Genomic DNA, 57,671 nt, shown 5'->3' on the forward strand with positions numbered 1-57,671 from the left:
GCAACCTCCAGCGGCCAGTCAGGCGCCTCGGTGTTGCGTAAAAAGTGCCGGGTGTGGCTCAGCACGCCACCGGCAAGACTCTGGTCATGCACATGAACCGTGCCCGCCGGGTCGTCGTGGCGAATCAGCAGGCCGCACAGGTTGTGCGCGGCAGCCTCTGCACTGGCATCGGCATAGGTGAAACGCTCCGGCATGTGCTCGGCGACGTCCTGTCCCCGTTCACGGATGGCCGTAGGGCGCAGCAGTTCATCGTATTGCGTCCGTGAGTGGCTGCCGCGACCGTCCCATCTCTCCAGGCTCTGCCCGGCTTCACCCTGCAGGCCAACGCGCCATCCGGCGTCCACGCTGTCGGTCGCCAGCGCGACGCCGGACAGGCTCATAGTCTGCCTCAGGTTGAACGGCGTCGTCTCATCAGTCTTCGCCAGGTCGAACAGATACGGATCCCGGCTGGCCACCAACCGTCCAACCGCATCGAAACGTTGTTCGGTTACCCGCGTATCAATCGGGTCACCCACCTCACGCCGATGAAACAGCACGTCCCGCACCACCAGCCCACGCGCTTCCGACACCCGAAGGGTCGGTGTGCCGGTGTGCGCGTTGGTGAAGATTCCAGTAGGCATCCGTGCTGGCCTTGATCAATGTGGACTGCGCATCAAAATGCACGACCTTCACGCGCTTGCCTACTGTAAGAAATAACAGTGGAGCCCGGTTTTTTTCACCACCGCATCCGCACACCCAGACTGCCAATCAACCCATTCAAATCATTGTCATCCACATCACTGCTGTAATCGGCGCTGAAGTACAGACTCACGGCGGGCGTCACCCTGGCCACCAGACCCAACCCCACTTCGACGGTGGATGAGTAGCGACTGCTGCTGATCTTGTCGACCTGATCGAGGGTCACGGTATTGCCGGTGTACACCGTGTGCCACAAGTTGGTCCGCACATACGGTTCAACGGCGAGGCCCTTGATGTCGTAACTGCCTTTCAGTCGCGCACCGACCCGGCCGCTCCAGGAGGACAGGTCGCTGGACGAGGCATTTCCCGATCCTGCATAAGGAGTGTCCAGTGTGACTCGCTGATTGATCAACTGCGCCTGAGGTTCGACGACCCAGTTGTCGCTCAGACCAATCGGAAAGCCGCCTTCCACCGAGAAGGTGACTGCGCTGCCTTCGGTGACTTGCCGGGCGCCTTGTTCGCTGCGGCTGATGCCGTTGACCCGACCGCCGCTGGCCGTCAAATCCACGTGCCAGCCTTGGGGGCCGGTCAGTCTGTAGTAGGCGCCGAGGCTCTGACCTTGCAGGTTAAGCGTGTCGGTATTGGGGGCGGCGAGGGCGCGACTGGTCAGCAGGCCGTTGCCGTTACTCTGGAATTGACTGGTGCCGCCGATCAGACCGAACTGCTGGGTATGGCCGCTACCACTTTGCAGGGTCAGGATCGCCGGACCTTTGAATTGATGGGCACCAGGAAGCGTGAAGCCCTGAGACTGGTAATCGGTTTGAGCCTGCCGCGACGTCTGCCCGTACAGCTGATCCCAGGCTAAGGGTGCAGCGTCTTCGATGGTCAGGTGTGAACTTCGCAAATCAGGGTTGGCGCTGAAGCGGCCGGGGTAGGTTGAGGCGAGCGCGGGCAAGGTAAGCGCCGGGACCTCCTGGTCATACCAGAGGGATGTTTCTTCCTCGGCAGGTGAGGCCTGCACTTCCATGGATGAGCACAGCAGGAGTGAGCTCGAGACTGTGCAAAAAGTGACTTTGATCTCTTGTGGGGTGAATGAAGTTTTCATGGAGGTCTACCTTGCAGTCGCATGCGGTATCTCGCTCTGGCGTCTCTCCTACCCCGATTGAGGGGCGACCGAATGGCGTGGGGCAAGCCTTGGCCCGCTCGTTTTCACGGGTGTCTGGGGGATTGCCTCAGGTGTTAATTCCGGGGTAGTACCGTGTAGCTAAGAAGACCCGTGGCGCTGCGTCAAGAAAATGGCCGATAAGTGGTAGTGCTATTTTAGCGTTCGCAAGTGACTGATTTTCGACGGCCATCTAAGTTATTGTTTGTTCGAAAAAACGTCATGAAACCTTCGGGCTAGAGGCTTTTTGGTAGCTTGCTATCATCTTACCAGGTGATTCGCACACCCAGATTTGCCGACCTCCCGCGCAATGGATTGCTGTCGATATTGCTACTGTAGTCGGCACTGGCGTACACGCTGACGGACGACGCGAGGCTCAGCACCACCCCGACACCCAGATCGGCGGAAGCGGATTTTTGTTGGGTTTCGATCGGATAGGTCCCGAATGTCACCGTGTCAGTGCCCGAAAAGGTCTGCCAAAGATTGGCTCGCAGATAGGGCTCGATTGGCCGGCCACTGACTGCATAACGGCCCTTGAGTCGAGCCCCCAGGCGCCCGGTCCAGAGGCCATCGGCATCGAACGAGACGCGTGAAACGCCATCGTCCTGGCTGTCGAGATCGATTTTCTGGTGGATCACTTGCACCTGGGGCTCCACGACCCAGTCGCCCGCTAGCGCAATCGGATAACCGGCCTCGGCCGAAAGGGTGAGGGCGTGGCCGCGGTTGTCGAGTTTCAGTCCGCGTTCGGAACGGTTGTCGCCTCTCAGTCGAGTGCCCATTGCGACGGCGTCGACGTACCAGCCTTCGGGATCAGTCAACGTCCAGTACAGGCCAAAGCTCTCGCCTTCCAGCTTGACTTTGCCCGCACGCTTGCCTTCAAAACCCTGATTGAAACCGTCCACATTGCCCCGCAAGCGGGTGTGGCCGACGAACAGACCAGTGCGCCAGGTCTGGCCGCTGGGCGTTTGTGAGCTGTACACGTCGTTTCCGACTTGAAAACCGTCAAGCGATCCATCGAGTCGCGGCGATACAGTGCCAGCCCAGGTCTGGTCAAGGTTCCTGCCATAGACCCGGCCCCAGCCAGCGCCGACGGTACCGGTTTCTTTAAGCAGGCGCTGATCGCCCTGGCGATCATGGAACGTCCCGAGCGCAGCCATGGTCAGCTGTGCCGCTGCCGGCGGTATGACTGACCAGGTCGGGACCTCCGGACGGTACAAGGGAATCGGCGCCGCACCGGCGACGGCGATGGGCAAAGTTGGCGTTCCGGCAGCCGCCACCGGAGTGCCCTCGGCAGAGGTCACAACGGTGGAGCGCAGGAACCAACTGTTTTCACTGCCTGCAGTGATTCCTCCCTTGAACAGAAAGTACTCGTAAGGCCCGCCCGAAACCGGGCCCCTTAGGGCAAAGGCCCCGTTGTCGCTGGTCGTCGTTCCCTGTGCCTGAACCACCTGGACACCGTCTTGCAGGGTCAAACCGCCGGATCCTCCGACGTTGCTGACGGTAAGCAGAGTGTTTCCGGTCATTGTCCCGTTGTTGACCACCAGTTTATCGCTGGGGGAATTGTCTGCGCCGAGCGCGCTTTGCAACACTAACTGACCGCCGCTGCCCGAATAATTGCCCTGTACCGTCAGGGTGTCGTTGGTGCGGGTATTGCCGCTGCTCAAATCGATCGCGCCAGCGTTGTTCAAAGTGACGCGCTGAGCAGCAGAGAACGGCGTGATGCTGCCCTGGGTGGACGTCAGGATGCTACTGCCGTCGATATTGAACACACCCGTACCGCTGGCGTTATCACCCAGCACAAAATTGCCGGCGAGGTCGAAGCGCGAGCCGTTGTTCAAGTTTACCGTTTCCCAGTTGATATAACGGTTGGCGCCCGCCGAGGCGGTCCGGTCGAACATCAGCATGTCGTTGCCGTTGCCGCCATCGATGGCCGGCGAGGCGGCGAGAATGCTTTCATCAAGACCGCGCAGCGTGGCGCTGTCATTGTCTTCACCCATGAGGATGGCCGAGTGGATGACACCGCCGCCGTCCCAGAGCAAGGTGTCATCACCAGCGCTGAGTCGGACTTCGCCGACGATCTCGCCTCCTGTCACCGTGACGCTATCGTTGCCGCCGCTGACACTGACATTGCCGCCGATCCACCCGCCGGAAACGATAAGGGTGTCAGTGCCAAATCCGGTAACGAGATTGCCAATAATCCGCCCTCCGGAGAGATCGAACAGGTTGTCATCGAGCTTCATGTCGACCCGGCCGATGGTCCCGGCGGTCATTCTGGCGTTATCGCCGTCCTCGAACGCGCCGACGATGGTGCCGCCAGTCATGAGGAAGGTGTCTCGACTGTCGCCTTGGGCGAGGGACGCGATGGTTCCACCCGACATGATGAAGTCATCGATACCGTTGCCTTGGCTGACGGCACCGGTTATCTGGCCGGCGCTGATGATCAGTCTGTCGTCGCCATCGCCCTGATCGAGAGTGCCCGCGAGGCTGCCCGAGCTCATGTCTACGGTGTCGTCGCCGGCGCCAAAGGTCACATTGCCGTTGAGGGTGCCGGTGCCATTGACGGGAAAGCTCAGGGTGTTATTGCCTGACAGATCGGTCAAAGGCCCACTGCTGCCGCTGTCACAAGTGAAACTGTCGTTGCCGGCGGTTGGTGTGAATGCGCAAGCGGCGAGAGTGGAAGGGGATGCGCCTATGCACAGCGAGAGGGAAATGGCGCAGGCCGAATAACGGCAATGGGGCAGGTGTGTCGAAAACGTCATGCTCGTCTCCACGCGTCGGAGGCGCCCGAGGCCTTCACTCGTCAGGAGTGACAGGGTTTCAGACGCTGTTGGCAGCGCGAATTGCGAGACGACATCGGTAATGCAAAAAAGCCGAACTGAATAAAACCTGGCAATGTTGGCCGCTACGATTCCATCCGTACCTGCAACTGATACGGACACGTGCACCGTAACAACAGATTCTCAGCGTGGCTACTGTCAGAAATAACAGGTACGGCTGTTTTTTTTTAGCATGGGGTCAAACGAGGCAGGCGGCGAATCACAAATGCACCTCCACCGCCAACGGCAAATGATCCGACAAATGCGTCCATGGCCTGCTGCCCAATATTCGCGGTTCGTGGCTGCTGGCGTTGCGCAGGTAAATCCGGTCCAGGCGCAGCAACGGAAACCGCGCCGTATAGGTTTTGGCAGGACGACCGTGGTGACGTTCGAAGGCTTCGTGCAGGTAGTCACGAGGGGCGAGGGCGGTGTTGCCTTGCAGCTGCCAGTCGTTGAAGTCGCCGGCCTTGTTTCTACTAGGATATTGAAAGTTTTCGAGCAGAAGAACGCTTGGGCTGCTCTTCAATGGCGTGGAGCGTTGCTGTAAGTTCTGGTGAATGGTTTGATTCTGTATCGGAGGAGTGTGAAATTTCCGTTGATATTGTATTTTTTCTTTCAAGATAACTGATTTCATCATACTCAACGATTTCATCTGTAACCGGTTCTACGTAAACATCGAAAGTATCATCTGCGAAGTCTACCCTTATCGCTCTCAGTCCAAAGTCATCCAAAATTCGCTGCGTGGATTTTCCGTTGACCGTTTTATTCATGAAAGCTTCCAACAGTTCTGATGATCCACTTTCCATGTTTCTGGTGACCTGAAGTGTCTGCCGATTGCTAACAGCCCATCGACGTATTATGGAAGGCAGGTGTCCGAAAAAACCTCCAGCTTTCGAGACCCTGTCGTATTGAAATTTCGCTACGTCATTTGCGAAATAGTTTGAGCTGTCTGGGTTTCGATAATTGTCTTCGAACGTCCAGGTATGTCGTTCAAATACATTGGTAAAACTATCTGGCTTGTACACCGATGGGTCATACCGTGATACCGATTGGAATTCGTGCTTCGGTTTTGCGGTGTGTATCAAATTTTCCTTGACCACATCCAATCGTTTTTTTGTTGCTTCGTCGGCTAAGTCGAAGCGCTCTTGTAGGTCTGGATCGTGGTATGAAAGTCTAGACTTGCTGGTCCGCTCTGTTATGGGTGTACGGAACAACCCATCAGCGTCAAAAAAACTCACCGGATTATTTACAGCCATCAGGTATCGATTAAGCCCTTCTACATCACCCGCCGGGTCCGGACACATCCATCGCTGCAACCACGGCGCATAGTAACGATACCCATAGTAATAAAGCCCTGCGGCATCCCGCTCCATTCCCGAATAGCGTCGAGTCTTGTATTTCGTCTCCAAAGAGCTAACTCCCGCCCACCATGCGGTTCCGCCATACGGGTAAAAACCTTCCTGGTTGATCAGGCGAGCGTTTTCATCAAGCTCTGCGGTACATGAACCAAGCAGATCCGTCAGGCCAAAACGACGTTGATCCTGAATAACATCTTTTGGCGGCATTGTTTCCCAATGCAGAACTCGAACCTGGTTCTGGCCCGCCCTCACATTGAGGACGTGGCGCTCTTCGCCGCTCGCGTTATCAATATGTATTTCGAGTCCTTTCAGGTAACGCACCTCAGCGCGCAATGTGCGGCTGCTCGTTTGAGTAAGTCGCACTTTGCGCAGTCGCTCACTGCGCTCACCGTAAACATAAAATTCCAGATCGTCCGGGCCATCCTCCCGCACGACCATCGTGACCCGATGCAGTTGATTTCGAGCGTTCCAGCTCATGACCTGACCGCGCGTTAGTTGCAGTTGATTACCGGCGGCATCAAACCCGCTGACGATTGCTTCCTCATCAGGTGGAGATGTTTCATCGAACACGGTTAAACAACGGTTACTGCATTTGGAAACGGCCATATTCAATGCCGGCGCGCCGCTATGGTGGCGAGAAAGCAGATTGCCGGAAGCATCATAAGAGAAGGATTGGGTGTAATTGATGAGCTGATTCGCATCCAATGGTGTGGGCAGTATGGATGGGAGGGCAGGGCCATGACTACTTGAAGCCACTTGTCTTCCATGGGCCTTAACCAACTGGTAAAGGCTGTCATAACAATAGCTATTGCTGGGGTCGGTTCGCTGGTTTTTGAAGTGACGGACGAGCTGTGCCTTGTCTTCGAGGCGACATATATTGCCCACTGGATCGTAGTGGTAATGCAAGTCTTGATGCGGGGCAAAGCCGGGGACACCACTCGACAGTCGAATCAGGCGGCCGTCGTCAGCACTGTATTGCGAGGTCGTCACCACTCCGTTACCGGCCGTTTCGCTTTCAGCTTGGCCCGAGGCGTTGTAATGAATGTCGCTGACCAGCACGTGCGTTGATTGGCCCACACCCGCGAGTTTCAGCCGAACCTCTTTGAGCTCTCCGGCCAGCGTATAGGTAAATGACCGAAGATTATTCCCGGCATCAGTCTCACTGCGCATTGCACCTGCTGCGTAGTAGGAGTGATGTGAAACATAACCTGCGCCATCCTCAAGCAATGCATCGCGCATCGGCAGAGCGAGTGGCCAGTCTGGTGTGTCCAGCCTTTTCAAAAAGCGCAGGACTTCTACGATTGGCACACCGCTTACCGTGTACTCCGCCCACAATTGGCTGCCAGCAGCATGATCATGACGAACCCGTTGGCCGCATTGGTTATGGGCCGAAAACTCAGTGCTCGCAGTGCCGTAGATCAATCGCTCGACGATAAGCTGTGATTCGCTGGCCAACTGCTCGCTGATGGTAACCGGGCGTTGAAGCCAATCGTACTCGTTTTGACGCTGGCTGCCGCGACTGTCCCAACTCACCAGTGATGAGCTTGCGTCATTCAGCAAATCCACTTTCCAACCAGCGTCGACACTGTTGGTCAGTAGCGTTTGACCCGACAGTCCGTGCACCGTTGCCACATTGGGTGTCGGTGAGTCTTCCCACAGTCTTGGGTCCCAGCTCGCCACCTTTTGCCCGGCAGCGTTGAAGGCTTGACGAGTGATCCGCGACTCCGCGATCTGGATTGCATGCTCACGACAGTAGGCGACGATACGGACAGGCAGCCCCCGAGGGTCCATCACTGCCAACGTCGGAGTGTTGCTGTCGTGACACGCAAGGGAAGTCATCGTGAACCGTCGTTTCCGCCCAATGAACAGTTGACAAAGGATGCCTTCAATCCAGGCGACGGGATACTGTAAGAACTAACAGGTATTGGCTACAAATGCACTTCCACCGCCAATGGCAAATGATCCGACAAATGCGTCCATGGCCTGCTGCCCAATATTCGCGGTTCGTGGCTGCTGGCGTTGCGCAGGTAAATCCGGTCCAGGCGCAGCAACGGAAACCGTGCCGGATAGGTTTTGGCAGGGCGACCGTGGTGACGTTCGAAGGCTTCGTGCAGGTAGTCACGGCGGGCGAGGGCGGTGTTGCCTTGCAGCTGCCAGTCGTTGAAGTCGCCGGCGATGATCACCGGGGCATCGTCGGGCAATGATTCCAGCAGTTGGCAGAGTAATTCGAGCTGCAACTGGCGATGACTTTCCAGCAGGCTCAGGTGCACGCAGATCGCATGGACTTCGGCGTGGCCCGGTACGTCCAGCACACAATGCAGCAGTCCTCGGCGTTCGGGCCCGGTGATCGAGACGTCGAGGTTTCGGTATTCGCGGATAGGGTACTTGGACAGTAGGGCGTTGCCGTGGTGACCATCGGGGTATACCGCATTGCGCCCGTAGGCGAAATCGCTCCACATGCTGTCGGCCAGAAACTCGTATTGCGAGGTCTGCGGCCAATTGTTGAAACGGGAAGAGTGCCGCTCGTGTTCACCCACGACTTCCTGCAGGAACACCAGGTCCGCGGAAGTACTGCGTACCGCCTCACGCAGTTCCGGAAGAATGAAGCGTCGGTTGAGCGCGGTAAACCCCTTGTGGGTGTTGACCGTCAACACCCGCAATCGATGAATTGCCGGGGGCGTGTTCAATGGCACCGAGTCGACGGCCTGCGGCTTGGAATCATTGGTCACGTTCACTCCTCTGAATCAGGGTTGCCTATGTATGCGACTGAAACCGGCGCGGGCAGTTCAGTCCGAATGTAACGCCTTCCCCGTGGGATCGGTGTCGTTCAGACGAACACGATTTCATACGGCAACCGCATCCGCTCAAGCAGCACCGGTGGCAGCAGCGGGGGGATACCGATGGCCGGTTCACCGTCGAGCTGACTGGCGTAAGCATGGGTGGCGTGGCTTTTGCGCGCAACGGTCCAGGTATCGAGGCGGACCTTGCGTGCGCGGTGCCAGGGGATCAATCCACTGTCACGCGATGGCCAATGCCAGGCCCAGACGGGCATTTCGTTGAACGCCGCACCGACGGAGGCTGCGGCTTTGGCGCTGGCGCGGCCGACGGTTTCATGGTCGACATTGCCGTCCTCGCACCAGGTGGTGAACACCACATCGCCAGGCCGCAGGTAGCGGGTAATGAACTGGGTCAATTGAAGCTCGCGCTCGGCCAGGGCGTTGTCGGTAAAACCGCCGCGAATCCACTTCAGGCTGTGCATCGGCAACCCGAGCCGGCGCAGGGCTTCGACGCTTTCCTGGGGGCGGAACACGCTGAGGCGTTTCTCCGACCACTGCTGCGACCCCGGATGACTGGCGCTGCCGTCGGTGATCGAGATCAATTGCAGGGGATGGCCAAGGGTACTGAGTAATTGCAGGAGACCGCCGCAGGTCACGACTTCGTCACCGGGATGCGGCGCGATCACCACGGCGCGCGCGCCAGCAGGGACCAGGGTCTGAGTGTTGATGACCGGAACATTGTCCAGCTGAAGAGCGCTGTTCCAGACTTGCGCTGACGGACTGCTGTCGCTGATGGAAACGGATTTCATCGGGCTACGTCCTTGTTCACGTTGATAGCAAAGTGCCGCGCTCCGAACCCTGGATTGCAGCGAGCAGAGTATTGCTCAAGATCGGCTATTCGTCGCGTCGAGTTTGATCCGCTCGGCTTTTCATCCGGTCTGCACCAGGTCGCGCAAGTAGTCACCGAAGCCACCCCGGGCCCGGCTGTCCAGTCGGGCACTGGTGAGTACCTGGGGCCGATGACTCCAGGCAATTGTCGCGCCGCAGCGTTCGAGTTGCCGCACCAGTTGCACGTCTTCGTCGCATGCCAGGGGTTCGAAACCGCCGGCGAGCCGGTAGGCCTCGGCGCTGATGCCGAGATTGGCGCCGTGAATGTGCCGGTGTCCTTCACGGTTCTGATAGTGCTGGTGATAGCGAATCTGTGCCGATTCACTGAAGGATTCATCCCAGGTTTCTACGGTCACCGTGCCGCACACCGCATCCACCTCCAGCGACAGTTGCGCCACCAACCAGTCGTGGGCGACGCGACTGTCGGCGTCGGAGCAGGAAATCCAGCGCGCCCCGCGATCCAGCAAAAACCGCGCACCCGCAGCGCGGGCCTGGCCAACATTGCGTGCATTGATTTCCAGGCAGTGCACCGGGTAGTTGCCGACGATGTCGGACGAGCGATCGGTGCAACTGTCGAGCACCACCAGCACCTCGACCGCCTCACCGTCCAGCAGTTCATGTTGCGCGGCACCCAGCGCGGCTTGCAGGCAGTCTTCGAGCAAGGCTTCTTCGTTGTGCGCCGGGATCAGAATGCCAATCATCGCAAGCCCTCCAGCGCCGCCACGGAGCGCGGTTCGCGGCTCCAGAGTTCCAACAGGAAATCGGCTTCCTGATGCAAGACCAGGCGTGGCAGATGCAAATGCTCGTGCAGCAAGTCATGGACCTGCCGGGCATTGAGCGGGCAACCATCGATCGGCGGGCGCCAGTGGCAGGCCAGCAGTTGGCCGTCGGCAGTCAGTGACTGTGTCGCCTGTTTGATGAGTTGATTGAGGTCACCGGCGTCCAGGTAGTAACCGACTTCACTGAGCACGATCAGGTCGAACTGCTCGTTCGGCCAGTCGCCGGGCAAGCGGCTTTGGCGCACTTCAGCGTGGTCGAACAGACTCAGGCGCGTTCTGGCCAGCGTCACGGCGGCGGCTGCGGTGTCGCAACACAACAGACGGTCGCAACGTGTGGCCAGCCCGGCGCTCAGTTCACCGTTGGCGCAACCGGGTTCGAAGATGGAGCGGTAGCGGGGGCGGGGCAACGCGGCGAGGGTGATCGCGCGCTTGCGCTGTTCGTACCAGCGCTGACGAAACGCCCAGGGATCGTCGCTACCGGCGAACAACCCGTCGAAGTAGCGATCCTCGACGCTCATAGAAACACCACTTCGAACGGTTGCAGCAAACGATCAAGCACGTACGGTGCCAGCACCGGCGGCAAGCCGATATTCGGGTCGCCTTCCAGTTGGCTGGCGAAGGCATGGATGGCATGACGCTTGCGCGCGACCAGCGGCGGGGCCAGGAGGATTTTTCGCGCACGCTGCCACGGCACCAGACTGTCTTCAGGGGTTGCCCAATGCCAGGTCCAGACGGGCAGTTCATGCACCGTTGCCCCGACGCGTTTCGCCGCTGCGGCACTGGCACGCCCGACTGCTTCATGGTCGCAATGGCCGTCTTCGCGCCATGTGGTGAAGACCACGTCGTTGGGGCGCAGGTGACGCTCGATGAATTCAGCCAATTGCGTTTCCCGCGCTGCCACCTGACTGTCGGCAAACCCGCCGCGCAGCCATTTAAGGCTGTGTAACGGCAGACCGAGTCGACGCAACGCTTCAACGGATTCTTGCGGACGGACCGCGCTCAAGCGCTCGACCGGCCAGCGCCGGGAGCCGGGGTGGCTGGCACTGCCATCGGTGACCGAGATCAGTTGCAACGGCCGCTGAGCGGCGGCGAGCAATTGCAGGAAACCGCCGCAGCCGAGCACTTCGTCGTCCGGGTGCGGGGCCACGATCACGGCCCGGGAACCTTCGGGCACCAGGTCGAGAATGTCGATCACCGGCATTTGTGCCAGGTGGCTGGAGGTTTGCCACAGGTGCAAGGGTGTGCCCTGACCGACGATGGGATTGGTTTTCATAACGTCCATGTTCCCTTGATGATGTGCTGGCCGAGCGCGGCGAGGTCGCGTTCGGCGTGGCTTTGGCGCAGGAACACCGGCAGGTCGGCGATCAGTCGGGCGAATTGCCGGTCCTTGCAATAAGGGCCGGCGCCGAGGGCGTGGCCGACGTGCAGGATCACCTGTTCGACGGCATTCTCAACCACCGCACGGGCGCGGCGAGCGAGGCGTTCGGCGTTTTCCTGTGGGGCGGCATCGATGCTCAACGCGCTGAATCGCAATACCGTTGCCGCGGCGTGCAGCGCGCTGTCGACGGCGCCAAGGTGGGCGAGGGCGTGGGGTTCTTCGCGATGGCCGCAGTGACTGCGCAGGCGTTCGGCGAGACTCTGCGCCGCGCCGTACCAGCACGCCGCAATGCCGATCCCGCCTTGCCAGAAACCCGGGCGTTGCAGGTAGTCGCCGGGGTTGCCGATGGCCTGCGCCTCGGCACCGTCGAACAGCACTTCGACGCTGCCGGTGGCGCCCATGCCCAGCGCTTGCCAGCCTTGATCGGTGACGGTTACGCCGGGCTGATCCAGCGCCACTGCGACCAGTTGCTGGCGCTCCTGTTCGTCCCACGCCGTCAGCAACGCGTGGCTCAACACCGCCGCGCCTGAGCACCAGGCCTTTCGCCCGTTCAGCGCAACCACCTGGCCTTGAGGGCTGACCCGCACCCGGGCGTCCGGCGGCTCGGCGGCCCACATTCCCCAAGTGCTGGAAGGCGTGGGCGAACCGCCGAGTTGCTGAATGATCGCCAGGGCATCGGTATGACCTTCGTACAACTTGCACAACCCCAGATCATGCCCGCCGACCTCGGCCAGACGCTGAAAGCGCTCCAGCGTCCGGCCGCTGCCCGGCAGCGGAAGCTGATCGAGACCGGCCTCGACCAGCTCCCGCAGGCACCGGCCTAGCGCCCGTGTATCGGCGTAGTCCGCTGACTGTCGCTGAAGAAAAGCCTGTAGGTCCATTTCACTCTTCTTCCTCATGCTGCAATTCGAACAACAGCAGCGAACGGCCGGTGACGGAATATTCGTGACCGAACTCGAAGCGTTCCTGACCACGAATCGACGGTTGGTTGGTGTCGACCATGCAGGTCCAGAAACCGCCGTCCGGGACTTCGGGCAAGGTGAAGTTGACGATGTCATGGTGGGCGTTGACCACCAGCAGCAAGGTCGCGTCACCGCCCTTGCGGCGGATCCCGGTTTCCTGTGCGCGACCATCAAGCAACATGCCCAGGCATTTGCCGTGCGCGTCTTCCCATTGCTCAATGCTCATCTCGCTGCCGTCCGGTGCGAGCCAGGTGACGTCCTTGACGCCGATGTCCTCGTTGTAATTGCCCACCAGGAATCGTCCGCGACGCAGGATCGGGTAGGTCAGGCGCAACTTGATCAGGCGTTTGACGAACTTCAGCAGGGCCTTGCCGTCTTCGCTCAGGTCCCAATTGACCCAGCCGATCTCGCTGTCCTGGCAATAAGCGTTGTTGTTGCCCTCTTGAGTGCGGGCAAACTCGTCACCGGCCACCAGCATTGGCGTGCCCTGGGACAGCAGCAGCGTGGCGAAGAAATTGCGCATCTGCCGCTGGCGCAGTGCGTTGATTTCAGGGTCGTCGGTCGGGCCTTCGACGCCGTGGTTCCAGGACAGGTTGTTGTTGCTGCCGTCCTGGTTGTTCTCGTCGTTGGCTTCGTTGTGTTTGTCGTTGTACGACACCAGGTCATTGAGGGTGAAACCGTCGTGGGCGGTGATGAAGTTCATCGACGCATACGGCCGGCGGCCACGCTGGTTGAACATTTCGCCCGAAGCCGTCATACGACTGGCGAAGTCAGCCAGTTGACCGTCATCGCCTTTCCAGAATGCACGCACGGTGTCGCGAAATTTGTCGTTCCATTCGACCCAACCTGGCGGAAAGCCGCCGACCTGATAACCACCGGGACCACAGTCCCACGGCTCGGCAATCATTTTCACCTGGCGCAGCACCGGGTCCTGTCGGCAGGCAACGAGGAAGCTGTGACGCTCGTCGAAGCCATCGTGATAGCGACCGAGAATGGTCGCCAGGTCGAAACGGAAACCGTCCACGTGCATTTCCGTGGCCCAGTAACGCAGAGAGTCGGTAACCATTTGCAGCACGCACGGGTGACTCAGGTCCAGGGTGTTGCCGGTGCCGGAATCGTTGATGTAGAAGCGCTTGTCGTCGGGCATCAAGCGATAGTACGAGGCGTTGTCGATGCCGCGCATCGACAGGGTCGGGCCTTGTTCGTTGCCCTCGGCGGTGTGGTTGTAGACCACGTCGAGAATCACTTCGAGATTGGCTTCGTGCAGGTGCGCGACCATCTCCTTGAACTCGGCGATCTTGCCGCTGGCCAGGTAGCGCGGGTCCGGGGCAAAAAACGCGATGCTGTTGTAGCCCCAGTAATTGGTCATGCCCTTGTGCAACAAATGCTGGTCATTCACAAATGCGTGAATCGGCAGCAATTCCACGCTCGACACACCGAGTTTGCGGATGTGTTCCAGCACATCATCGACCATCAACCCGGCGAAGGTGCCACGCACGTTCTCGGGGACGGAAGGGTGCCGCATGCTGATGCCGCGCACGTGGGTCTCATAAATGATCGTCTTGTCCCACGGCACGCTGACGCGATGGTCGTGACCCCAGGTGTGCGCCGGGTCGATGACCTTGCATTTGGGCACGAACGGCGCGCTGTCGCGTTCGTCGAAACTGAGGTCGGCGTCGGGATGGCCGATGGTGTAGCCGAACAGCGCCTCGGACCATTTCAGCTGGCCGACCAGTTGTTTGGCATAAGGATCAATCAGCAGTTTGTTGTGATTGAAGCGATGACCGTTGGCCGGATCATAGGCACCGTAGACCCGGTAACCGTAGATCAGCCCCGGATGGGCGTCGGGCAGGTAACCGTGGTAAATCTCGTCGGTGTATTCCGGCAGTTCGATGCGTTCCAGTTCGACTTCGCCGGCGTCATCGAAAATGCACAGTTCGACCTTGGTCGCGTTGGCGGAAAACAACGCAAAGTTGACCCCCAGACCATCCCAGGTGGCGCCCAGCGGGAAGGGCAAGCCTTCACGGATTCGCGAGGCCTCGGCTTGAGGTGCTGGCGCGGATTTTTTCGGACTGGTCATAGGTGCTCCTGCAAAAATGGGAGTTCTTTGCAGGAGCGCGGCTTGCCCACGTGGGCGGTGAGTCAGACCATTCAAGTGTTGACTGAAACACCGCCTTCGCGGGCAAGCCTCGCTCCTGCTCAATTTTTCGTGTTTTCGTGGGCGAACGCGCCCACGGTGGCGAGCGGGCTCGCCACGAGTTCAATCAAGTGCAAACGAAGTGAAGCGTCAAACCGCGGGTGGTTTTTTCGTGGCACGCGGTTTTTTCTCGGCCATTTTTTCACCCGGCGGCGTTACTTTCGCAGCCGCCGCGGCCGGTTTGCCCTTGGCTTTCGATGCCGCAGCCTTGCCATCGGCCTGCCCGTTGAGCTTGCCATCCGCTTTGACTGCCGGTTTGACGGTGGCGGCTTTGCTCCCGGCGGCTTTCGGTGACTTCTTCGGCGCCAGGGCTTCAGCTTCCGCCAGCTTGCGAGCCATCTCCCAATGACGAACTTCCTCGCCCTCGGGTTTCCCTTCCGATTCCCAGATCTGATAGGCAAATTCGCGGATGCGTTTTTCGTCGGTGCTCATCGCTATGCTCCTGAACTGAACTCAAGGTTTTGGATAAAGAGATTGACCGGGAAATCCCCCAGCGCGGCGCCAATCATCAGCTCCTTGTGTTCTGTGACTGTGACGCTGGAAAAAAGTCCCTTCAGATTGTCGTCAGGGGTGGTGAACGGTAATTTGACCCGCGTATCGCCCCACAGCTGCGCGCCGACCTTGGGTTCGGCACTGTTTTCCAGCAGGCCCGCACAACGTATCGGTACGATCACGATGGCCCGCTTCTGGTTGTACGAACGCGCAAATGCCAGCACCCGGTGCGCCTCGCTGCCGACCACTTCCAGGGCTTGATACGACCCTCGCTGAAACAGCTCGGGATGCTCGGCGCGCAGGTTCAACGTGCGCGCAATCAGGGTTTGTTTGATGTGCCCGTTCCGCCAGCTCGCCAGCAGGTCAGGCACGTCCTGCGGACGCTGCATGGCCTGGTGGCGACTGGCGTAATCCACCGGGCGGCGGTTGTCCGGGTCTACCAGCGAGAAGTCCCAGTACTCGTTGCCTTGATAAAGGTCCGGAATGCCCGGCACGGTCATGCGCAGCAAGGTTTGCGCCAAGCCGTTGAGTGCACCGGGTGCAGCAATCGACATCGCCGCATTACCGAGGGCTGCGCGCAGCCGTTCACCTTCAGGGCTGAGTAGCAGGCGTTCGAGGAATTGGTGAGCTGCGTTTTCGTAAGCGTCGTTCGGCGCGCTCCAGCTGCTTTGCAACTTGGCTTCGCGCAAGGCTTTCTGTTGCCACTGCCACACACGTTGAGTGTAGTGCTCGAACGCGGCTTTATCGTCATTGCGCAGATCCAGTGGCCAGCTGCCAAGGAGCGCCTGATACAGGATCAGCTCATCGCCGGCGGACGGCATCTGGTCGTCGTCGCGCAGCGGCCGGGCCAGTGTTTGCCAGAGCGGCACCTGCCAGGCGAACCACGCGCTGCGCTCGCTCAACACCGCCAGCCTGGCGCGGGTGTCTTCGCCGCGTTTGTGGTCGTGGGTCGCAGTGGCCAACAGGTTATCGGGGAATTCTTCGAGGCGATTGAGGCACGCGGCATGGAAGTCGGCCACCGGCGCGCTGAACTGCTCGGTGCTGAACCCCACATCATTGCGCGACAGCAGAACTGCCGAGCGATAGAACGCGGTGTCTTCCACGGCCTTCGCCGCCGCCGGCGAGGTCAACTGCTGAAAGCGTACGCAGGCATGCTTGAGCATCTTGCGCGGACGGCCCACCGGACGCTTGCGCCACGGTTCACCCCCCAGCCATCGGGCCAGGCAATCAAGCACGGGCCAATCGGCCTCACCGAGGGTTTGCCGCGCACCGTCCAAGGCTTGCTGGAAAAACACATCATCCTGCGCGGAGCGCCCACGGGGACTGATGTAAGTGCGATACACCGGAAAGTGCACGATCAGTTCCTGCAATGCCCGGCGAATCGCGCCGAGGGTCAGGTCGCGGGTCATCAGGTCATCCCGGGCCACTTGCAACAGGGCCTGGGCGACACTTTCGAAATCACCGGCGAGGGAACCGTTGAGGATCTGCTGGCGCGCCAGTTGGGCTTCCTGACGGAAGTCGGCGGGCCGTTCGCTGTAGCGACTCCACAACTCGCTCAGGGTTTGTGCGCCCTCCGGGTCATGTTGCAGCAATGACAACTGGTTCATGAATTCGTAACCCGTGGTGCCATCCACCGACCAGTCACGGTGCAGGGTTTCCCCCTCGCCAAGGATCTTCTCGACGTAGATCGGCAAGTGCCGATCCGGTGCCAGGCTGTCGACCCGCCGGCGCAGTTTGCGGCAGTAACCACGCGGGTCGGCGAGGCCGTCGATGTGGTCGATGCGCAGACCGTCGATCAAGCCTTCAGCCACCAGTTCGAAGATTTTCGCGTGGGTCGCTTCGAACACCGCCGGACGCTCCACGCGCAGGCCGCCCAGTTCGTTGACATCGAAAAAGCGCCGCCAGTTGATGTCGTCCGCTGCCGTACGCCAACTGGCGAGGCGATAGCTCTGGCGCTCCAGTAACTGATGCAGACGCTGGAAGCCGTCGGGCGTGAGCGAATCGTAGGCTTTCAGGTTCTGTTCAATGATGTGCAGCACGGCCGGGTCGCTGGCGAGTTCACGCAGCTCGTCTTTCAACGGCATCGCCAGACGGTGGGCGTCGTTCTGATAACTCAAGGTGCTGAAGCGGTCGGCCAGTGATTTGAGTTGCTCGTCATCCGCTTTCAGCAGTTCGCCAAAATTCATCGGGCAAATCGGGAAGTGATGATCGTAATGCTCAACGTAAAACGCGCCATGCTGCGCATCGAAACGCAAGGGCAGGGTGCCGTCCTGCAACGCAACGCCGTAATCGCTGCCGAGGAAGGGCAACAACAGCTGGCCTTCCATCAACGGATCGGGCGAATGCCACTGGATGTCGAAGAACTCGCCATAGGGGCTCAGGCGTCCCCATTCCAGCAAGTCCAGCCACCAGGGGTTGTCACCGCCGCCGACCGCCATGTGGTTGGAGACGATGTCGAGGATCAGCCCCATGTCCTGTGCACGCAACGCGCTGACCAGCCGGCGCAATGCCGCTTCGCCGCCCAGTTCAGGATTGACCGTGGTCGGGTCCACCACGTCATAACCATGCATGGAGCCGGCGCGGGCGCTCAGCAGCGGCGATGCGTAGACATGGCTGATGCCGAGGCTGGCGAAATAGGGCACCAGCGGCACCGCATCGTCGAGCGTGAAGCCTTTATGAAACTGCAGTCGCAAGGTCGCCCGCAGCGGTTGGGTACGTGGCGGATTCATCGGTCACGCTCGGCGGCCTGAAGTCGCGCGCAAGCGAGCAGTTCCAGACGCCTGGCGGCGTCCGGGTCATTGAGCAATGCTTCGCTGTCGCCGGGCAAACGTCGCGACCAATTGGGATGCGTATCGATGGTGCCGGGCAGGTTGGCCTGCTGTTCGATGCCCAGGGCATCCTCCAGCGGCAGCAACACCAGCGGAGCGCGGGTATGGCCGAGGAAACGAATGGCGGCGTCGAGTACCTGATCGGTTTCGTGGGACTCCTCGCGGAAGTTCTGCGGGTCTTCGCTCAACACCCGCCGCAGGCCTTCGCGCTCCCGTTCGCGATGATGGCGCCACTCGATTTCACCTTGGGCATCGACCAGCCCCAGTCGAGCGTTCCAGTCGATGTCGCGGCCATGCCACCAGCCATTGAGCGTCGGCAAGTCATGGGTGCTGGTGGTCGCCAAGGCGTTGTCCGGCCAGTCGAGAATCGGTTTGAAGCGAGCGTTGTCCTGTTCGAACAGCATCACGCGCATGCCGAGGATCGAGCGGGCGATGAGTTTTTCCCGCAGACCGTCCGGTACCGTCCCGAGATCCTCGCCCAGGACGATGGCCTGATGCCGATGGGATTCCAGGGTCAGAAGGCGCAACAGGTCGTCAACCGGGTAATAGAGATAAGCACCGTCAGCGGGTGAGGCGCCGTTGGGGATCACCCACAACCGTTGCAGCCCCATGACGTGATCGATGCGCAGACCGCCCGCGTGGGCGAAATTGGCCCGGAGCATTTCGATAAAGGCGCGAAAGCCATTGCGTACCAGGCCTTCGGGCGAGAACGCGGAAATTCCCCAGCCCTGGCCGGTGCGGTTGAGGATGTCGGGTGGCGCACCCACGGTCAGGGAGGCGAGCAATTCATCCTGGCGACTCCAGGCCTGGCTGCCGCCGCCGTCGGCACCCACCGCCAGGTCAGCGATCAAGCCAATGCTCATGCCGCTACTGCGGGCGGCGGTTTGTGCGCGCTCCAGGCAGCGGGTGATCAGCCATTGGCAGAAGGCAAAGAAGCCGATGCGCCCGGCATTCTCTTCGGCGAAGTCAGCCAGCGCCGCGCTACGCGGATCGCGCCATTGCTCGGGCCATTCGCGCCAGTCGAGGTTTTCACCCTTGGCTGCGCGGGCTTCCTGAATGGCTTCGAAGCGACAGTGGTTTTCCAGGGCTTCGCCGGCAGCGTGGCGGAAACTGCTGAAGTCTTCATGCAGCGGGTGTTCGCCCTGGACAAAGCCTTCGTACAGCGCTTGCAACAGACGGTGCTTGGCTTCGGCCGCGACGGGCCAGTCAACCAGTGGCAGCGCCTCGAGGTGCTTGAGTTCAGCGGCGAGCCCGGTGGCATCTATCGCTGTGCGCATTGCGCGCTCACCAAGGATCGCACCGGGCGCGGCGTACAGGCTGTTGAGAAACAAACGGCTGGACGGCGAATAGGGACTGTAGCGCTGGGTGTCGTTGCTGAACATCGCGTGCAGCGGACTGATCGCCAAGGCTTCGGCGCCCCGTTCACCGGCCACCCGGGCGAGATCCTCGAGGGCCTGGGTATCGCCGAAACCGCCATCGCCGGGACGGCGCAGCGAATACAGCTGCACGCTGAGGCCCCAGGCGCGGGGGATCGGACTGTCGACGGCGTCGCCGACGCTGTAGCAGCGCGACGGTGCCACGGCCAGCGTAAAGGACTGCCCGTCAATGCTGACGTGCTGGTAACCGACCGGGATCAGACCGGGTAATATCGCCTCGGCATCCAGTTTCAGGCTGAGCCGCGAACCATCTTCAAGGTGGATCTCGCAGGGTGTCTGCGGCTCGAAGTAATGCGCCAGGTTGAGGCCCACGCCAAAGTCTGCGGTCAACAGCGGCGGCAAATGCCGGGTCTGTTGCACCTGCTGCAATTCGAGCAGGCTGGCGTCGATTTCCTGGGCGGTGCCGGCCGGGTGGCCGAGTCCGGTCAGGACGTTACGTAACACTGATGGGGCGACTTTCTGTGGGCGGCCGTTGGCGTCGATCCAGTCGACCGCCAGGCCAGCTCGGCCGGCCAGTATTTCCAGTTGCGCATCGCTCATTGGCGCTCTCCATCCGGGGGTAGCAAAGGGGCCGCGGCCGTGAGGCTGACTAGCGCGCAATATGGGGCAAGGGTGCCCTGATCCAACAGGTCGGCGGACTCCGGCGGGTGTTCGAACAACAACGCATTGCCGGCCTGTGGGGAGTGGACCACTGGCTTGCCGCTGAGGTTCAGGTCAATGCGCAGCAGGCTGCCATCGCCCAGTTGCCAGCGCGCCGTGACGGCGCCTTCGGCCAGCACATCGGCGCCCAGTGGATGGGCGCCGGACACGTGCGGCACGATCCGCTCATGGCGGATTTTCAACAGTTGGCAATACAGCTGGTACATGGCGGAGTCTCGACTGGCCGTCAGGCAGGGGCGAGAGTCTTCGAAGGTCTGCTGTGCATTCGGGTCGGGAATCCGTTCACGTTTCTCCGGATCGGCAAACGCATCAAACGCGGCAAACTCGTTACGTCGGCCTTCACGGACCAGTTCCGCGAGCTCGCCGTGATGGCTGGTGAAGAACAGGAACGGTTGCTCGGCGGCGAACTCGTCGCCCATGAACATCAGCGGGATCATCGGCGACAACAGCAACAGTGCGGTCGCGGCTTTCAGCGCGTCGGGGTGGGCCAGTTGCGGCAGACGTTCACCGAACGCACGATTGCCGATCTGGTCATGGTTCTGCAAAAACAACACGAACGCGCTGGGGGGCAGGTGCCCGCTGGGCTCGCCCCGCGCTTCACCGTGTCGGTTGGTGTGGCCCTGGAACACGAAACCCTGACTCAGGCAACGAGCCAGTTTCTCTGTGGGATTGTCCGCGTAGTCGGCGTAATAGGCATCGGTTTCACCAGTCAGCAGGACGTGCAACGCGTTGTGGCCGTCGTCGTTCCACTGCGCGTCGAAGCCTTCCTGCAGCAGGCTGGCCTGGTTGTGCTCGTTCTCGACCGTCAACCACACATGCCGCACCGGATCGGTCTGCTGGCGAATCCGTTGTGCCAGCTCCTGAAGAAAGTCCGGGCTTTCGATGGCGTGCACCGCATCGAAGCGCAAACCGTCAAAGCGGTATTCCAGCAACCACATCAACGCATTGTCGATGAAGAAATCACGCACCTCGCGCCGCCGGAAATCGATGGCCGCGCCCCAGGGCGTGTGCTTGTCTTCGTTGAAGAAGCCCTTGGCGTAGCGATGCAGGTAATTGCCATCCGGGCCGAAATGGTTGTAGACCACGTCGAGGATCACCGCGAGGCCATGGCCGTGGGCGGTGTCGATCAGGTGCTTGAGTTGTTCAGGGGTGCCATAGGACGCCTGGGGCGCGTAGGGCAGCACCCCGTCATAGCCCCAGTTCCGTTCACCGGGAAATTGTGCGATAGGCATCAGCTCGATGGCCGTAATGCCCAACGCCGCGAGGCGCTCGAGGTGCTGTTCGACTGCGCTGAAGCCGCCCAGCGCACCGACATGCAACTCGTAGATCACCGCCTCGTTCCATGGCCGTCCCAGCCAGGCGCTGTGTTGCCAGGTGTAGGCGAGGGGATCGACCACCACGCTGTGCAGGTGAATGTCGCCGGCCTGCGCGCGGGAGGCGGGGTCGGGGACTTCAATCTCACCGTCTATGTTGTAGCGATAACGCGTACCTGCGGGGCAACGCGCCTTGATCACGAACCAGCCATCGGCCTGAGGCAGTAGCGGCAAGGATTGTCCATCTTCCAGTTCGACACTGACAAAAAACGCATCTGGCGCCCACAAGGCAAAACGCGTGTGTTCTGCGTCCAGCATGATTGCGCCGTGGGGCCAGGTCTCAAGGGTCCGTAACGGCATTGTTCAAAAACCTCTTACTGTCTGTTCGATTTCCCCAGCGCCTTGGCGACCAGCTGTTCGTAGAGTTCTGCGTAGGGTTCGACCGCTTTGCACCAATTGAACGGCGCAGCCATGGCGCGGCAACGCATGGCATTGAGCAGGTCGGGAAAGGCAAACACCTTGAAAGCCCGGCTCAACGCTTCCTGATAACTCTCGACGGTGGATTCGTCGAACAGGAAACCGGTCACGCCGTTTTCGATGGTGTCGGCCAGGCCGCCGGTGTTACGGGCCACCGGCAACGAGCCGAAGCGCTGGGCGTACATCTGGCTGAGGCCGCACGGTTCATAACGCGATGGCATCAGCAGGAAATCGCTGCCGGCGAACATACGGCGGGCGTCGGTTTCGTTGAAGCCGATGCGTACACCGATTTGCCCGGGGAAACGCAGGGCCAGTTCGCGCATGGCTTGTTCTTCTTCCGGCTCGCCGCGACCGATGATCGCGATCTGGCCACCCGATTGGACGATGTACTCGGACACGGCTTCGGTCAGGTCCAGGCCTTTCTGGTACACCAGGCGCGAGACCACGGCGAACAGCGGACCTTCTGAATCGTCCAGGCCAAACAGGTCGCGCACGTGCGCCGCATTGACCGCTTTGCCTTCCCAGTCACCGATGCTGAACGGGCGGAACAGGTGCGAGTCGGTGGCGGCGTCCCAGCTTTCATCAATGCCATTGGGAATGCCGCTGAGCAGACCTTGCTGGGTCTTGGCGGCAAGAAAACCGTCGAGACCGCAGCCGAAGGCCGGGGTGGTGATTTCCTGGGCATAGGTGGCGCTGACAGTGGTGATGTGGCTCGAATAGGCCATGCCGGCCTTGAGGAACGACATCTTGCCGTAGAACTCCATGCCTTCCTGTTGCAGAGCATGTGCGGGAATGCCCAGTTCCGGGCACGACCCAAGACTGGTCACGCCCTGGTAGGCGAGGTTGTGAATGGTGAACAGCGTCGGGGTGCGTTGCCCACGCCAGTGCATGTAGGCAGGCGCCAGGCCGGCAGGCCAGTCATGGGCGTGCACCAGGTCCGGGCACCAGTGAATTTGGGCAAGGTTGGCAGCGATATCGGCAGCGGCCAGGCCCAGGCGGGCGAAGCGGATATGGTTGTCCGGCCAGTCACGACCGTTGTTGGCGCCGTAGGGAGACCCTTCGCGCTCGTAGAGTTCCGGGCAGATCAACACGTAAATGACCAGGCCGTCGGGCATGTCCATGCGCCCGATCTTGCAGGGTGGCAATGCGGCATGACCACCGAGCTCGCCAATAATGTGAATCGGGTTTTCGCTGTGCAGCACTTGCGGGTAGCCGGGGATCAGCACACGCACATCGTGCAATAGCGCCATGGCCCGGGGCAGTGCTGCCGAGACGTCGCCCAGACCGCCGGTCTTCACCAGGTCGGCGATTTCCGAGGTCACGAACAACACTTTCTTTCGATTGGGGTTCTGACTGGCCACCGGTATCAGCGTCTTGGTGCTCGGGACGTTGATCGATTTGGCACTTGGGGCGCTCACGGCGCTCGTATCGCCGACCTGCTGATGAGCACGTTCTCCCTGAATGTCTAAAGCCGCACTGATCATATGAATCTCCCGTGTTGTTGATCTAATTCTCAGGTCTGGCAAACGGTGTTTCGTGGCCAATTCCTGTGGCCGGGCGCAAACGCGCGACGCACTGGGCAGCAAACGCGACCCATGCGTTGAAGCAGATTGGCTGGAGTGGACGCTGCAAGGATTGCACCAGTCGCAACGCACCTACCTTTCAGAGGACCGGCCACGAAGAGCAAAAGTTTCGATTATTTTTGCACTTTGTGACCGACCGGTTTTGCCTCGCGAAAATGAGTCTAGGCCAGAACTTAGAGCGGTGAAGCACAGATGGCAAAATTGTTCGACAATCGGTTCAATGAGGTACGGACGTGCATGAAAAGGGTTCAAACGCTCCGACGAAGTGCACGTTTTTTTGCGATCGAGCCCCAAAAGGTAACCTGGCGTTCACATGAATGTGCGAGTGCTGTCACGCCTGCGCACTACGCTGGTGCGCCATGCAGTCCCGCTTTTGGCCGAACCGCTGCCTTACTGCCGAACGGCATGCCTTGTTATAGTTCGGGCCTCATTTTTGCCCGGTAAAGGATCACTGCCATGTCTCAGTACACTGCGTTCACCGTCGAACTGGCCGATAAAATTGCCCATGTGCAGATCAATCGTCCGGAGAAGATCAATTCGATGAATGCCGCGTTCTGGAGCGAGATCATCGAGATCTTCCAGTGGATCGACGACACCGACGAAGTGCGGGTGGTGGTGCTCAGTGGCGCCGGCAAACATTTCTCGTCCGGTATCGACCTGATGATGCTGGCCGGCGTGGCCAATGAGCTGGGCAAGGACGTGGGGCGCAACGCCCGCCTGCTGCGGCGCAAGATTCTGGCACTGCAAGCTTCCTTCAATGCCGTCGACAATTGCCGCAAGCCGGTGCTGGCGGCGATTCAGGGTTACTGCCTGGGTGGCGCGATCGATCTGATAGCCGCCTGCGACATGCGTTATGCCGCCGAAGATGCGCAATTCTCGATCAAGGAAATCGACATCGGCATGGCCGCCGACGTTGGCACATTGCAACGCTTGCCGCGGATCATCGGTGACGGCATGCTGCGTGAACTGGCTTACACTGGTCGCTCGTTCGGCGCCGAGGAAGCGCGCACTATCGGTCTGGTCAATCGCGTCTACAGCGACACCGCCAGCCTGCTCGACGGCGTCATGGGCATTGCCCGCGACATCGCCAGCAAGTCGCCGATTGCGGTCACCGGCACCAAGGAGATGATCAGCTACATGCGTGACCATCGCATCGACGACGGCCTCGAATACGTCGCCACCTGGAACGCCGCCATGCTGCAATCCACCGATTTGCGCGTGGCCATGGCCGCCCATATGAGCAAACAGAAACCCGAATTTCTGGATTGATTGAAAAATGACTTCACGCTGGACCACTGCAGTACTGGACACCGATCAACCGGGCGGCTGGGCCGTCGCGCGCAGCCCCGAAGGCTTCCTGTTTGACGACAATGGCGCGCTGTTCCCGCGCGAATGGCTCAAGCGTCAGGACCTGACGATTCTTGCCGAACATGGCATAGGCCACCTGGATGGCGAGCCGGTGTATCTGCTGGAGCTGCGCAGTCACAGCGAAGTGCCGGGCTGCAACTGGAAAGGCCTGCGGGCGTTCATGCTCGACGGTGATCACGCCGTTTACAAGGTGCTGGGGTATGCCGCGCAAATCGGCACCTGGGCCCGCGAGCACCGCTTTTGCGGCAATTGCGGACAGGCCACGAAGCAAGTCATCCGGGAGCGGGCGATGTACTGCGAACCGTGCGACCTGCGTTATTACCCGCGCATTTCGCCGAGCATGATCGTGCTGATTACCCGTGGCGATGAAGTCCTGCTGGCGCGTTCACCGCGTTTTGTCACCGGGGTCTACAGCACGCTGGCCGGATTCGCCGAGCCGGGCGAGTCGGCCGAAGATTGCCTGATTCGCGAGGTTCGCGAGGAAGTGCAGATCGAGGTCAAGAACATCCAGTACATGGGCAGCCAGTGCTGGCCGTTCCCGCACTCGATGATGCTCGGCTTTCACGCCGAGTACGCCGGTGGCGAAATTGTCTGTCAGGAAGACGAGATCGAGGACGCCCAGTGGTTCAACGTGCACGAGCTGCCGCCGTTGCCGGCGTCACGCTCGATTGCCCGTTACCTGATCGACGTCTATGTGGCGCGGCGTCTAGGCCACGCTGAACCAGTGTTGCCAGGCTAGCCGCACGGTCAGGCCCAGCACCACGGTGATGAACACCGGACGAATGAATTTGGCTCCGCCACTGATGGCGGAGCGGGCGCCGAAGAATGCACCGACCATCACCGACAGGCCCATGCATAGGCCGATGATCCAGTCCACTTGCCCGGAAAAGATGAACACCGACAGCGCCGCAATGTTGCTGACGAAGTTCATGCTGCGCGCCACACCGCTGGCCTTCACCAGGTCGATGGGGTACATCAGCATACTGCTGACGGTCCAGAACGCACCGGTGCCGGGGCCGGCCACGCCGTCGTAGAAACCCAGGCTGAAGCCTTGGGTCGATTGCCACTTTTTCTTGATCGGCGCGTTGCTGTCCAGCGGCGCTTTCGGCGTGCCACCAAACAACAGGTAGAGGCCACAGGCGAACACGATCACCGGCAGCATCTTGTTCAGCCATTCGGCGGGCAGGTAATGCGCAACCACCGCACCGGTCAACGCGCCGACCAGCGTGCCGACAATGGCGTGCAGCCACTGCCGGGGATGGAACAGCTTGCGCCGGTAGAAGGTGAAGCTGGCGGTGGCCGAGCCGAAAGTCGAACTGAGTTTGTTGGTGCCCAGCACCAGATGCGGCGGCAAGCCGGCGGTCAGCAGCGCCGGGGTGGTCAACAGACCGCCGCCGCCGGCAATGGCGTCGATGAAACCGGCTATGAAGGCGACAACGGCCAGAATGGCCAGGGTGGAGAGATCAACGCTGAGTTCGAAAGGCATGGAATCGACTTATTCGGCGGGGTGCAGGAAAGGGCTGCGGGGAAGGGCCGATATCTTACCTACATCCAACTTCTGCTGCGACCGCGCTGCCCCAATTCCTTGTAGGCTCGGATTCAGATTTTACGGTCGGGCCCATTCCCGATCTGCCACACAAACGGCGGCTCAGTCCCGTTAATCGCCCAATCCCCGACAATCCGCGCATTACGCCAATGCCTGTTCAGCGAACACAAGCAGGCTCGCCCGCGATGGCAGCGTCACATTCAACACATTGGCTGACTGACATTCCGCTATCGCGGGCGAGCCCGCTCACAGTTGATCTATGTGAATTCAAAGACCGAGATCGGACAGCCCTGGGTGATCATCCGGCCGACGACCCAGCGGCCAGTGGAACTTGCGGTCGCTTTCCTTGATCGGCATGTCGTTGATGCAGGCGAACCGGTTGGCCATGAGGCCGTTCTCGTCGAACTCCCAGTTTTCGTTGCCGTAGGAACGGAACCAGTTGCCCGAGTCGTCGTGCCATTCATAGGCGTAGCGCACAGCGATGCGGTTGCCGGTGAACGCCCAGAGTTCCTTGATCAGCCGATAGTCCAGTTCCTTGGCCCATTTGCGGGTCAGGAAACCCTTGGCTTCTTCACGGTTGTAGGCGAATTCGGCGCGGTTACGCCATTTGGTGTCCAGGGTGTAGGCGAGGGACACCCGTTCCGGGTCACGGGAGTTCCAGCCGTCTTCGGCCAGGCGAATTTTTTCGATGGCGGACTCACGGGTAAAGGGCGGCAATGGCGGACGAACTTCGGCGTTAGACATGTAAAGTCTCCCTATCAAATTAAAGTTCAAGCAAGTTGTCGGGCTTGGTTAAGTGTTACAGGTCCAATAACTTTCGCGCCATGCATTGCGCATTATCGGCGGCACTGTGATCACCCATGACAAGCGCCACGGTAATGGCACCGTCGATCAGGATCAGCAGCTGTCTGGCCTGCGTCTCCGGGTCTTTGGCGCCATGTTCGGTGCAGAGCTCGCGCACGTAGTCGAGCAGCTTCTGTTTGTGTTCTTTGGCGACCAGGCGAACCGGGTCTTGCGGGTCGCCGGTTTCACCGCTGGTGTTGATGAAGGCACAGCCACGGAAGCCTTCCGAGGCAAACCAGGTCTTGAGCACGGTAAACAGGTTGAGCAGGCGATCGGCCGGGGTTTCGGCCTGGTCGACGGCGGTCCTGTACCAGTGCATCCAGCGCACGTCGCGCCGTTGCAGGGCGGCGACGGTCAGCTCCTCCTTATTGGCGAAGTAGCGGTAAATGCTTTTTCTGGAGACGCCGGCGGTTTTCACCAGAAGATCCATGCCGGTGGCAGAGATGCCACTTTTGTAGATCAACTTTTCGGTGACGTCCAGAATGATGTCGCGTGTGTCGTTGCTAGTTATTTCGTTCATGCGGCCAACAGTAGAACGATCGTTCTCCTTGGTCAAGCGGCTTTTTTATTATTGATTGGATAGCTATCGCTTGCAGGCCCGCTCCCACAGGGGAATGCATTTCAGATGTGGCAGCTAGCCTGCTGGCGATGAGGGCAGCACAGACACCAGCAAGACCCAAGCCCATCCATGGTGTAAGCTCTCGAACTCTCCGGATTCGACCCATTGCGAGCCCTATGCCGTCGCTTTTCAAACGCTCTCTGCTGCCTAAACTGCGCAGTTTTCCGCTGACCGCCGATGCCGTCACCATCCTCTCTGGCGCTGCCGAGTTCCGTCGTTGCCTGCTGGAAAAAATCGCCGCAGCGACCCAGCGCATCTACATCGTCGCGCTGTACCTGCAACAGGATGAAGCCGGCCAGGAAATTCTCGATGCCTTGCACGCCGCGAAACTGGCGCGTCCGGAACTGGACGTGGTGGTGGTCGTCGACTGGTTGCGCGCCCAGCGTGGCCTGATCGGAGCCGGCAAGCAGCCGGGCAACTCGGCGTGGTACCAGGAAACCACGCGCACCCACGACAGCGTTGTACCGGTGTACGGCGTGCCGGTGCAGACCCGCGAGCTGTTCGGCGTGCTGCATTTGAAAGGCTTCGTGATTGATGACTGCGTGATCTACAGCGGCGCCAGTCTCAACAACGTCTACCTGCACAAGTTCGACAAATACCGCTACGACCGTTATCACCTGCTGCAGAGCAGCGCGCTGGCCGATTCGATGCAGCACCTGGTCCAGCACGGCCTGGTCGCCTCGAAAGCGGTGCATCGCCTCGATCTGCCGAACCTGCCGACCACCCGCAGCCTGCGCAATGACATCGGCGACCTGCGCAGCCGCCTCAAGCACGCTACGTACGACACCACTATGGGCAGCACTGCCAAGGACGGTTTGTCGGTCAGCCCGTTGCTCGGGGTGGGCAAGAACAATCCGTTGAGCCGGGTGATCTGCGAATTGATCGCCAGCGCGCAGCATCAACTGACGATCTGCACGCCGTACTTCAACTTGCCATTGGCGGTGACCCGGGAAATCAATCGGGCATTGGCGCGTGGCGTGAAGATCGACATCGTGGTCGGCGACAAGACCGCCAACGACTTCTACATCCCGCCGAGCGAGCCTTTCAAGGTGATCGCAGCATTGCCCTACCTCTACGAGATCAGCCTGCGCCGTTTCGCCAAGCGTCATCATCGCAGCGTCGACAGCGGTCAGTTGAACCTGCACCTGTGGAAGGACGGCGACAACACCTATCACCTCAAAGGCATGTGGATCGATCAGCGTTATACCTTGCTGACCGGCAACAACCTCAACCCGCGAGCGTTCCGCCTCGACCTGGAAAACGCGTTGCTGATTGATGACCCAAAAGGGGAGTTGCTGCAGCCGCGTCGCAGCGAGCTGGCGGAGATTTTCCAGCACACCACGCGTATCGAGCGGTATCAGGATCTGGAAACTCTGCCGGATTACCCGGCGGCAGTGGCCAAGTTTCTCAAGCGGGTGAGTCGAGTGCGGATCGAGCGATTGTTGTATCGGATTTTGTAAGTTTCAGGTGCTTTGAAGGGGCACCGGACTTTGGGCGTTATTTGATAGTGAGGGGGCGGGACAGGTTCTAGCGTGCCGCCGTGACCTCATGAAACAAGAGATTTCCAATGCCCGCTCCGTGTGGCCCTTCCAATGCAACGCCTTCTGCATTCTCCTTCCGTTCAGGCAATGACACGCCTGATTCGACCCGGGTCAGCAAGCAACTCCTCAAAGCGCAAAACATCCCCACACGCACGATGCTCCCCGGAGCCAGATTTCCGGTGTTCGATTCATCGTTCTCAGCAGAGTTGAACGACCTTTATCCTCCGGTGTATCGCAAGGGGGATGGGTATCCTGGCGAACTGGTCTTCGATCAAATGTCGCTTGAGAAAACCTGGGCTTCCTTGAGAAAGCACTTGAAGACACAGCGGCTTTCGGAACAGGAGGTGCTTGATGTTTTGAAAAGCGGCCTTTTGCAAACCGATGTGGGTCGTTCGATGGCTGACTTGTTCGTGGAGGCGATGATGCGTTCGATTCAGCCCAAAGGCGACCTGACCGTCGAGCGACTGCGCGCCATTGTCGAGGTCATCTGCCATTTGCCGCCGGACCGCTGGGGGGAGGTATTCGGCGAACGTCTCGAATTGTTCGCAAGCGCCAACCCCGACAGTGTTCTCGGATTTATACAGTTACACAGGAATTCATCGCGACATCAATTAGACGAGCTGATCGCCAATGGTGAGTTGTTGTCGGATCTTCAGTGGCAATGCCTGCGCACCACCGTCAGGGACTGCCGGTCGTCAATCAGGCCATGGCGTGAGGGGCGAATCGAAAGCACGCTGACCAAGCTGGAAGAGTTTTTGACTGTCCGGCCATCACCCGCAGAGACCAGATTTTTATTGGGCGAATTTCTGCAACGCCTGGATGAGACCACTCAACGTGAGCGTTTCCCGGACCGGCACAAACGGGCAGTCCAGGCGCTCTGGCAAAATATCGAGCTGAAGTCTGTGCCGCCATTGTTCAACGAGTGGACAGACCCTGCGTGGCTGACGGCCGGCGTACAGCATTGGGTCAATCGGGCGAATTCGGCACTCAATACACTGGGCGCGTTGCCCGTGATGGATTTGGGTAAAGCATTGTTCAATGGTGCGAAGTCGGCAGGCAAAACTGCGGCAACGGGGGTGTGGGCTAGTGCGTCGACGGCAGTTTCGACGGCGATTATCGCGTTTCAGGAGGAAGCTAAACGGGGCGGCGTTTCTGTCAATAGCGAAGCTGGAAAAGCACTTGCAGACACCGGGCAGGAGGATGGCTTTTCACTGCTCTCGGCGTTGGAAGCAATTAATCAGAATGCTGACTTCTTCAAACATATCGATGTCCGTGGAACACCTGTACCGCAAGGGGGGTGGGCCAAACTGTTGTATGTGCTGAATGTCGTCGACAATGCCCGGCAGCTGAAGGTCCCCGTGGCCGAGCGGCCCGTTCTCCCTGGCCGGCCCGCTCAGCTGGCGCAACCGCCAGTGCAATATGAAAGCGGGAGCCCATCATCCGTTTCGCCACAGATTAATGTGACTGTCGCAAACGCCGCAGTCCTAGGCCAACCCTTCAATGTCCCCCAGCCTGTGCGTTTGGACGGTACACGGCCCCGCCCACATGCACAGGAAAATGTGGCATCACTCTATGTCGGAGCATTTGAGCAAGCCGAACTGTTTGCCCGGCACATCGATGAATTACTTACGCAATCCATGCATTTGCTGACCGGCTGGCACCCCGTCGAAGCAGTCGAGCAGACTGAACTTGTCCCGCTGCGCACCCTGTTTGGAGCGCTTCCAGACCTGCTCAAACCCTTCCTCCCTCATGAGTCGGAACCTGTAGCCAACCCGGACAGTCCTTACGCGCCGACAGTCGAACCGCTGGAACAACAGCAGCGTTTCATCGATACGTTGTACTCCGATCTTGGCGTATGGCTTCAGACAGTCGGCAGTTACCTGTCCGCGATGGGTGTGTCGACGTTGAACTCCGTGACGGGTATTGCCCGGCAGCACCCACGCGCCGCCGCAACGATCGCGATGGCCACAATTTATGCGGCTGTCCATGAATTCCACAAACTCCGGGCCGGGGCAGTTATCGGTGGTCCACACTTTATCCAGGAACAAGACGCCGGACTGCGTGGCGACATCTTGAATGAAGTGGAAACCGCCCTGAGCGCAATGCCATCGGTTGACGAGGCTATCAGGGCGCGAATCGCCGACTCGACTTTTGAGGATCCTCACGAGGATCCCCGATTGGTGAACGATGTTGCCGGCTTGTTGCTGCAGCCGGTGCCATGGAACCGGAACATTAGCAGCGCTGAATTGATCCTCGAGGTCGCCGAACACCCCCGGGATGACTATTTCAAGCACCACGATCTTGCTCCACTCATTGATGAGGGCACGACAGAGCCAGAACGTACACAACGATCAAAACGGGCCGCCGAGTGGGTGTTGGAGACGTTGAATGATCCGGGCGCGCTCTCCACCGCGGATCATCAGTTGCACAGTGACGTCCTTACAGTGCTGGAGTCCAATCGGAACACCCCAGTGGTGATCCCTGCGGGGACGCTGATCCACTCATCGGTCGAACTGTACAAGCAAGCCGTGAACGACAACGCGCTTCTGGAGTTCTTCACTGCCAAAGGCCTGGCCTTGCCAACGCTGCGCATCCATCACGACCGGGTGACAGGGTCCATCACCAAAAACGGCCTGACCACCCTCCACGAATTCGGGCTGTGGGATCATTCGGGGTGGTGGCCGGCGGCAAAATCACTGTTGCCGATCCTGAAATTGCTCGACCCCGGCGATTTCGGGTTGTGTCATTTGAGTTCGGACTCCAACGCCATTCCTCGCGATACTGTGCTCGGGTTTTACGGGGTAAACCCGCCATCCCGGACAGTGAGCGCACAACAAATCGCCAGCCAATTGAAAACTTCGGCGTGGCCCGCGTTCTCTACCGCTAAAAAGGCGCGCCTGGAAAAAGCGATCGAACAGGTCAAACAGATTGCTGACGTTGCCAAGGAGTGCGCACTGTTGGTCACTGCCCTCGAACGGGTGGTAAAGGACAAGGCCGATAGCGCGCCCGTTACCTTGTCGGAAACCATGGCTGGTTTTGTCAGCAGACCACTTGAGCAGGCAAGCCAGGAAATACGCCGTCACCTGCATGATTTACTGGCGTTGCCAGCGATGATCGAACTTTGCCAGGCTCTGAAAATCGACTGCAGCCTATTCCCTGTCAGGCTCGCTGAGCGAAAAATCCAAGTGTTCTCCGAGGGGATCTGGGTTGATCTGACTGGCGCTGTGAACGCACGGCCTGCGTTAAAGGCAGCGCTCGACAAGTTGTTTGAGCAGGCCAGAACATCCGGCGGCGCACTGTACTCCAGTACGTCTGCTGACCTGCTGCAAGTCATCCGTTTCAGAGGCTTTGATGCGCCCAAAAATGTCGCAGAGGTGCGTAACATCATTGGTTGGCTGAACACGTCAATGCCGCCATCCCCACCGTTAGGCAACTATGGGGCAGACTGGCCGTTGGCTAATACTGCGCCTGTCACGCTATCAAACGCTGAAAAGACTCAGATTATTGAGTTGTCCAAAGTACTTCTGGACGGATCGCCGTCAATCTTCCACGCGTTGGGTACTTATCCGCTCACCGGCACCTCAGTCGAACAGCGGCGAAACAATGCCCACCATTTGCTCGCTGAGATTTTCGACACGTATGGTGCCGACGCTTGGGGACAGCAATTGGTCAAAAAACTCAATTGGTACGGAGCCACCGAAGGGCAAACGGCTTCCATGGAGCACTGCCAGCAGCTCCTGTGCACGGCGATAAAACTGAGCGTTGATCCCGACGCGCCTGGCAAGTCCGGAAACATTGCCGGTTACGATGTTTATCAGCCCAGCAACAGAGGGCGTGAACTGGGTGCGATACGTGCCGATATCGAAAATCATTTGATTAGTGACAAGGGTGTCAGCGCGCTGACTGCACCACTGGTGGCGCACTTGTTCCTGGCCGAGGTTGCCCCGGAGTTCCTCGTGCCTGGCGGTAGCAAACTGCACATGGGAACGGTCAACTGGATGACGTTGCGCCTGGGCGTTGCCATCGTGGAAGCAACGAATCAGGGCTGTTCCCGTGCGATGCCCGCCGACCAGCTCATGGCGCTTGCAGTGCTTGATCCAGCCACCGAAGAAAGCCGCCTGTTGTTTCAGAGCGCCGGTGTCGACATCTTAGTGGCATGGGGTGTCATGAACGGCGTTATTCGACAGAGGCACACGTCATCCTATTCACCCGGGGATTATGAATACGCCGCCAAAATGTTCGCCAGGCAGCGCACTGACATTGCCAAGGCATTGCAGACCTTTTCCCGCCCGCTGCAAACGCGCAGGGACATGGCCATCATTGAGTTACGCAAGGTATTTCCGGATGCCAGTGACCACGAAATAGGGGCGATGAAACTCTGGTCAAAATTATTGGGTGCCAGCTGGAACCTCCAGGCCGCCAAAGGGACCACCCACGATCTGGTCGAGGTGTACATGGCCGGTGACTTGACCCCTGAAAATTGGTGGCAACCCAGCCGGATGGGGATGACGCAAGGGGTGTGGGAAACCAGAATCCAGGCACTACCAGACCTCGACACGCTTTTAACGTCTTCCGTGGACAGCTATTTCGCCGGATTTTCTGAAGCGTTTATCGCTCCAACCCAACTGCTGTTCGCCGAACTGCCTTTGCAAGACCGCCAATGTATTGAGCTGGGGACCATCGAACTGTTCACCTTGCGAGAAGAAACCGGGAGGATAAAAGAGGATGAAACACGCGAGCTTCAGGCGGCGGCTCGGGGGGGATATGGCACGCTGATACGCTGTGAGCACGGTGGAAAAATCAGCTACTTCGAAGTGTTCCCGGCGCAGATGAAAATCATCAAGCGTTCGGACCTGCCCGATGTGCTGCCGCTGAATGGCGTGATGACAGTCGAAAAAGTCAAAGTCAGTAAAGGTTCTCCAGTCAATGCAGTCGTTCAGCGAGGCGCTGAGTTGCCCTTCGATTTTCTGGCATATACAACAGGGGCCGCACCGCGAACCCATGTCAAATCACCCAAGTTGATCATCGAGAAATTGGGTGACAGCTTTGCCGCTACGCCGCTGGTGGGTTACGCGGATGAAACAATATACGTCCCCAATAGTTACTTCTCGCCCAAGCTGGCGAGGATCATCAGTGCGGTGATCAACGATAATTTTCTGCAGGGGCAAAAGGCGGTTCTGCTGGATCGCGCCAAAGGACTCACACCCCGGGACAAGCAGAAGCAATTCTGGGAAAACCTGAAAGGCTTTGCACTGCAGCTGATTCCCTTCGTCGGCTGTGTGAGCGATTTGAGCACCGGGACGCGCATGGGCTTGATCAATGGCGTGTTTGGGTGTTTTTCCGATGCTGTTTCAAGCCTGTCCGGATTGGTCGGTGGCGTGAGTACGGCAGTGGGCGTGGTCAAGTCTGTTTCACCGGTCAAGGTGAAGGCTTTTGAGTTAATGAAAATCAGCGCGGGTTCAGTCCATTCGGTCATCAACCCGTTGAGCGGATTGCCTGATCTCCTCTCGGGCACTGCAAGAGGCATGCGGCGCTTTGGTCAAATGCTGACCAGTCGTGTATTCGATATCACTCAAAACGGCCTCGGTCGCCTGCAAACCGGCCTCAATCAAGTCAGGGGCTTTTTCGGAGGAGCCGCCGGGGCGGCGGGGAAAAAAATGTCGGGTTGGGTGGATGCTGATCACGCGCTCATGCAAGGCATTCACCGAGGCACTAACACCACGGCCATTCATCAGAACAACAAATGGTATGGCGTGGACAATAGCGGTAGGCCTTTCGGGCCTGCACTTGTGGGTTTCATCCCTCTGGATCTAAAACTTCAGCAGCGCTGACCCCGCCTGGACGGCTTCGCGAGCAAGCCTTGCCCGCGAAGCGTCCTTCAAAGGGTTGAAACTCAGTTCAGCCCCAATTTCCCACGCAACGTCGACAAGTCCTCAGCCAATGTATTCACCGGCCCAACCAGCGCTTTACGGTCGCTGTCCTTCACTTTGTCGTAAGTCTCAAAACCCCCATCCCTGGTCTTGTATTTGGCCAATGTCTTGTTCACCGTTGCAAAGTTCTTGTCGACCTTGGCCATGAACACCGCGTCCTGCTTCTCGATCTGCGGACGGAACAGGTCGACGATTTTCTTCGCGCCGTCGATGTTGCCCTGGAAGTCGTAAAGATCGGTGTGGCTGTAGCGATCTTCCTCGCCGGAGATCTTGGTCGCCGCGACTTCTTCCAACAACGCCGCCGCGCCACCCACCACTTTCTCGGGCGGGAAGGTCAGGCCGGCCACGCGGGTTTGCAAGTCTTTGACATCCTTGTTCAAGCCATCAGCCAATTGTCCCAGACCCTTGGTGCTTTTCTCGGAGAACAGCGAAAACTCGATGCGGTGGAAACCGGTGAAGTCTTCGGCCTTCACGCCTTTTTCGTGATCGTCGACACGGGAGTCGATGGACGCGTCCAGGTCACTGAACAGTTCGGCGATCGGCTCGATGGACTCGTAGTAAACCCGGGTCGGTGCATAGAGTTTTTGCGCGGTGGCAAGGTCGCCTTTCTTCACTGCGTCGGTGAATTTCTGAGTGTGGCTGGCCAGTTCGTCCAATTGTTCAGTGACGTAGATCTTGTAGTCCGAGATCGGCCCCACCAGTTCCAGCGGCGCCGTCGCCGCGAAAGCCGAAAGCGGGGTGTTGAGCAAACCAAGGGTCAGCAGTAACGCGAGGGGCGACTTTTTCATGGGACGGTTCCGTATGGGGGTGGTTATGCGGTTGTTTTTGGGGAGGCAGCGTCAAGCAGTGAGCGACCGATGAAATCCTGGTCGCCCGTCACACCCGGCAAGGTGAAGAAGTATCCCCCGCCGACCGGCTTGAGGTATTCCTCGAGCGGTTCACCGTTGAGTCGGGTTTGCACAGTGATAAAGCCTTTTTCCAGATCGGCCTGGTAGCAGATGAACAGCAATCCCATGTCCAGCTGACCGTTCTTGTTCACGCCGTTGGAGTAGTTGAACGGCCGGCGCAGGATCAGGTTGGCCTGGCTCGCGGCGGTGCGCGGGTTGGCCAGGCGGATATGGGCGTCAAGCTTGGTCAGCTTGCCTTCCGGGTCCTTGCCGTAATCCGGGACCTCGGTTTCATGAGCGCCACCCATGGGTGCGCCTGTGCTTTTGATTCGTCCGAGGATGCTTTCCTGTTCCTGCAACGGTGTGCGGTCCCAGCGTTCGACGAAGTTGCGGATGATCCGCACCGCTTGATAGCTGCCATTGGCAGCCCAGGCCGGTTCGTCGTTGCCGGGCTGGACCCAGACGATGCTGTCCATGGCCTTGGCGTCGTTGGAGTCGGGGTTGGCCGAGCCGTCGCGAAAGCCCAGAAAGTTGCGCGCGCTCTGTGCCGGCACCCCCGGTTTCGCGGGAGCCTGCGGCGGTACGCTGCCTTCCTGTTTCCAACGCACCAGCAGCAGGTCCGGCAGGTTCTTCACGATATCGCGCAGTGCATGGATGTTGGTGTCGGCGGTGTTGGCGCAGAACTGCAGGCTCAGGTCGCCGTGGCAGCAATCGGCCTCCAGCGCATCGTTGGGAAAGCCAACCATGCGGATCAGCCGTTTCGGTTTGGCGTTCGCCAGGCCGAAGCGCTCATCGAACAACGATTCGCCGACCGACACGGTGATGGTGAGGTTATCCGGCGTCACCACCGGGCCGAGAATGCCTGAATCCACCGGCGGCAGTTTCGGATCGACCTGCGCCACCGGGCCGCCGTGCATCAGGAACGCGATGCGCTCATTGAGCGTGCGGAACAGCCGCTCCAGGTCCTCGCGGTCGCTGGCCAACACATCAAACGACACCAGCATGCCGGACGCCGGTCGAGGGGTGACGATGCCGCTCTGGTGCTGGCCATGGAAATCGTGGCGGTCCTCGGTCTTGTCGCTGCTCGGCGCTTCGGTGACTTGCGCGGGGCTGGCGGCCAGGGCCGGGCAGCTCAAGGCTGAACCGGCCAGGGCCACGCCGGCGACGCCCATGCCCATCAATACCCGGCGCCGCTGAAGGTTGAATTGCTCTGAATCGTTCATCTGAAGTTCGTCTTCTGCTATAGGCCGGAAAGGCCGAGGGCGGGATCGATGCCGTCGAGTGCGTCGGCCAGCGCCTTGGCCTTGTCGGCGATCTGTTTACGCTGTTCGGCGCTGACGCTGTCGTAGCTCGCGTAGCCTTTCTCGACCTTGAAGCCGTCAAGTTCTACATCGAGGCTGGCGATGGCGTTGTCGAGAGTGGGCAGCAGTTCGGCGGCGGACTTGGTCAGCAGCGGACGCAACAGGTCGACGACTTTGCGGGCAGCAAAGAGGTTGCCGGCGAAACCGTTCAAGTCGGTGTGGCTGTAGCGTTCTTCTTCACCGCTGCTCGCGCGCACTTCGCCCAGGTTGTTGAGGTTGCGCACCACGATGCTGACCAGCTGTTCCGGCGGTAGCGATTGGGCGAGCAGTTGTTGTTTGAGCGTGGTGACGTCGGTCAGCAACCGTTGAGCCACCGGTGTCAGGCCGTCGAGGGTGCGTTGCTGGAACAGCGCATATTCGAGGCGATGGAAACCGCTGAAACCCGGATCCTGCTCGCGTTTTTCAAAGTAATCGGCACGGGCGTTGATCGTGTTGTCGAGTTCGGCGAGGCGCTGTGCGGCCGGGGCGATGCGCTGATACGCGGTGCGGGCCGGGACATACAACGCTTGCGCCTGGCTCAGGTCGCCGGCTTCGATGGCTTGCTCTAGCGCGGTGACGGCTTTGATCAGCGCGGTGCTTTGGCTGCTCAGGTAAACGCGGAACTCCGACAGCGGCCCGACGAAAGCGACCATCGACGGTTTGGCTTTGGCCGCGGCATCGGAAGCGGTGGTAGGCGTCACATGCAGCGTGCCGCGCGGGTTGCTCAGCAGGCCGCAAGTGATCGCGTAATCGCCGGGCATCAGGTTGGCGTTGATCACCTGGCTCAGGCCGGGGGCGATGTTTTCCCGTTCTTCGACCACCAGCACGCCATCGAGGATTTCCCACTCAACGGCGCGGTCCGAGTGGTTGACGATGCGGAAACTGGCGCGACCGGCCGGCACCGTCAATGCATTCGGCTCGCAGCAGTGCGGGTGAATGGTCACCAGCACTTCGTCATGGTTGGCCTGACGTTTGGCCGCAGCCATTTTTGAGGCGTAGTAGAACAGGCCGCCGGCGGCGATCATCACGATCACCGAACCGGCCACCGCCCAGCGCAAGGCACGGGGAGGGGAGGCCACTGGAGGAGTAGGCGTTGACATGTAGGCCCTTACTGACTGGAAACGGAAGAAGCGTGTTTAACGGGTGCAGGCGCGGGGAGAAAAAACATCACCAGCGCCAGCACCAGATAGATCAGGTAGGCACCCAGGGTGCTGACAGTCGGTGCATCCTGATACCCGAACATGCCGGCCAGCACTGACCCCAGCGGGCCATCCATCGGCAGCGTGGCGCTGAAATCGAACAGCACGGTTTGCAGGTGATTCCAGACCCCGGCTTCATGCAGCGCCTGCACCGAGTTGGCGAGAATGCCGGCGGCCACCACGAGGATGAACAGGCCGGTCCAGCGGAAGAACGCGCCGAGGTTCAGGCGCATGCTGCCGGTGTAGATCAGGAAACCGACGATGATCGCCAGGATCAGGCCGAGCAGGGCACCGATCGGTGCGGCCGGCCCTTCGCTCTGCTGGAACACCGCGAGCAGGAAGAACACCGTTTCCAGGCCTTCCCGGGCGACGGCAAAAAACACCATGGCGATCAGCGCAGTCACTTGATGCCTGGAGCCGGTCAGCGCGTGATCGAGGGAGACGTGCAGCGAATGCTTGATCGAACGCGCCACCTTGCGCATCCAGAACACCATGGAACTGAGAATGCCGACGGCGACCAGGCCGACCACGCCTTCGAACAGTTCCTGTTGTTTCTGCGGGAATTCGGCACTGACCAACTCCAGGCCACCGCCCACCAGCAGGGCCAGCGCGGCGGCGAGAAACACGCCGATCCATACGGCAGGCATCCATTGACCGCGACCGGTTTGCTTGAGGTAGCTGGCGATGATGCCAACGATCAATGCGGCCTCAATGCCTTCGCGCAGCATGATCAGAAAAGGGACAAGCATTCGGCACCGTCTGGGAATTAGATAGGGTGCTAATTTGTAACATAATGACACTCATTACCAAATGGCAATCATTGGCATTAACCTGAACCTAAGCTGAACAGATCAAAAGATCGCAGCCTTCGGCAGCTCCTACAGGTAATGCATACCAAATGCAGGCGCTGCCGAAGGCTGCGATCTTTTGATCTTATCGGGCTAATATGCGCACCATTCATAAAAACAGGGCACACCCCGCTCAATGTCGGAAAAAGACACCATCTCCATTCAACTGGTGCGTGAAGCACTGTTGCAAAGTTGCGCCCCCGGCGCCTCCACCGACGAGGTGTTGAACAAGGTCGGCATCGATCCGGGGCTGCTCGAATCGACCACAGCCCGCGTGCCGGCCACCGCGTACGCACGGCTTTGGCGCTTGCTGGCGCGGCGTCGGGACGATGAATTTTTTGGCATGGACCCGCGCAAGCTCAAATCCGGCAGTCTGGCGTTTCTGTGCCGCTGTTCCATGGTCCAGCCGAGCCTCGCTGCCGGCCTGACCTCGGGGCTGGGGTTTCTGTCGTTGATGCTCGAACACCTGCCCGCGCAGCTGGTTCGCCAGCAAAGCCTCGCAGAGATCGTGCTGCTGGAAGACGACCAGGACCCGCGTCGCGCCTTTACCTATTTCACCTACTGGATGATCGTTCACGGCGTTGCCTGTTGGCTGGCGGGACGACGGATTCCGATTCTGGCCATCGAGTTGCGCTGCCCGCAGCCGGATTTCTGTGACGACTATCAGGTGATGTTTTCCGAGAACCTGCGTTTCGACCGGCCGCGCACCCGGATGATTTTCTCCGCCGACTGCCTGGATTTGCCGATCAAACGCAGCGCCGAAGAACTCAAGCGATTCCTGGCCCATGCGCCGGCCAATATTCTGGTCAAGTACCGCGACCCGGAGAGCCTGGCGAGCCGGATCAAGCACGATTTGCGGCAGTTGCCCGCCGAACAGTGGCCAGAGACCGAACCTCTGGCGCAACAACTGTGCATGTCGGCCTCGACCTTGCGTCGGCGACTGGCGGAAGAGGGGCAGACGTATCAGGGGCTCAAGGACAGCGTGCGCAAGGAACTGGCCATTGTCTGGCTGGCTGAACCGAGTATCAGCTTCGCCGAGATCGCTACGCGGTTGGGGTTTGCCGATGCGAGTTCGTTCTATAAGGCTTTTCGCAAGTGGTCGGGGTCGAATCCGGGGCATTACCGGAGTTTGATTCTGAACGAGGCCGACTGATCCGGATTTTGTAGTGATCGTGCCCGCGATGGCGGCCGCCCAGGCGCCGCATTCCTCAATTCTTGGCCAAACCAGTCAGACAACTTGATAGCTTTGACCATTGCCCCACCCCCCGCGCAGAGCGAGTATTTCCCTGTTGGTTACGGTTCCCCCCAGCCTAATAAAAATACAGAGGGATTCTGGCAATGCGCGATTACTTGTCTGCCACGTCACAGTTCAATTATCAGCACACCGTCGATACCGCGCTCGCGGGCGATCTGACGGCCCTCAATGCCTGCGTCGAGTGTTGCGACCGGCATGCGTTGCCAGGCCGCATCGCGCTGTTCTGGGAAGGCCGCGACGGCACCAGCGCCACGTACACGTTCAGCGAGCTGCAGGATAAGGCTGCGCGTTTCGCCAATTTCCTCCTGGCTCAGGGCGTGAAGAAAGGCGACAAGGTCGCCGGCCTGCTGCCGCGCAATATCGAATTATTGATCACCGTGTTCGCCACCTGGCGCATCGGTGCGGTGTATCAGCCGCTGTTCACCGCATTCGGCCCCAAAGCCATCGAGCATCGCCTGAGCAGTTCCGGCGCCAAAGTGGTGGTGACCGACGCGGTCAACCGCTCCAAACTCGCTGAAGTTGCCGACTGCCCGACCATCGTCACCGTCGGTGGCGCGAAAGGCCAGGGCATTGTCCGCGGCGATTTCAGTTTCTGGGCCGAACTGGCCAACTATTCCCCCGAGTGCGAGCCGGTGCTGCTGACCGGTGAAGAGCCGTTCCTGCTGATGTTCACCTCGGGCACCACCGGTCCGTCGAAGGCGTTGTCCGTGCCGCTCAAGGCCATCGTCGCCTTTCAGAGCTACACCCGTGACGCCGTGGACTTGCGCCCGGAAGATGCATTCTGGAACGTCGCCGATCCGGGCTGGGCCTACGGCATCTATTTTGGTGTGACCGGGCCGATGTCGATGGGGCATCCGATCACCTTTTACGATGGCCCGTTCACCCTCGAAAGCACCTGCCGGGTGATCAACAAATACGGGATCACCAACCTCACCGGGTCGCCGACGGCATATCGTTTGCTGATCGCCGGTGGCGACGAGTTCGCCAAATCGATCAAGGGCAAATTGCGCATCGTCAGCAGTGCCGGCGAGCCGTTGAACCCGGAAGTGATTCGCTGGTTCGCCGACAACCTCGGCGTGGTGATTCATGACCATTACGGCCAGACCGAATTGGGCATGGTCCTGTGCAACCACCACGGTCTCGAACATCCGATTCACCTGGGCGCCGCCGGTTTTGCCTCGCCAGGCCACCGCATCGTGGTGCTCGACGACGAGTACCAGGAGCTGGGCGTCGGCCAGCCGGGCATTCTGGCCATCGACCGCACTCAGTCGCCGATGTGCTGGTTTGCCGGTTACGAAGGCGCGCCCACCAAGGCCTTCGTTGGCAACTATTACCTGAGTGGCGACACCGTCGAGTGGAACCCGGACGGCAGCATCAGCTTCGTCGGCCGCAGTGATGACGTGATCACCACCTCCGGCTACCGCGTCGGGCCGTTCGACGTGGAAAGCGCGTTGATCGAACACCCGGCTGTGGTCGAAGCGGCGGTGGTGGGCAAGCCCGATCCGGAGCGCACGGAGCTGGTCAAAGCGTTCGTCGTGCTCAGCGCGCAATACCGCGCCGCCCCCGAATTGGCCGAAGAGCTGCGCCAACATGTGCGCAAGCGTCTGGCCGCGCACTCGTACCCCCGTGAAATCGAATTTGTCAGCGAGTTGCCGAAAACCCCAAGCGGCAAATTGCAGCGCTTTATCTTGCGCAACCAGGAAATCGCCAAGGCTCAAGAGGCCGCGGCGAAGAACGCTTCAGCTTGAATCCAAGGACACAATGATGCAGATCGAAAACAAGGTTTTTCTCGTCACCGGCGGTGCCTCCGGGCTCGGCGCGGCCACGGCTGAAATGCTGGTCGCAGCCGGCGCCAAAGTGATGCTGGTGGACATGAACGCCGACGCTGTTGCGGCCCAGGCTGAACGTCTCGGTGCGCAAAGCGTGGTCGCGGACATCAGCAACGAAGCGGCCGCTGAAGCGGCGGTGCAGGCGACGGTCAAGGCCTTTGGCGGCCTCAACGGCCTGGTCAACTGCGCCGGCATCGTCCGTGGCGAGAAGATCCTCGGCAAGAACGGCCCGCACGCGCTGGCCAGTTTCAGCCAGGTGATCAACGTGAACCTGATCGGCAGCTTCAACATGCTGCGTCTGGCATCGGCGGCGATCGCCGAAACCGAGCCGGATGCCGATGGCGAGCGCGGGGTGATCATCAACACTGCGTCGGCGGCGGCTTACGATGGCCAGATCGGCCAGGCGGCTTATGCCGCGTCCAAAGGCGCGATCGTCAGCCTGACCTTGCCCGCTGCTCGTGAACTGGCGCGTTTCGGCATCCGTGTGATGACCATCGCTCCGGGCATTTTCGAAACCCCGATGATGGCCGGCATGACCCAGGAAGTCCGCGATTCCCTGGCCGCTGGCGTGCCGTTTCCGCCACGTTTGGGCAAACCGGGCGAGTATGCCGCGCTGGTCAGGCATATCATTGAAAACAGCATGCTCAATGGCGAGGTGATCCGTCTCGACGGCGCCTTGCGCATGGCCGCGAAGTAAGGAGGATTTGTCATGACTATTGCCAACGATCCAATCGTTATCGTCAGCGCCGTCCGCACCCCGATGGGTGGTTTCCAGGGCGAACTGAAAAGCCTGACCGCGCCACAACTGGGCGCTGCCGCCATTCGTGCTGCGGTTGAACGTGCAGGTTTGGCGCCGGATGCCATTGAAGAAGTGCTGTTTGGCTGCGTGTTGCCCGCCGGCCTTGGCCAGGCACCGGCCCGTCAGGCTGCGCTGGGTGCCGGGCTGGATAAATCGACCCGCTGCACCACCCTGAACAAAATGTGCGGTTCGGGCATGGAAGCGGCCATTCTGGCCCACGACATGCTGATCGCCGGCAGCGCCGATGTTGTCGTGGCCGGCGGTATGGAAAGCATGTCCAACGCGCCGTACCTGCTGGACCGCGCCCGCAGCGGTTACCGCATGGGCCACGGTCGTGTGCTCGATTCCATGTTCCTCGATGGCCTGGAAGACGCCTACGACAAGGGCCGCCTGATGGGCACCTTCGCCGAAGATTGCGCCGAAACCAACGGCTTCACTCGCGAGGCTCAGGACGCGTTCGCCATTGCCTCGACCACCCGCGCGCAGCAGGCGATCAAGGACGGCAGCTTCAAGGACGAAATCGTGCCGCTGACCGTGACCGTCGGGAAAGAGCAGGTGGTGATCAGCAACGACGAACAGCCACCGAAAGCCAAACTGGACAAGATCGCCTCGCTCAAGCCGGCGTTCCGTGAAGGCGGCACCGTGACGGCGGCCAACTCCAGTTCGATTTCCGATGGTGCGGCGGCGCTGGTATTGATGCGCCGTTCCGAAGCTGAAAAACGCGGTTTGAAACCCCTTGCGCTGATCCATGGCCACGCGGCATTTGCCGACACGCCGGGCCTGTTCCCGGTGGCACCGATCGGTGCAATCAAGCGGTTGATGAAGAAAACCGGCTGGTCGCTGAACGACGTCGATCTGGTCGAAGTCAACGAAGCGTTTGCCGTGGTCGGCATGGCCGCCATGACCCACCTGGAAATCCCTCACGAGAAACTCAACGTACACGGCGGCGCCTGCGCCCTGGGCCACCCGATCGGGGCCTCGGGTGCTCGGATTCTGGTGACCTTGCTCTCGGCCCTGCGCCAGAAAGGCCTGAAACGCGGTGTCGCAGCGATCTGCATCGGCGGCGGTGAAGCCACGGCGATGGCCGTGGAATGCCTGTACTAGGCCAACCTCACCCCTGTGGGAGCCATCCAGCAGGCTGGCTCCCACAGAGTTCTGTGGCGTACCCCGGATTTTAAGGATTCACCATGATTCCCAATGACGACCAACAACAGATCCGCGACATGGCCCGGCAGTTTGCCCAGGAACGCCTGAAACCGTTCGCCGCCGAGTGGGATCGCGAGCACCGTTTCCCCAAGGAAGCCATCGGCGAGATGGCCGATCTGGGTTTCTTCGGCATGCTGGTGCCGGAACAGTGGGGCGGTTGTGACACCGGTTACCTGGCCTACGCCATGGCGCTGGAAGAGATCGCCGCGGGCGACGGCGCCTGCTCGACCATCATGAGCGTGCACAATTCGGTCGGTTGCGTGCCGATCCTCAACTACGGCAACGACGATCAGAAAGAGCGCTTTCTGAAACCGCTGGCCAGCGGAGCGATGCTCGGCGCTTTCGCGTTGACCGAACCGCAAGCCGGTTCCGATGCCAGCGGTTTGAAAACCCGCGCCCGTCTCGAAGGCGATCACTACGTTCTCAACGGCTGCAAGCAGTTCATCACCTCCGGGCAGAACGCCGGGGTGGTGATCGTGTTTGCGGTGACGGACCCGAGTGCCGGCAAACGCGGGATCACCGCGCTGATCGTGCCCACCGATTCGCCAGGCTATAAAGTCGCCCGCGTCGAAGACAAGCTCGGCCAGCATGCCTCCGACACCTGCCAGATTCTGTTCGAAGACGTCAAAGTACCGGTGGCCAATCGCTTGGGCGAGGAGGGCGAAGGTTACCGGATCGCCCTCGCCAACCTCGAAGGCGGCCGCGTTGGCATCGCCTCACAATCGGTGGGCATGGCCCGCGCCGCGTTTGAAGCGGCCCGGGACTACGCCCGTGAGCGCGAGAGTTTCGGCAAACCGATCATCGAACACCAGGCCGTCGCGTTCCGTCTGGCCGACATGGCAACCCAGATCGCCGTCGCCCGGCAGATGGTGCATTACGCCGCGGCATTGCGTGACAGCGGCAAACCGGCGTTGGTAGAAGCCTCCATGGCCAAACTTTTCGCCTCGGAAATGGCTGAAAAGGTATGCTCCGCCGCGTTGCAAACCCTCGGCGGTTACGGTTACTTGAACGACTTCCCGCTCGAGCGGATCTACCGCGACGTGCGGGTCTGCCAGATCTACGAAGGCACCAGTGATATTCAGCGCATGGTCATTTCGCGCAGTCTCTAAAAAACACCTACAGAGATTGAGCGTTATGCAAAACAGGAGTTATTTATGAGTTACGAAACGATTTTGCTGGAAACCCACGGCCGTGTCGGCCTGATCACCCTGAACCGTCCGCAGGCGCTGAACGCGTTGAACGCGCAGATCGTCAGCGAGCTGAACCACGCCCTCGATGGCCTGGAAGCGGATTCGAACATCGGTTGCATCGTGCTGACCGGCTCGAAGAAAGCCTTCGCCGCCGGTGCCGACATCAAGGAAATGGCTGAGCTGACCTACCCGCAGATCTACCTCGATGATCTGTTCAGCGACAGTGATCGCGTGGCTAACCGCCGTAAGCCGATCATCGCTGCGGTCAACGGTTTTGCCCTGGGCGGCGGCTGCGAGCTGGCGTTGATGTGCGATTTCATCCTGGCGGGTGACAACGCGAAGTTCGGTCAACCGGAAATCAACCTCGGCGTGCTGCCGGGCATGGGCGGCACCCAGCGCCTGACTCGCGCAGTCGGTAAAGCCAAGGCGATGGAAATGTGCCTGAGCGGGCGTTTGATCGATGCGGTGGAAGCGGAGCGTTGCGGGATTGTCGCGCGGATCGTTCCGGCGGATGAATTGCTGGAGGAAGCGCTGAAAGTCGCAACGTTGATCGCCAGGAAGTCGCTGCCGATTGCGATGATGGTCAAGGAAAGCGTCAACCGCGCGTTTGAGGTGAGCCTGTCGGAAGGCGTGCGTTTTGAGCGTCGGGTGTTCCATGCGGCATTTGCGACGCAGGATCAGAAGGAAGGGATGGCGGCGTTTATTGCCAAGCGTGAGGCGGAGTTCGTCGGCAAGTAATGCGGCGTCCTTGCGGACGCCATCGCGGGCAAGCCCGCTCCCACAGGTTCTCGTGTGTACACAACATCTGTGGACACCGGAGATCCCTGTGGGAGCGGGCTTGCCCGCGAAGCTTTTAAGGCTTCACACCTGGTAGTTCTTGAGCTCCCGGGCAATCACCATTCGCTGTATCTCGCTCGACCCTTCATAAATCTGCGTAATCCGTGCATCCCGGTAGTAACGCTCCACCGGGTAATCCTCCAGATACCCGTACCCGCCATGAATCTGCATCGCTGACGAGCAGACCTTTTCGGCCATTTCCGAGGCAAACAGCTTGGCCTGCGAAGCCTCCGAGAGACACGGCTTGCCGGCACTGCGCAAGCGCGCGGCATGCAGGATCAGCAACCGTGCAGCATTCAGCCGGGTGTGCATGTCGGCCAGCATGTTGGCGATGCTCTGGTGCTCGATGATCGGCTTGTCGAACTGCACGCGATCACGGGAATAGGCCAGCGCCGCTTCGAACGCGGCACGGGCGATGCCCAGCGCCTGCGCGGCGATGCCGATGCGCCCGCCTTCGAGGTTGGAGAGGGCAATGGCCAGGCCTTTACCGCGTTCGCCCAACAGGTTGGCTTCGGGAATCGTGCAGTTGCTCAGGGTCACCGCGCAGGTATCGGAAGCGCGAATGCCCATCTTGTGTTCGGTGCGATCCACGATGAAACCGGTGGTATCGGTTGGCACCAGAAACGCTGATATACCGCGCTTGCCCAGATCCGGGTCCGTCACGGCAAACACGATTGCCAGTTTTGCCCGTTTGCCGTTGCTGACAAATTGCTTGGCGCCGTTGATCACCCACTGGCCGTCGCGCAGTTCGGCGCGGGTGCGCAGGTTGTGCGCTTCGGAGCCGGCTTGTGGCTCGGTCAGGCAGAAGCAGCCGATGGCCTTGCCGCTGGCCAGGTCCGGCAACCAGGTCTGTTTCTGTTCGTCGGTGCCGTAGTTCATGACCGGCCCGCAACCCACGGAATTGTGGATGCTCATGAGTGCGCCCGTGGCGCCGTCACCGGCGGAAATCTCTTCCACCGCCAGGGCGTAGGCGACGTAATCGACATAAGTGCCGCCCCATTCCTCGGGCACCACCATGCCCAGCAAGCCGAGTTCACCCATCTTCGCCACCAGGCCGTCATCGATCCAGCCGGCCTTTTCCCAGGCTTGCGCGTGGGGCGCGATTTCGCCGCGGGCAAAATCCCGGGCCATGTCGCGGATCATGACTTGTTCTTCGCTCAATTCGATATCGTGCATGGCTCAGCTCCCGCTCCGGTCAAACCCTGTGAAGAAACTCGCGACGTGCTTGGCGTCCAGCGCCTGCAAGGTCGGCGGGTTCCAGCGCGGGCTCTTGTCTTTGTCGATCAGCAAGGCGCGCACGCCTTCAATCAGGTCGCCGCGCTCGAACCACTGACGGTCCAGGTGCAGCTCGAGGGCGAAGCAGTCTTCCAGGCTCAAGTGCCGGCCGCGCCGCAGCATTTCGAGGGTTACAGCCATGGCCAGCGGTGAACGGCTTTCCAGCAGATCGGCCGTGGTCATCGCCCATTCATGGCTGTCGGCAACCGTGACTTCGCGCAGTTGCTCAACAATACTCGGCACGTCGGGGAGGGCGAAGAAGTGATCGATGGCCGGGCGCAGTTTGCTCAGTGGCGCATCGGGCAATTGCTGCACCGCGAGTTGCGCCAACAGGCCCTGCAGGTCTTTTAGCGGCGTGTCGTGCCATTCCAGCTGATCGAGGTGTTCGTCCAGCGCCTCCAGTTTGTTGCTGTCCAGGTACCAGTCGGCCAACCCGCAATAGAGGGCGTCGGCTGCGCGAATCTGCACGCCGCTGACACCGAGGTAAATACCCAGTTCGCCGGGAACGCGCGGCAGGAAGTGACTGCCGCCCACATCCGGGAAGTAACCGATCGCCACTTCCGGCATCGCCAGGCGGCTTTTCTCGGTCACCACCCGCAAGTCGGCCCCTTGTACCAGCCCCATGCCGCCGCCCAGGACAAAACCGTCCATCAAGGCGAGTACGGGTTTGCGGTAATGGTGGATAGCGAGGTCGAGGGCGTATTCCTCGACAAAGAAATCTTTGTGCAGCGTGTCGCCATTCTTGAAGCTGTCATACAGCGAGCGAATATCACCGCCGGCACAGAAGGCTTTCTCGCCTGCGCCGCGCAAAACCACGGCGTGAATCTGCGGATCGTTTGCCCAGGCGTCGAGCTGGCGGTGCAGGTGGCGGACCATGTCCAGGGTGATCGCGTTGAGACCGGCGGGGCGATTGAGGGTCAGGTGACCGATGTGGTTGCGAACCTCGGCCAGCACTTCATATTGCGTGGCATCCATGGACGAAGTCCCCTTCGATGAAACCTGAGCAGTCATCAGTAACTCCCTGCTTTTATTGTTCTTTATAGAGACGCTTGCGCGCGAGCGATGCTGGATCGTACCAGTGCAAATTTGCCATGTACAACCGGGATATGTGCAGTACGAGTCTGCATTTTTACCTTAGGTCGAAAGCAAAAGATCGCAGGCTTCGGCAGCTCCTGCGCCGGATCGTGTTCCAACGCAGGAGCTGCCGAAGGCTGCGATCTTTTGATCTTCTTCAACCCTTTCGAGAAAACACATCCCCAATGCTGCGGCGTTTGGCATGCAATTCACTGACGTGAATCAATTGCTCAAGGTCTTCAGGCGTGACGTCGAAGAAGGCCTCCATTTCCGCCAGGGCCAGTTTCAAATCCTCGGCGGTGATGGCCTGGCGATCGATCGGCGGATGATCGGCAGGCACCACGGCCACCGGTTCACTGGCGCGCTTGGGGTAACGAATGCGCGTCAGGTTGTTATAAGCCAGGGCGCTGAACAACATCGTCGAAGCGCCGAGCATCACCGGGGCGAGGGCTTTCCAGTCCAGGGCGATGGTCGCCGGATCGGCCAGCACCAACGTCAAGGCCACTGCGCCGGCCGGCGGATGCAGGCAGCGCAGCCAGCACATCAGGATCAGTGCCATGCCAGCGGCCAGGCACGCGCTGCCGAGTGTGCGTCCAAGCACATGAGCGACCAGCAGCGCGATCACCCCGGCACTCAAGTAGCCGCCGAGTATCGACCAGGGTTGCGCCAGCGCCCCGGAGGACACCGCGAACAGCAACACCGCCGACGCACCCAGCGGTCCGATCAGGTGCTGCGCGACTTCGATGCCGAAAACCTGGGAGCAGAGCCAGACGCTGAACATCGTGCCCAACGCCATGCCGATGGCAGCGCGGCTCCATTCCGAGGGTCGGGTATTGATGGCGGCAGGTAACCAGCGAGCAAGCATTTGGCAAATGACCCATTGAAAAAATCGAGGCAAAAAAAAGGCTTAGCTGGGATACCCAGAAAGCCCTTGAAGGTGTTCCAACTATTGGGGGAGGAACAGGACACAGTGTGCCGTTCATTCGACATGCTGACAAATTCATATTAATGCAGCTTGAGTGCATTATTTTTGAGGTAAGGCGACTCGACGACCACTCATGAAACACAGGAAACCACCCATGGCCGTCAGTGCGCTCAGCGCATAAAACATCGTCGGCGCCGGCGTGTGCATCAGGAGGAAGCCGCAAATCACTGGACTGAGCGCGCCCCCGAGAGCGGCGAGGTTCTGCGCGCCGTAGTAGCTGCCACGCAATTCCTCGGGCGCCAGGGTGTCGACGAAGAGGAATTCGGCGGGGTAAATGATCATTTCACCGAGAGTGAAAATGAACATCGCCACGCACCACGACACCAGGCTGTCAGCCAGGCTGAAGCCGATCAGGCCAAGGATGAACAGGCTGGTACCACCGGCAATCCAGTAACGCAGTTGTTCGCGCTTGAGGAAACGCCCGATCTGGTATTGCAGCAGGATCACGCTGATGGCGTTGCAAGCGAGCAGGGCGGCCATGGTTTCCAGGGCGCGCTTGGAGTCGTGGGTCACCAGCAGGTATTGCGACAGGTACAGGGTGAATCGCCCGTGGACCACGGTGCTGAGCAGACAGCCGCAGGTAAACATGATCAGCGTGCGGTCGTTTTTCAGGGTGATCAGGGTTTTCAGGAAACTCTGTGGCTGGCCGATCGCGGGCGTCTGCGCCGAGTCCCTGGGGATTCCGCTCATTAAAAAGATACTGAAAAACGCGATCGCGCCGGCAATCAGGAACGGCGCAATCGGGTACACCCCGGCAATCACCACGCCGAGCATCGGGCCGGTGGCGTAGCCGATGTTGGTCAGGGTGTAGCGCAGTGAAAAGGCCTTGGCGCGCTGGCCCATGGGCAGGTTTTCGCTGAGGATTGCCTTCGACCCGATCAGGAACAGCGCCGACGCCGTTTCAGTGATCACCAGGGTGAGGGTGGTCAAATACAGGTTTTCGGCGAAGGTCAGCAGCACGAAACCGATGGCGCTGGAGAGCATGGCGAGGATCAGCAAGCGACGTTTTTCGAGGCGGTCGATAATGTACCCGCCGTAGAGCGCGAGCAGGGTGGCGATGAACACCGCGATGCCCAGCAGCAAGCCAACGTCCTGTTGGTTGAGGCCGAGCTTGTTGCTCAGGAACAGCGTCAGCAACGGGCTGGTGATGGCGCGGCTGACGACGATGGTCAGCGAGACGATCATCAAGCGGCGGATAACAAGCGAGTAAGTGGCCACGGTGGGGCAAATGTCCTTATTCAGATTCTGTAGTGTTCGGCGTGAGACCGAGTTGCGGCCATCGCGGGCAAGGCAGGATTCAAGTCAACCACCGATCCAGCGACCGAACCGATTCGAGTTCTTCCAACCGCCACAACGGCTCAGCCAATTCTTCAGCCTGCGACCTCGGCATCACCCGTCCGGCCAGACTGAAAAACTTCTGCTCCAGCGCCTCGTCACTCAACGGATTACCCGGCGCACCCAACGGTGGATCGACACAAAGCCTGGCCTGCCGACCGTCCACGGTCTGCACGCTCACCACGGGCTCGCCATCCTCTGACAGTCGCAGGTCCACTTCAAGGCGAATACGCGACATCCACTGGGCAATCCGTGGATCGCCTCGCTGTTCATCGTCATAGGCTTCCAGTCGGCAATGGCCATGCACCAGCCGGGCGGCGAGGGCATACGGCAGGCTCATCTGCGCGGCCGCCAGCGTGCTCACGTCCTGACCGCCGCACATGTCCTGCAGGAAACCGCACAGCGAGACCTGTATGTCCTCGACCTGATCGACGTTGACCTGCAATTGTTCCAGCAGCAGTCCCAAGGCGTCGATGGCCGAGTGTGTCCCTCGGCATGAGGCATATGGCTTGATTGAACAGCGGGCGAGTTTCCACACAGTCCCGAGATCCGCATCCAGCGCTTCAGGTTGAGCCATCCCGGTGGCCAGGGTCTTTAGAAACCCGCCCCAGACGTCATCGAATAACTTCGTCGGCCCCGTGACGCCTTGCAGAGCAAACCGCGCCGCGAGCAGTCCACCCTCGGCGGCTCGGCCGCTGTGCAGTTTTTTGCTTTGCGAGCCGTCGTGGATGAAGGCCCACAATCCGCCACTGAAACTGCCGGCGATGCCGAGTGCCGCCACCATTTGTCCGGCGTTCAACCCCAGAATGAGCCCACTCGCGGCTGCCGCGCCGAAGACGCCACAGGTCGCCGTGGAGTGCCAGCCGGCGCCGTTGTGCGCCGAGTAACCGCCGCAGGCTTCGAGCACGCGGCGGCCGACGTCGTAGCCGATGACCACGGCGGTGATCAACTCGCGACCGCTGACAGGTCGAGCGGACATCGACACCGCAGCCATCACCGCCGGCAACACCACCGCGCCGGAATGATCGCAGCCACCAGTGTCGTCCAGTTCCAGTGCATGGGCGGCGACGCCGTTGAGCATGGCGGCCTGCGCGGCGCCGACCCGCACATCCGTGCCCCAGACCCGCGCGGTGCCGCTTTCACCCTCGAACACCTGCCGCGCCTGCTTTGCCACATCGCTGCCAGCCCCGGCCAGCGTCGCGCCAAAGGTGTCGAGGATATGCCGCGTGGCTTGCGCTACCAGTGCCGGCGGCAAGTCTTCAAATCGTGTGTCGACACAAAACTGCGCCAGTCTTTGCAAGCGTTCGGTCATAGGAGGTAATCCCGATAATGTCGCTCGTACACCGACGCCGGGTGATCCTCGGCCACGGGCGGCGCGGATTCGGCCCACCATTGAGCTACGTCGGCACCGCTGGCGATCCAAACGTCGTCGTGCTGCTGAATGCCCTGCAGCAGTTCGCGCAACACGCCAATCCGTCCCGGCGTGGCAATGATTTCGGGGTGCAGGCGCAGCACATAACAGAGCCCGAAGCGGTGAAACCCGGCGAAGTCCATTTGCAGGTTGCCCAGGGTGTGGCTGTAGGAAGCGATCCGCGATTGCGCCGGCGGCACCGCCGGGCTCAGGTTGAAGGCGAAGTAGGGTTCGTCTTCCAGTTCGTAATGCAATGGCAGCTCGATCACGCCGGGCGCCGTGGGGTGAGCGAACGGCAAATCATCGCCACGCCACGAGGAAGACCAGCGAATGCCTTGATCCCGTAATGCCTCGATGAACCCCGGCGCACCGTTGCCGGCCGGAACGCGAAACCCGGTCGGGCGTTGACCGGTCAGCGCTTGCAACGCTTCGCAGCCGCGGGCAATCTCGGCGGTCTGCTGCTTCAGATCGAGGGTGTCGTAGTTCTGGTGACGATACCCGGCGCAGGCAACCTCATGCCCAGCCGCCTGAATCGCCCGGATGTGTTCCGGGTTCTCCTCGGCAACGATGCCGGGGACAAACCAGCTGCTGCAAACACCCAGTTCTTCGAACAGACCCAGCAAGCGGTCGACGCCCCGTTGTGTGCCGTAACGCCAGACTGACAGCGTTTTGTCGCGCCCGGCGACTTCGGGCGCCTGGGTGAGAATGCCGTGGATGTCGTTGTAATCGACGGTCAGCACCACGGCGCAGCGGTAGCCTTTGGGCCAGAGAATGGAATCAGCCATGGTGATGCTCCTTCAGCCACCACTGGGCGACATCGCGGCAGGTGGCAAACCACACGTCGTCGCGCTGGCGCATGTGTTCGAAGAGTTTTTCCAGCAACAGGATGCGTCCTGGTTTGCCGGTGATCTTGGGGTGGAACAGGGTGGTCAGGCACAACCCTTCATTCATGGCACCGTCGTATTCTCGGCACCAGTTGTCCAGGGTCAGCTCATAACTGGCGGTGCGGTCCAACCCGCTGGGGAAGTCCGGCGCGCGGGTGTAGGCGAGGGAGGCGTAGTCGTCCATTTCCCAGCGACCGGGGATTTCCACCAGTGGCGTTTCGAAGCCCGGGACGTTGACCAGATAGGGCCGGTCGTCGCCGCGCATGCTGCTGGAATAGGCCACGCCTGCTTCCACCAGCATCGCCGGCGTCTCGGCCCGCCAGTCACCGGACGGCGTGCGGAAGCCTTCAGCGCGAATGTTCAGGTATTTCCAGAACACCTCGCGGGATTTGTTCATCACGTCCTTTTGCTGTTCCAGCGTCAGGGCGTAAAAGGATTCGTGTTTGTAGCCGTGGTACGCCACCTCATGCCCGCGCTCGACGATGGCCTGGCACTGTTTCGGCCAGTTCTCCACGACCCAGGCCGGAACGAAGAAGGTGGTCGGAATCCGGAACTCATCGAGCAGATCGAGAATCCGCGGCAGTGCGCGGTAAGGGCCGTAACCACCGAAACCGAAGTACTCGGGCTTGTGCCAGATCGAACCGTTGAGCATCGCATCGCCGGTGGGGCCATCGAGGTCGAAGGCCAGGGCGAGGCAAGCTGTGTGCTGGCCGGGCCAGGTGGGTTGGGGTGAGGAGGACATCAGTAGCGCTCCAACTTTTATCAGTTAACACCGGCGCCTGTGGGCGCGAGATTGCCCGCGAAAGTGGTGTGTCATTCAACTTAAATGCCGGCTGACAAGGCCCCTTCGCGAGCAAGCTCGCTCCCACAGGTTTATGGGTTGGTCACAACATTGCGATCGACCGAGACCTCTGTGGGAGCACGCATTACTTGCCCGCGTTGATGGTCGCCGTCTTGATCGCGCCCAATTCCAGGTCCCATTTTTTCAGGATGGTGGCGTAGCTGCCGTCATCGATCATGCTCTGCAACGCGACTTTCACCGCTTCGCTCAGCTCAGGCTTTTTCTTGCTCAGGCCCATGCCGGAGAACTGCACGGAAATCGGCTGGCCGACGGTTTTGTACATGTCCTTTTCTTGAGTTTTCAGGTACGACAAGGTCTCGCTGCCTTGCATCGCCGCATCAATACGGCTCTGACGCAGTTGCGCGCGGGCATCCGCCGAACCTTCGGTACCGACCACCACGATGGCCGGTTTGCCGGCGGCTTCGCAGTGGGCCTTGCTGTATTCAGCAATTTCCGCCGGGAACGTGGTACGGCGGCTGGTGCCGACTTTCTTGCCGCACAGGTCGGTGATTTCGTTGAAGTCTTTGTTTTTCTGCAACGTGTAGAACTGTGGACCGCTGGTGAAGTAGTCAACGAAGGTCACGCTGGCCTGACGCTCGACGGTGTCGGTCATGCCTGACAGCACCATATCGACGCGGTCGGTGGTGAGCGCGTTGATCATTTGCTCGAAACCGGTTTCCTGCCATTTGATCTTCACGCCCAGACGCTCGGCCAGGGCGTTGCCCAGGTCATAGTCGAGGCCGGTGAGGGTGTTGGTGGCCGGGTCCTTGAAATCCATCGGCGGGTAGTTCGGCATGATCGCGACGACGATCTCGCCTTTTTCCTTGATGCTGGCCGGCAATTCGGCGGCGAAGCTGACGCTGGATGCCATCAGGCCTGCGAGTACTGCTGGGATAACGAAGTTCTTCATGGTCGTTCTCTTATGAGTGTTGTGAGCGCCAAAGGGCACTTAGGTTCGAACGGCAGAAATGAAGCTTTGGGTGCGTGGGTTTTGCGGACTTATTAGTATTTCTTCGGGGCTTCCAGCCTCCACGATCTGCCCGCCGTCCATGAACACCATGCGGTTGGAAACCTCACGGGCGAAGCCCAGTTCATGGGTGACGACGATCATGGTCATGCCGGTTTGCGCCAGATCGCGCATCACCGACAGCACCTCACCGACCAGCTCCGGGTCGAGTGCCGAAGTGGGTTCATCGAACAGCATCAGCTTGGGTCGCATGGCCAATGCACGGGCAATGGCGACGCGCTGTTGCTGACCACCCGAAAGCTCGATCGGGTAGCTGTTGCGCTTGTCGGCCAGGCCGACGCGGGCGAGCAGTTCCACGGCTTCTTCGTGCGCCTCTTTGGGCGAACGCTTGAGCACCTGGCACGGCCCTTCGATGATGTTTTGCAGCACAGTCATGTGCGGGAACAGGTTGAAACGCTGGAACACCATGCCGGTGGACAGGCGTTGACGGGCGATCTGCGCTTCGTTGAGTTCGTGCAGTTTGTTGCCGGCGATGCGGTAACCCACCAGTTCGCCGTCGACCCACAGGCCGCCCTTGTCGATTTTCTCCAGCTGATTGATGCAACGCAGCAAGGTGCTTTTACCGGAGCCGGACGGGCCGATGATGCACAGCACTTCGCCTTGCTCGACTTCGATGTTGACGTCCTTGAGCGCGTGGAACTGGTCGTAATACTTGTTCAGGCTCACAGCCTTGACGATGCTTCTCATGTGGGGCTCCTCAAGAACGCTTGCCGGCGCCGCGAGCGAAACGACGCTCCAGACGGCTTTGACCGAAGGACAGGACAGTGACGGTGGCCAGGTACCAGATACCGGCGACGATCAGCAGCTCCATGACCCGGGCGTTGGCGTAGTAAATGTTCTGGGCGTTGTAGAGCAATTCCGAGTACTGGATGACGCTCGCCAGGGAGGTCATTTTCACCATGCCGATGAATTCGTTGCCGACCGGCGGGATGATCACCCGCATGGCCTGGGGCAGGATGATCCGGCGCAGCGCCTGCAGGCGCGGCATGCCGATCGACTTGGCGGCCTCGTACTGTCCGGTGTCCACCGACAACAGGCCGGCGCGTACCACTTCGGCGGTGTAGGCGCCCTGGTTGATGCTCAAACCGAGGAGGGCGGCCACGAAGGGCGTCATCAGGCTCACGGTGTCCATTTCGAACAGGCCGGGGATGCCGATGGTGGGGAAAATCAGCGCCAGGTTGAACCACAACAGCAGTTGCAGGATCAGCGGCGTGCCGCGGAACAGCCAGGTGTAGGTCACCGCCACGTAGCGCAGGATCGGGTTGGCCGACATGCGCATGATCGCCGTGATCACCCCGAACACAATGCCCAGCCCCATCGCCAGCACCGCCATGACGATGGTATTGAGCAAGCCCCACATGATGGCCTGGGAGGTGAGGAACTGGCCGATATACGACCATTCGATCTTGCCTTCGGCAAAGGCCCGCACCAGGCCGAAGATCGCGATGACGATCACGGTGGCGAAAAAGATTCGCCCGTAATAACGCCGTGGCACGTGATCGTACTGGGTGATATCGAACTGGTTTTCCGCCAGTTTGCGCTCCGCCTTGAGTCGTTCTGCCTGAGTCTGGCTCATGTTGTTTCTCCGTACTGTTCTTTCAAATCCAACACAGATCCTTGTGGGAGCGAGCCTGCTGGCGATTGCGGTGTGTCAATCAGCGAATGCTTGTCAGACAGAGCCAAATCGCTGGCAGGCTAGCTCCCACAGGGTTATGCGTGGCGGCCGTTAGAGACGGAAGCCCTGATAGTTCTCGGTCCATTGCTGCTGCGCCGCGAGGGCGGTCTTCAACCGACCGATCTGCTCGCGCACCTGCTGCG

General features: G+C 60.2%; 44 protein-coding genes and 2 pseudogenes (1 of these 46 running past the window's edge). 10 read left to right on the forward strand and 36 right to left on the reverse strand.

The window, feature by feature from the left end:
• From ACM6IQ_RS15290 to glgA, 17 genes and pseudogenes are all read right to left on the reverse strand, one after another.
• Positions 1-620: pseudogene (locus tag ACM6IQ_RS15290) on the reverse strand (RHS repeat protein); the annotation flags it as partial.
• Positions 621-715: 95 nt separating this feature from the next.
• On the reverse strand, positions 716-1,783 hold the full coding sequence (locus tag ACM6IQ_RS15295) for an autotransporter domain-containing protein (protein WP_414879229.1): 1,068 nt from the start codon (positions 1,781-1,783) through the stop codon (positions 716-718).
• 323 nt (positions 1,784-2,106) lie between these two features.
• Entirely contained in the window at positions 2,107-4,599 is a 2,493-nt protein-coding gene (locus ACM6IQ_RS15300) for an autotransporter outer membrane beta-barrel domain-containing protein (protein ID WP_414879230.1), read from the reverse strand.
• A gap of 277 nt (positions 4,600-4,876) precedes the next feature.
• Complete coding sequence (locus ACM6IQ_RS15305) at positions 4,877-5,182, reverse strand: hypothetical protein (RefSeq protein ID WP_414879231.1); 306 nt, start codon at positions 5,180-5,182, stop codon at positions 4,877-4,879.
• Positions 5,133-7,853: an RHS repeat domain-containing protein gene (locus ACM6IQ_RS15310; protein WP_414879232.1), complete on the reverse strand. Its 2,721-nt coding sequence runs from the start codon at positions 7,851-7,853 to the stop codon at positions 5,133-5,135. The genes ACM6IQ_RS15305 and ACM6IQ_RS15310 overlap by 50 nt, the downstream gene beginning before the upstream one ends.
• Positions 7,854-7,942: 89 nt before the next feature.
• Positions 7,943-8,743: an endonuclease/exonuclease/phosphatase family protein gene (locus ACM6IQ_RS15315; RefSeq protein ID WP_017339079.1), complete on the reverse strand. Its 801-nt coding sequence runs from the start codon at positions 8,741-8,743 to the stop codon at positions 7,943-7,945.
• 98 nt (positions 8,744-8,841) lie between these two features.
• Positions 8,842-9,600, reverse strand: coding sequence for a PIG-L deacetylase family protein (locus ACM6IQ_RS15320; RefSeq protein WP_017339078.1), 759 nt, complete (start codon positions 9,598-9,600; stop codon positions 8,842-8,844).
• Positions 9,601-9,720: 120 nt separating this feature from the next.
• Entirely contained in the window at positions 9,721-10,380 is a 660-nt protein-coding gene (locus ACM6IQ_RS15325; RefSeq protein ID WP_017339077.1) for a glycosyltransferase, read from the reverse strand.
• Positions 10,377-10,976 (reverse strand): SAM-dependent methyltransferase, encoded by a 600-nt coding sequence (locus ACM6IQ_RS15330; protein ID WP_017339076.1) that lies wholly within the window; start codon positions 10,974-10,976, stop codon positions 10,377-10,379. Before ACM6IQ_RS15330 ends, ACM6IQ_RS15325 begins: the two co-directional genes overlap by 4 nt.
• Positions 10,973-11,731, reverse strand: coding sequence for a PIG-L deacetylase family protein (locus ACM6IQ_RS15335; protein WP_017339075.1), 759 nt, complete (start codon positions 11,729-11,731; stop codon positions 10,973-10,975). The genes ACM6IQ_RS15330 and ACM6IQ_RS15335 overlap by 4 nt, the downstream gene beginning before the upstream one ends.
• Positions 11,728-12,717, reverse strand: coding sequence for an acyl-CoA dehydrogenase (locus ACM6IQ_RS15340; RefSeq protein ID WP_414879233.1), 990 nt, complete (start codon positions 12,715-12,717; stop codon positions 11,728-11,730). Before ACM6IQ_RS15340 ends, ACM6IQ_RS15335 begins: the two co-directional genes overlap by 4 nt.
• Before the next feature lies 1 nt (position 12,718).
• Complete coding sequence (gene glgX / locus ACM6IQ_RS15345) at positions 12,719-14,878, reverse strand: glycogen debranching protein GlgX (protein ID WP_017339073.1); 2,160 nt, start codon at positions 14,876-14,878, stop codon at positions 12,719-12,721.
• A gap of 207 nt (positions 14,879-15,085) precedes the next feature.
• Positions 15,086-15,427: a DUF2934 domain-containing protein gene (locus ACM6IQ_RS15350; protein ID WP_414879234.1), complete on the reverse strand. Its 342-nt coding sequence runs from the start codon at positions 15,425-15,427 to the stop codon at positions 15,086-15,088.
• A gap of 2 nt (positions 15,428-15,429) precedes the next feature.
• Positions 15,430-18,216, reverse strand: a complete 2,787-nt coding sequence (locus ACM6IQ_RS15355; protein WP_414879235.1) for a malto-oligosyltrehalose synthase — start codon at positions 18,214-18,216, stop codon at positions 15,430-15,432.
• The gene (gene malQ, locus ACM6IQ_RS15360) at positions 18,213-20,291 is read right to left on the reverse strand and encodes a 4-alpha-glucanotransferase (protein WP_017339070.1); all 2,079 of its coding nucleotides are present in this window, start codon (positions 20,289-20,291) and stop codon (positions 18,213-18,215) included. The genes ACM6IQ_RS15355 and malQ overlap by 4 nt, the downstream gene beginning before the upstream one ends.
• Positions 20,288-22,084 (reverse strand): malto-oligosyltrehalose trehalohydrolase, encoded by a 1,797-nt coding sequence (gene treZ, locus ACM6IQ_RS15365; protein ID WP_414879236.1) that lies wholly within the window; start codon positions 22,082-22,084, stop codon positions 20,288-20,290. The genes malQ and treZ overlap by 4 nt, the downstream gene beginning before the upstream one ends.
• 14 nt (positions 22,085-22,098) lie before the next feature.
• Positions 22,099-23,685 (reverse strand): glycogen synthase GlgA, encoded by a 1,587-nt coding sequence (gene glgA / locus ACM6IQ_RS15370; RefSeq protein ID WP_017339068.1) that lies wholly within the window; start codon positions 23,683-23,685, stop codon positions 22,099-22,101.
• Positions 23,686-24,240: 555 nt separating this feature from the next.
• Between glgA and ACM6IQ_RS15375 the strand changes: the two genes are divergently transcribed.
• Together ACM6IQ_RS15375 and nudC are read left to right on the forward strand one after the other, a co-directional pair.
• Positions 24,241-25,053 (forward strand): crotonase/enoyl-CoA hydratase family protein, encoded by an 813-nt coding sequence (locus tag ACM6IQ_RS15375; protein ID WP_017339067.1) that lies wholly within the window; start codon positions 24,241-24,243, stop codon positions 25,051-25,053.
• A 7-nt stretch (positions 25,054-25,060) separates the two neighbouring features.
• Complete coding sequence (gene nudC / locus ACM6IQ_RS15380; protein ID WP_017339066.1) at positions 25,061-25,891, forward strand: NAD(+) diphosphatase; 831 nt, start codon at positions 25,061-25,063, stop codon at positions 25,889-25,891.
• On the opposite strand, the gene ACM6IQ_RS15385 is transcribed toward nudC, so the two are convergent.
• From ACM6IQ_RS15385 to ACM6IQ_RS15400, 4 genes and pseudogenes are all read right to left on the reverse strand, one after another.
• Positions 25,859-26,638: a TSUP family transporter gene (locus ACM6IQ_RS15385; protein WP_017339065.1), complete on the reverse strand. Its 780-nt coding sequence runs from the start codon at positions 26,636-26,638 to the stop codon at positions 25,859-25,861. The genes nudC and ACM6IQ_RS15385 overlap by 33 nt on opposite strands.
• A 113-nt stretch (positions 26,639-26,751) precedes the next feature.
• Positions 26,752-26,859: pseudogene (locus tag ACM6IQ_RS15390) on the reverse strand (hypothetical protein); the annotation flags it as partial.
• 106 nt (positions 26,860-26,965) lie between these two features.
• Positions 26,966-27,442 carry a DUF1348 family protein gene (locus ACM6IQ_RS15395; protein ID WP_414879237.1) on the reverse strand — a complete coding sequence of 159 codons (477 nt, stop codon included), beginning with the start codon at positions 27,440-27,442 and terminating at the stop codon, positions 26,966-26,968.
• Positions 27,443-27,497: 55 nt separating this feature from the next.
• Positions 27,498-28,061, reverse strand: a complete 564-nt coding sequence (locus tag ACM6IQ_RS15400; protein ID WP_017339063.1) for a TetR/AcrR family transcriptional regulator — start codon at positions 28,059-28,061, stop codon at positions 27,498-27,500.
• Positions 28,062-28,276: 215 nt separating this feature from the next.
• On the opposite strand from ACM6IQ_RS15400, the gene pssA reads away from it, so the two are divergent.
• The gene (pssA, locus tag ACM6IQ_RS15405) at positions 28,277-29,620 is read left to right on the forward strand and encodes a CDP-diacylglycerol--serine O-phosphatidyltransferase (protein WP_017339062.1); all 1,344 of its coding nucleotides are present in this window, start codon (positions 28,277-28,279) and stop codon (positions 29,618-29,620) included.
• Positions 29,621-29,727: 107 nt separating this feature from the next.
• Positions 29,728-35,532, forward strand: a complete 5,805-nt coding sequence (locus tag ACM6IQ_RS15410) for a hypothetical protein (protein WP_414879238.1) — start codon at positions 29,728-29,730, stop codon at positions 35,530-35,532.
• 62 nt (positions 35,533-35,594) lie between these two features.
• Here the strand turns inward: ACM6IQ_RS15410 and efeO (ACM6IQ_RS15415) are convergent, their stop codons facing one another.
• Genes efeO (ACM6IQ_RS15415) through efeU form a run of 4 tightly spaced genes read right to left on the reverse strand, consistent with a single transcriptional unit; the run spans position 35,595 to position 39,806 of the window.
• Positions 35,595-36,419 carry an iron uptake system protein EfeO gene (gene efeO / locus ACM6IQ_RS15415; RefSeq protein WP_414879239.1) on the reverse strand — a complete coding sequence of 275 codons (825 nt, stop codon included), beginning with the start codon at positions 36,417-36,419 and terminating at the stop codon, positions 35,595-35,597.
• A 23-nt stretch (positions 36,420-36,442) separates the two neighbouring features.
• Complete coding sequence (efeB, locus tag ACM6IQ_RS15420) at positions 36,443-37,741, reverse strand: iron uptake transporter deferrochelatase/peroxidase subunit (RefSeq protein ID WP_017339059.1); 1,299 nt, start codon at positions 37,739-37,741, stop codon at positions 36,443-36,445.
• Between the two features lie 17 nt (positions 37,742-37,758).
• Positions 37,759-38,958 (reverse strand): iron uptake system protein EfeO, encoded by a 1,200-nt coding sequence (efeO, locus tag ACM6IQ_RS15425; protein WP_414879240.1) that lies wholly within the window; start codon positions 38,956-38,958, stop codon positions 37,759-37,761.
• A gap of 8 nt (positions 38,959-38,966) precedes the next feature.
• Complete coding sequence (efeU, locus tag ACM6IQ_RS15430; protein WP_414879241.1) at positions 38,967-39,806, reverse strand: iron uptake transporter permease EfeU; 840 nt, start codon at positions 39,804-39,806, stop codon at positions 38,967-38,969.
• A 235-nt stretch (positions 39,807-40,041) separates the two neighbouring features.
• On the opposite strand from efeU, the gene ACM6IQ_RS15435 reads away from it, so the two are divergent.
• The 6 genes from ACM6IQ_RS15435 (at position 40,042) to ACM6IQ_RS15460 (ending at position 46,922) form a co-directional block, all read left to right on the forward strand.
• Positions 40,042-41,058 carry an AraC family transcriptional regulator gene (locus tag ACM6IQ_RS15435; protein ID WP_017339056.1) on the forward strand — a complete coding sequence of 339 codons (1,017 nt, stop codon included), beginning with the start codon at positions 40,042-40,044 and terminating at the stop codon, positions 41,056-41,058.
• A gap of 185 nt (positions 41,059-41,243) precedes the next feature.
• Entirely contained in the window at positions 41,244-42,908 is a 1,665-nt protein-coding gene (locus tag ACM6IQ_RS15440; RefSeq protein ID WP_414879242.1) for an AMP-binding protein, read from the forward strand.
• 16 nt (positions 42,909-42,924) lie between these two features.
• A complete protein-coding gene (locus tag ACM6IQ_RS15445) occupies positions 42,925-43,686 on the forward strand; it encodes an SDR family NAD(P)-dependent oxidoreductase (protein ID WP_017339054.1) in 762 nt (253 codons plus the stop codon).
• Positions 43,687-43,698: 12 nt separating this feature from the next.
• The gene (locus tag ACM6IQ_RS15450) at positions 43,699-44,892 is read left to right on the forward strand and encodes an acetyl-CoA C-acyltransferase (RefSeq protein WP_017339053.1); all 1,194 of its coding nucleotides are present in this window, start codon (positions 43,699-43,701) and stop codon (positions 44,890-44,892) included.
• Positions 44,893-44,975: 83 nt separating this feature from the next.
• Positions 44,976-46,103, forward strand: coding sequence for an acyl-CoA dehydrogenase (locus ACM6IQ_RS15455; RefSeq protein ID WP_017339052.1), 1,128 nt, complete (start codon positions 44,976-44,978; stop codon positions 46,101-46,103).
• A gap of 45 nt (positions 46,104-46,148) precedes the next feature.
• Positions 46,149-46,922 (forward strand): enoyl-CoA hydratase, encoded by a 774-nt coding sequence (locus tag ACM6IQ_RS15460; RefSeq protein WP_017339051.1) that lies wholly within the window; start codon positions 46,149-46,151, stop codon positions 46,920-46,922.
• A gap of 123 nt (positions 46,923-47,045) precedes the next feature.
• Here the strand turns inward: ACM6IQ_RS15460 and ACM6IQ_RS15465 are convergent, their stop codons facing one another.
• The 11 genes from ACM6IQ_RS15465 to argH form a co-directional block, all read right to left on the reverse strand.
• On the reverse strand, positions 47,046-48,197 hold the full coding sequence (locus ACM6IQ_RS15465) for an acyl-CoA dehydrogenase family protein (RefSeq protein ID WP_414879243.1): 1,152 nt from the start codon (positions 48,195-48,197) through the stop codon (positions 47,046-47,048).
• 3 nt (positions 48,198-48,200) lie between these two features.
• Positions 48,201-49,307, reverse strand: coding sequence for an enoyl-CoA hydratase/isomerase family protein (locus tag ACM6IQ_RS15470; protein ID WP_414879244.1), 1,107 nt, complete (start codon positions 49,305-49,307; stop codon positions 48,201-48,203).
• A 220-nt stretch (positions 49,308-49,527) separates the two neighbouring features.
• Complete coding sequence (locus ACM6IQ_RS15475) at positions 49,528-50,235, reverse strand: HPP family protein (protein ID WP_414879245.1); 708 nt, start codon at positions 50,233-50,235, stop codon at positions 49,528-49,530.
• A 159-nt stretch (positions 50,236-50,394) separates the two neighbouring features.
• Positions 50,395-51,573: an MFS transporter gene (locus ACM6IQ_RS15480; protein WP_414879246.1), complete on the reverse strand. Its 1,179-nt coding sequence runs from the start codon at positions 51,571-51,573 to the stop codon at positions 50,395-50,397.
• Between the two features lie 79 nt (positions 51,574-51,652).
• Positions 51,653-53,002 (reverse strand): MmgE/PrpD family protein, encoded by a 1,350-nt coding sequence (locus tag ACM6IQ_RS15485; protein ID WP_414879247.1) that lies wholly within the window; start codon positions 53,000-53,002, stop codon positions 51,653-51,655.
• Entirely contained in the window at positions 52,999-53,886 is an 888-nt protein-coding gene (locus tag ACM6IQ_RS15490; RefSeq protein WP_414879248.1) for a polysaccharide deacetylase family protein, read from the reverse strand. The genes ACM6IQ_RS15485 and ACM6IQ_RS15490 overlap by 4 nt, the downstream gene beginning before the upstream one ends.
• Positions 53,879-54,727 (reverse strand): polysaccharide deacetylase family protein, encoded by an 849-nt coding sequence (locus tag ACM6IQ_RS15495; protein ID WP_414879249.1) that lies wholly within the window; start codon positions 54,725-54,727, stop codon positions 53,879-53,881. The genes ACM6IQ_RS15490 and ACM6IQ_RS15495 overlap by 8 nt, the downstream gene beginning before the upstream one ends.
• Before the next feature lie 184 nt (positions 54,728-54,911).
• Positions 54,912-55,736, reverse strand: coding sequence for an ABC transporter substrate-binding protein (locus tag ACM6IQ_RS15500; RefSeq protein ID WP_017339043.1), 825 nt, complete (start codon positions 55,734-55,736; stop codon positions 54,912-54,914).
• A 39-nt stretch (positions 55,737-55,775) separates the two neighbouring features.
• Positions 55,776-56,540 (reverse strand): amino acid ABC transporter ATP-binding protein, encoded by a 765-nt coding sequence (locus tag ACM6IQ_RS15505; protein WP_017339042.1) that lies wholly within the window; start codon positions 56,538-56,540, stop codon positions 55,776-55,778.
• A 10-nt stretch (positions 56,541-56,550) separates the two neighbouring features.
• Complete coding sequence (locus ACM6IQ_RS15510) at positions 56,551-57,429, reverse strand: amino acid ABC transporter permease (RefSeq protein ID WP_017339041.1); 879 nt, start codon at positions 57,427-57,429, stop codon at positions 56,551-56,553.
• A gap of 150 nt (positions 57,430-57,579) precedes the next feature.
• Positions 57,580-57,671 carry the final stretch of an argininosuccinate lyase gene (argH, locus tag ACM6IQ_RS15515; RefSeq protein ID WP_017339040.1) on the reverse strand. It continues 1,336 nt past the right edge of the window, so only the last 92 of its 1,428 coding nucleotides appear in the window; its start codon lies off the right edge, out of view; the stop codon is at positions 57,580-57,582.

The sequence above is a fragment of the Pseudomonas sp. IT-P100 genome (assembly GCF_949767185.1).
Lineage (GTDB): Bacteria > Pseudomonadota > Gammaproteobacteria > Pseudomonadales > Pseudomonadaceae > Aquipseudomonas > Aquipseudomonas fluorescens_B.

Excerpts from the sequence above, each read along its gene's own strand:
- ACM6IQ_RS15295 (WP_414879229.1), bottom strand. The coding sequence starts at position 1,783 with ATGAAAACTTCATTCACCCCACAAGAGATCAAAGTCACTTTTTGCACA.
- ACM6IQ_RS15300 (WP_414879230.1), bottom strand. The coding sequence starts at position 4,599 with ATGACGTTTTCGACACACCTGCCCCATTGCCGTTATTCGGCCTGCGCC.
- ACM6IQ_RS15310 (WP_414879232.1), bottom strand. The coding sequence starts at position 7,853 with ATGACTTCCCTTGCGTGTCACGACAGCAACACTCCGACGTTGGCAGTG.
- ACM6IQ_RS15320 (WP_017339078.1), bottom strand. The coding sequence starts at position 9,600 with ATGAAATCCGTTTCCATCAGCGACAGCAGTCCGTCAGCGCAAGTCTGG.
- ACM6IQ_RS15325 (WP_017339077.1), bottom strand. The coding sequence starts at position 10,380 with ATGATTGGCATTCTGATCCCGGCGCACAACGAAGAAGCCTTGCTCGAA.
- ACM6IQ_RS15330 (WP_017339076.1), bottom strand. The coding sequence starts at position 10,976 with ATGAGCGTCGAGGATCGCTACTTCGACGGGTTGTTCGCCGGTAGCGAC.
- ACM6IQ_RS15335 (WP_017339075.1), bottom strand. The coding sequence starts at position 11,731 with ATGAAAACCAATCCCATCGTCGGTCAGGGCACACCCTTGCACCTGTGG.
- ACM6IQ_RS15340 (WP_414879233.1), bottom strand. The coding sequence starts at position 12,717 with ATGGACCTACAGGCTTTTCTTCAGCGACAGTCAGCGGACTACGCCGAT.
- glgX (WP_017339073.1), bottom strand. The coding sequence starts at position 14,878 with ATGACCAGTCCGAAAAAATCCGCGCCAGCACCTCAAGCCGAGGCCTCG.
- ACM6IQ_RS15350 (WP_414879234.1), bottom strand. The coding sequence starts at position 15,427 with ATGAGCACCGACGAAAAACGCATCCGCGAATTTGCCTATCAGATCTGG.
- ACM6IQ_RS15355 (WP_414879235.1), bottom strand. The coding sequence starts at position 18,216 with ATGAATCCGCCACGTACCCAACCGCTGCGGGCGACCTTGCGACTGCAG.
- malQ (WP_017339070.1), bottom strand. The coding sequence starts at position 20,291 with ATGAGCGATGCGCAACTGGAAATACTGGCCGGCCGAGCTGGCCTGGCG.
- treZ (WP_414879236.1), bottom strand. The coding sequence starts at position 22,084 with ATGCCGTTACGGACCCTTGAGACCTGGCCCCACGGCGCAATCATGCTG.
- glgA (WP_017339068.1), bottom strand. The coding sequence starts at position 23,685 with ATGATCAGTGCGGCTTTAGACATTCAGGGAGAACGTGCTCATCAGCAG.
- ACM6IQ_RS15375 (WP_017339067.1), top strand. The coding sequence starts at position 24,241 with ATGTCTCAGTACACTGCGTTCACCGTCGAACTGGCCGATAAAATTGCC.
- nudC (WP_017339066.1), top strand. The coding sequence starts at position 25,061 with ATGACTTCACGCTGGACCACTGCAGTACTGGACACCGATCAACCGGGC.
- ACM6IQ_RS15385 (WP_017339065.1), bottom strand. The coding sequence starts at position 26,638 with ATGCCTTTCGAACTCAGCGTTGATCTCTCCACCCTGGCCATTCTGGCC.
- ACM6IQ_RS15395 (WP_414879237.1), bottom strand. The coding sequence starts at position 27,442 with ATGTCTAACGCCGAAGTTCGTCCGCCATTGCCGCCCTTTACCCGTGAG.
- ACM6IQ_RS15400 (WP_017339063.1), bottom strand. The coding sequence starts at position 28,061 with ATGAACGAAATAACTAGCAACGACACACGCGACATCATTCTGGACGTC.
- pssA (WP_017339062.1), top strand. The coding sequence starts at position 28,277 with ATGCCGTCGCTTTTCAAACGCTCTCTGCTGCCTAAACTGCGCAGTTTT.
- ACM6IQ_RS15410 (WP_414879238.1), top strand. The coding sequence starts at position 29,728 with ATGCCCGCTCCGTGTGGCCCTTCCAATGCAACGCCTTCTGCATTCTCC.
- efeO (WP_414879239.1), bottom strand. The coding sequence starts at position 36,419 with ATGAAAAAGTCGCCCCTCGCGTTACTGCTGACCCTTGGTTTGCTCAAC.
- efeB (WP_017339059.1), bottom strand. The coding sequence starts at position 37,741 with ATGAACGATTCAGAGCAATTCAACCTTCAGCGGCGCCGGGTATTGATG.
- efeO (WP_414879240.1), bottom strand. The coding sequence starts at position 38,958 with ATGTCAACGCCTACTCCTCCAGTGGCCTCCCCTCCCCGTGCCTTGCGC.
- efeU (WP_414879241.1), bottom strand. The coding sequence starts at position 39,806 with ATGCTTGTCCCTTTTCTGATCATGCTGCGCGAAGGCATTGAGGCCGCA.
- ACM6IQ_RS15435 (WP_017339056.1), top strand. The coding sequence starts at position 40,042 with ATGTCGGAAAAAGACACCATCTCCATTCAACTGGTGCGTGAAGCACTG.
- ACM6IQ_RS15440 (WP_414879242.1), top strand. The coding sequence starts at position 41,244 with ATGCGCGATTACTTGTCTGCCACGTCACAGTTCAATTATCAGCACACC.
- ACM6IQ_RS15445 (WP_017339054.1), top strand. The coding sequence starts at position 42,925 with ATGCAGATCGAAAACAAGGTTTTTCTCGTCACCGGCGGTGCCTCCGGG.
- ACM6IQ_RS15450 (WP_017339053.1), top strand. The coding sequence starts at position 43,699 with ATGACTATTGCCAACGATCCAATCGTTATCGTCAGCGCCGTCCGCACC.
- ACM6IQ_RS15455 (WP_017339052.1), top strand. The coding sequence starts at position 44,976 with ATGATTCCCAATGACGACCAACAACAGATCCGCGACATGGCCCGGCAG.
- ACM6IQ_RS15460 (WP_017339051.1), top strand. The coding sequence starts at position 46,149 with ATGAGTTACGAAACGATTTTGCTGGAAACCCACGGCCGTGTCGGCCTG.
- ACM6IQ_RS15465 (WP_414879243.1), bottom strand. The coding sequence starts at position 48,197 with ATGCACGATATCGAATTGAGCGAAGAACAAGTCATGATCCGCGACATG.
- ACM6IQ_RS15470 (WP_414879244.1), bottom strand. The coding sequence starts at position 49,307 with ATGACTGCTCAGGTTTCATCGAAGGGGACTTCGTCCATGGATGCCACG.
- ACM6IQ_RS15475 (WP_414879245.1), bottom strand. The coding sequence starts at position 50,235 with ATGCTTGCTCGCTGGTTACCTGCCGCCATCAATACCCGACCCTCGGAA.
- ACM6IQ_RS15485 (WP_414879247.1), bottom strand. The coding sequence starts at position 53,002 with ATGACCGAACGCTTGCAAAGACTGGCGCAGTTTTGTGTCGACACACGA.
- ACM6IQ_RS15490 (WP_414879248.1), bottom strand. The coding sequence starts at position 53,886 with ATGGCTGATTCCATTCTCTGGCCCAAAGGCTACCGCTGCGCCGTGGTG.
- ACM6IQ_RS15495 (WP_414879249.1), bottom strand. The coding sequence starts at position 54,727 with ATGTCCTCCTCACCCCAACCCACCTGGCCCGGCCAGCACACAGCTTGC.
- ACM6IQ_RS15500 (WP_017339043.1), bottom strand. The coding sequence starts at position 55,736 with ATGAAGAACTTCGTTATCCCAGCAGTACTCGCAGGCCTGATGGCATCC.
- ACM6IQ_RS15505 (WP_017339042.1), bottom strand. The coding sequence starts at position 56,540 with ATGAGAAGCATCGTCAAGGCTGTGAGCCTGAACAAGTATTACGACCAG.
- ACM6IQ_RS15510 (WP_017339041.1), bottom strand. The coding sequence starts at position 57,429 with ATGAGCCAGACTCAGGCAGAACGACTCAAGGCGGAGCGCAAACTGGCG.